Source organism: Streptococcus suis (assembly GCF_002964575.1).
In the GTDB taxonomy this organism is placed as follows: domain Bacteria; phylum Bacillota; class Bacilli; order Lactobacillales; family Streptococcaceae; genus Streptococcus; species Streptococcus suis_R.
Genome location: NZ_POQQ01000089.1, coordinates 1 through 57208, shown reverse-complemented (window position 1 = coordinate 57208; position 57208 = coordinate 1). Strand labels below are relative to the sequence as shown.

General features: G+C 40.4%; 61 protein-coding genes, 1 tRNA gene, 1 other RNA gene and 1 pseudogene (1 of these 64 cut by a window edge). 17 read left to right on the top strand and 47 right to left on the bottom strand.

The genetic code is table 11. The features are described from left to right. The 23 genes from C1E58_RS11225 to C1E58_RS11110 form a co-directional block, all read right to left on the bottom strand. Window positions 1-442, bottom strand: partial view of a transglutaminase domain-containing protein gene (locus tag C1E58_RS11225; protein WP_105210384.1) — the 5' portion only. 788 nt of this gene lie to the left of the window's left edge; only the first 442 of its 1230 coding nucleotides appear in the window; it begins with the start codon at window positions 440-442; the stop codon falls past the left edge of the window. Window positions 443-625: 183 nt separating this feature from the next. Continuing rightward, the gene (locus C1E58_RS11220; RefSeq protein WP_105210383.1) at window positions 626-2020 is read right to left on the bottom strand and encodes a sensor histidine kinase; all 1395 of its coding nucleotides are present in this window, start codon (window positions 2018-2020) and stop codon (window positions 626-628) included. Further along, window positions 2013-2684 carry a response regulator transcription factor gene (locus C1E58_RS11215; RefSeq protein WP_105210382.1) on the bottom strand — a complete coding sequence of 224 codons (672 nt, stop codon included), beginning with the start codon at window positions 2682-2684 and terminating at the stop codon, window positions 2013-2015. The genes C1E58_RS11220 and C1E58_RS11215 overlap by 8 nt, the downstream gene beginning before the upstream one ends. 145 nt (window positions 2685-2829) lie before the next feature. Further along, window positions 2830-3426, bottom strand: coding sequence for a hypothetical protein (locus C1E58_RS12235; protein WP_105210381.1), 597 nt, complete (start codon window positions 3424-3426; stop codon window positions 2830-2832). A gap of 148 nt (window positions 3427-3574) precedes the next feature. Then, window positions 3575-4231: a phosphate signaling complex protein PhoU gene (phoU, locus tag C1E58_RS11205; protein ID WP_105210380.1), complete on the bottom strand. Its 657-nt coding sequence runs from the start codon at window positions 4229-4231 to the stop codon at window positions 3575-3577. Between the two features lie 26 nt (window positions 4232-4257). Further along, window positions 4258-5016, bottom strand: a complete 759-nt coding sequence (gene pstB, locus C1E58_RS11200) for a phosphate ABC transporter ATP-binding protein PstB (RefSeq protein WP_105210379.1) — start codon at window positions 5014-5016, stop codon at window positions 4258-4260. A gap of 11 nt (window positions 5017-5027) precedes the next feature. After that, window positions 5028-5831, bottom strand: coding sequence for a phosphate ABC transporter ATP-binding protein PstB (gene pstB, locus C1E58_RS11195; protein WP_105114824.1), 804 nt, complete (start codon window positions 5829-5831; stop codon window positions 5028-5030). Window positions 5832-5855: 24 nt separating this feature from the next. Further along, complete coding sequence (gene pstA / locus C1E58_RS11190; RefSeq protein ID WP_044758719.1) at window positions 5856-6743, bottom strand: phosphate ABC transporter permease PstA; 888 nt, start codon at window positions 6741-6743, stop codon at window positions 5856-5858. Beyond that, window positions 6733-7650, bottom strand: coding sequence for a phosphate ABC transporter permease subunit PstC (gene pstC, locus C1E58_RS11185; protein WP_029176378.1), 918 nt, complete (start codon window positions 7648-7650; stop codon window positions 6733-6735). The genes pstA and pstC overlap by 11 nt, the downstream gene beginning before the upstream one ends. A 2-nt stretch (window positions 7651-7652) precedes the next feature. Further along, window positions 7653-8522 carry a phosphate ABC transporter substrate-binding protein PstS family protein gene (locus C1E58_RS11180; RefSeq protein ID WP_105210378.1) on the bottom strand — a complete coding sequence of 290 codons (870 nt, stop codon included), beginning with the start codon at window positions 8520-8522 and terminating at the stop codon, window positions 7653-7655. Between the two features lie 138 nt (window positions 8523-8660). Then, window positions 8661-9962 carry an RsmF rRNA methyltransferase first C-terminal domain-containing protein gene (locus C1E58_RS11175; RefSeq protein ID WP_105210377.1) on the bottom strand — a complete coding sequence of 434 codons (1302 nt, stop codon included), beginning with the start codon at window positions 9960-9962 and terminating at the stop codon, window positions 8661-8663. Further along, on the bottom strand, window positions 9962-10720 hold the full coding sequence (locus C1E58_RS11170) for an inositol monophosphatase family protein (protein WP_105210376.1): 759 nt from the start codon (window positions 10718-10720) through the stop codon (window positions 9962-9964). The genes C1E58_RS11175 and C1E58_RS11170 overlap by 1 nt, the downstream gene beginning before the upstream one ends. Beyond that, window positions 10710-10988, bottom strand: coding sequence for a UPF0223 family protein (locus C1E58_RS11165; protein WP_105210375.1), 279 nt, complete (start codon window positions 10986-10988; stop codon window positions 10710-10712). Before C1E58_RS11165 ends, C1E58_RS11170 begins: the two co-directional genes overlap by 11 nt. Before the next feature lie 14 nt (window positions 10989-11002). Next, window positions 11003-11404: a Spx/MgsR family RNA polymerase-binding regulatory protein gene (locus tag C1E58_RS11160; protein WP_105210374.1), complete on the bottom strand. Its 402-nt coding sequence runs from the start codon at window positions 11402-11404 to the stop codon at window positions 11003-11005. Window positions 11405-11478: 74 nt separating this feature from the next. Further along, a complete protein-coding gene (locus C1E58_RS11155) occupies window positions 11479-12216 on the bottom strand; it encodes a potassium channel family protein (protein WP_105114832.1) in 738 nt (245 codons plus the stop codon). Then, complete coding sequence (locus C1E58_RS11150; RefSeq protein WP_105114833.1) at window positions 12209-13132, bottom strand: bifunctional riboflavin kinase/FAD synthetase; 924 nt, start codon at window positions 13130-13132, stop codon at window positions 12209-12211. Before C1E58_RS11150 ends, C1E58_RS11155 begins: the two co-directional genes overlap by 8 nt. A gap of 19 nt (window positions 13133-13151) precedes the next feature. After that, entirely contained in the window at window positions 13152-14042 is an 891-nt protein-coding gene (truB, locus tag C1E58_RS11145) for a tRNA pseudouridine(55) synthase TruB (protein WP_161941158.1), read from the bottom strand. 51 nt (window positions 14043-14093) lie between these two features. Then, complete coding sequence (locus C1E58_RS11140) at window positions 14094-15419, bottom strand: DUF438 domain-containing protein (protein WP_105210373.1); 1326 nt, start codon at window positions 15417-15419, stop codon at window positions 14094-14096. After that, window positions 15416-15649 (bottom strand): DUF1858 domain-containing protein, encoded by a 234-nt coding sequence (locus tag C1E58_RS11135; protein WP_029172144.1) that lies wholly within the window; start codon window positions 15647-15649, stop codon window positions 15416-15418. Before C1E58_RS11135 ends, C1E58_RS11140 begins: the two co-directional genes overlap by 4 nt. Continuing rightward, window positions 15646-16260: a hypothetical protein gene (locus C1E58_RS11130; RefSeq protein ID WP_105210372.1), complete on the bottom strand. Its 615-nt coding sequence runs from the start codon at window positions 16258-16260 to the stop codon at window positions 15646-15648. Before C1E58_RS11130 ends, C1E58_RS11135 begins: the two co-directional genes overlap by 4 nt. Before the next feature lie 47 nt (window positions 16261-16307). Further along, complete coding sequence (locus C1E58_RS11125) at window positions 16308-17651, bottom strand: DUF2130 domain-containing protein (protein ID WP_105210472.1); 1344 nt, start codon at window positions 17649-17651, stop codon at window positions 16308-16310. Window positions 17652-17983: 332 nt separating this feature from the next. Then, the gene (locus tag C1E58_RS11115) at window positions 17984-18451 is read right to left on the bottom strand and encodes an ATPase (RefSeq protein ID WP_105210371.1); all 468 of its coding nucleotides are present in this window, start codon (window positions 18449-18451) and stop codon (window positions 17984-17986) included. 69 nt (window positions 18452-18520) lie between these two features. After that, window positions 18521-18976: a GNAT family N-acetyltransferase gene (locus C1E58_RS11110; protein WP_105210370.1), complete on the bottom strand. Its 456-nt coding sequence runs from the start codon at window positions 18974-18976 to the stop codon at window positions 18521-18523. A 195-nt stretch (window positions 18977-19171) separates the two neighbouring features. Here C1E58_RS11110 and C1E58_RS11105 point away from each other — a divergent pair, with 195 nt between their 5' ends. The 3 genes from C1E58_RS11105 (at window position 19172) to C1E58_RS11095 (ending at window position 21744) form a co-directional block, all read left to right on the top strand. After that, window positions 19172-19987 carry a Cof-type HAD-IIB family hydrolase gene (locus C1E58_RS11105; protein WP_105114839.1) on the top strand — a complete coding sequence of 272 codons (816 nt, stop codon included), beginning with the start codon at window positions 19172-19174 and terminating at the stop codon, window positions 19985-19987. 9 nt (window positions 19988-19996) lie between these two features. Next, window positions 19997-21217 (top strand): peptidase T, encoded by a 1221-nt coding sequence (gene pepT / locus C1E58_RS11100; protein ID WP_105210369.1) that lies wholly within the window; start codon window positions 19997-19999, stop codon window positions 21215-21217. Window positions 21218-21345: 128 nt separating this feature from the next. Beyond that, window positions 21346-21744, top strand: a complete 399-nt coding sequence (locus C1E58_RS11095; protein ID WP_105210368.1) for a DUF5684 domain-containing protein — start codon at window positions 21346-21348, stop codon at window positions 21742-21744. A gap of 127 nt (window positions 21745-21871) precedes the next feature. Here the strand turns inward: C1E58_RS11095 and C1E58_RS11090 are convergent, their stop codons facing one another. From C1E58_RS11090 to C1E58_RS11055, 8 genes are all read right to left on the bottom strand, one after another. After that, window positions 21872-23635, bottom strand: coding sequence for an ABC transporter ATP-binding protein (locus C1E58_RS11090; protein ID WP_105114842.1), 1764 nt, complete (start codon window positions 23633-23635; stop codon window positions 21872-21874). Further along, window positions 23628-24317, bottom strand: coding sequence for a hypothetical protein (locus tag C1E58_RS11085; RefSeq protein ID WP_044981420.1), 690 nt, complete (start codon window positions 24315-24317; stop codon window positions 23628-23630). The genes C1E58_RS11090 and C1E58_RS11085 overlap by 8 nt, the downstream gene beginning before the upstream one ends. Then, window positions 24310-25110, bottom strand: coding sequence for a hypothetical protein (locus C1E58_RS11080; RefSeq protein WP_105210367.1), 801 nt, complete (start codon window positions 25108-25110; stop codon window positions 24310-24312). Before C1E58_RS11080 ends, C1E58_RS11085 begins: the two co-directional genes overlap by 8 nt. Before the next feature lie 6 nt (window positions 25111-25116). Beyond that, window positions 25117-25824, bottom strand: a complete 708-nt coding sequence (locus C1E58_RS11075; protein ID WP_024380656.1) for an ABC transporter ATP-binding protein — start codon at window positions 25822-25824, stop codon at window positions 25117-25119. Next, window positions 25821-26243: a lasso peptide biosynthesis B2 protein gene (locus C1E58_RS11070; protein WP_105210366.1), complete on the bottom strand. Its 423-nt coding sequence runs from the start codon at window positions 26241-26243 to the stop codon at window positions 25821-25823. The genes C1E58_RS11075 and C1E58_RS11070 overlap by 4 nt, the downstream gene beginning before the upstream one ends. Beyond that, the gene (locus C1E58_RS11065) at window positions 26240-26506 is read right to left on the bottom strand and encodes a PqqD family peptide modification chaperone (protein ID WP_044981414.1); all 267 of its coding nucleotides are present in this window, start codon (window positions 26504-26506) and stop codon (window positions 26240-26242) included. The genes C1E58_RS11070 and C1E58_RS11065 overlap by 4 nt, the downstream gene beginning before the upstream one ends. Next, window positions 26496-28259 carry an asparagine synthase-related protein gene (locus C1E58_RS11060; RefSeq protein WP_105210365.1) on the bottom strand — a complete coding sequence of 588 codons (1764 nt, stop codon included), beginning with the start codon at window positions 28257-28259 and terminating at the stop codon, window positions 26496-26498. The genes C1E58_RS11065 and C1E58_RS11060 overlap by 11 nt, the downstream gene beginning before the upstream one ends. Window positions 28260-28344: 85 nt before the next feature. Continuing rightward, entirely contained in the window at window positions 28345-28473 is a 129-nt protein-coding gene (locus C1E58_RS11055; RefSeq protein ID WP_161951317.1) for a lasso RiPP family leader peptide-containing protein, read from the bottom strand. A gap of 435 nt (window positions 28474-28908) precedes the next feature. On the opposite strand from C1E58_RS11055, the gene C1E58_RS11050 reads away from it, so the two are divergent. The 6 genes from C1E58_RS11050 (at window position 28909) to C1E58_RS11025 (ending at window position 33822) form a co-directional block, all read left to right on the top strand. Further along, the gene (locus tag C1E58_RS11050) at window positions 28909-29580 is read left to right on the top strand and encodes a response regulator transcription factor (RefSeq protein ID WP_105210363.1); all 672 of its coding nucleotides are present in this window, start codon (window positions 28909-28911) and stop codon (window positions 29578-29580) included. Continuing rightward, the gene (locus tag C1E58_RS11045; RefSeq protein ID WP_105114846.1) at window positions 29565-30641 is read left to right on the top strand and encodes a sensor histidine kinase; all 1077 of its coding nucleotides are present in this window, start codon (window positions 29565-29567) and stop codon (window positions 30639-30641) included. Before C1E58_RS11050 ends, C1E58_RS11045 begins: the two co-directional genes overlap by 16 nt. Before the next feature lie 323 nt (window positions 30642-30964). Beyond that, the gene (locus C1E58_RS11040) at window positions 30965-31282 is read left to right on the top strand and encodes a PadR family transcriptional regulator (protein ID WP_105114847.1); all 318 of its coding nucleotides are present in this window, start codon (window positions 30965-30967) and stop codon (window positions 31280-31282) included. After that, complete coding sequence (locus C1E58_RS11035) at window positions 31279-32391, top strand: DUF1700 domain-containing protein (protein WP_105210362.1); 1113 nt, start codon at window positions 31279-31281, stop codon at window positions 32389-32391. The genes C1E58_RS11040 and C1E58_RS11035 overlap by 4 nt, the downstream gene beginning before the upstream one ends. A gap of 11 nt (window positions 32392-32402) precedes the next feature. Continuing rightward, window positions 32403-32981: a DUF1700 domain-containing protein gene (locus tag C1E58_RS11030; protein ID WP_105210361.1), complete on the top strand. Its 579-nt coding sequence runs from the start codon at window positions 32403-32405 to the stop codon at window positions 32979-32981. Then, complete coding sequence (locus C1E58_RS11025) at window positions 32968-33822, top strand: DUF4097 family beta strand repeat-containing protein (RefSeq protein WP_105114850.1); 855 nt, start codon at window positions 32968-32970, stop codon at window positions 33820-33822. Before C1E58_RS11030 ends, C1E58_RS11025 begins: the two co-directional genes overlap by 14 nt. Window positions 33823-33857: 35 nt before the next feature. On the opposite strand, the gene C1E58_RS11020 is transcribed toward C1E58_RS11025, so the two are convergent. Together C1E58_RS11020 and C1E58_RS11015 are read right to left on the bottom strand one after the other, a co-directional pair. Continuing rightward, entirely contained in the window at window positions 33858-34217 is a 360-nt protein-coding gene (locus tag C1E58_RS11020; RefSeq protein ID WP_105114851.1) for a DUF1304 domain-containing protein, read from the bottom strand. Between the two features lie 4 nt (window positions 34218-34221). Continuing rightward, window positions 34222-34674: a MarR family winged helix-turn-helix transcriptional regulator gene (locus tag C1E58_RS11015; RefSeq protein WP_105114852.1), complete on the bottom strand. Its 453-nt coding sequence runs from the start codon at window positions 34672-34674 to the stop codon at window positions 34222-34224. 154 nt (window positions 34675-34828) lie between these two features. On the opposite strand from C1E58_RS11015, the gene C1E58_RS11010 reads away from it, so the two are divergent. From C1E58_RS11010 to C1E58_RS11000, 3 genes are read left to right on the top strand one after another with little or no spacing between them, the layout of a single operon-like run. Beyond that, complete coding sequence (locus tag C1E58_RS11010) at window positions 34829-35587, top strand: threonine/serine exporter family protein (protein WP_105114853.1); 759 nt, start codon at window positions 34829-34831, stop codon at window positions 35585-35587. Between the two features lie 3 nt (window positions 35588-35590). Further along, window positions 35591-36052: a threonine/serine exporter family protein gene (locus C1E58_RS11005; RefSeq protein WP_105114854.1), complete on the top strand. Its 462-nt coding sequence runs from the start codon at window positions 35591-35593 to the stop codon at window positions 36050-36052. Between the two features lie 58 nt (window positions 36053-36110). Further along, a complete protein-coding gene (locus C1E58_RS11000) occupies window positions 36111-37304 on the top strand; it encodes a cation diffusion facilitator family transporter (protein WP_105210360.1) in 1194 nt (397 codons plus the stop codon). Window positions 37305-37476: 172 nt separating this feature from the next. On the opposite strand, the gene C1E58_RS10995 is transcribed toward C1E58_RS11000, so the two are convergent. The 6 genes from C1E58_RS10995 to C1E58_RS10970 form a co-directional block, all read right to left on the bottom strand. Continuing rightward, window positions 37477-38307 (bottom strand): amino acid ABC transporter substrate-binding protein, encoded by an 831-nt coding sequence (locus C1E58_RS10995; protein WP_193441746.1) that lies wholly within the window; start codon window positions 38305-38307, stop codon window positions 37477-37479. Window positions 38308-38333: 26 nt separating this feature from the next. Further along, entirely contained in the window at window positions 38334-38966 is a 633-nt protein-coding gene (locus C1E58_RS10990; protein WP_105210359.1) for an amino acid ABC transporter ATP-binding protein, read from the bottom strand. Between the two features lie 9 nt (window positions 38967-38975). Next, window positions 38976-39617, bottom strand: a complete 642-nt coding sequence (locus tag C1E58_RS10985; RefSeq protein ID WP_105114857.1) for an amino acid ABC transporter permease — start codon at window positions 39615-39617, stop codon at window positions 38976-38978. A gap of 139 nt (window positions 39618-39756) precedes the next feature. Next, window positions 39757-41568 (bottom strand): glutamine--fructose-6-phosphate transaminase (isomerizing), encoded by a 1812-nt coding sequence (gene glmS / locus C1E58_RS10980; protein ID WP_105210358.1) that lies wholly within the window; start codon window positions 41566-41568, stop codon window positions 39757-39759. 183 nt (window positions 41569-41751) lie between these two features. After that, window positions 41752-42294, bottom strand: a complete 543-nt coding sequence (gene lepB, locus C1E58_RS10975) for a signal peptidase I (protein ID WP_105210357.1) — start codon at window positions 42292-42294, stop codon at window positions 41752-41754. Window positions 42295-42332: 38 nt separating this feature from the next. Then, complete coding sequence (locus C1E58_RS10970; protein ID WP_105210356.1) at window positions 42333-42953, bottom strand: GDSL-type esterase/lipase family protein; 621 nt, start codon at window positions 42951-42953, stop codon at window positions 42333-42335. Window positions 42954-43038: 85 nt separating this feature from the next. On the opposite strand from C1E58_RS10970, the gene C1E58_RS10965 reads away from it, so the two are divergent. After that, entirely contained in the window at window positions 43039-44145 is a 1107-nt protein-coding gene (locus C1E58_RS10965) for an NAD(P)/FAD-dependent oxidoreductase (RefSeq protein ID WP_105210355.1), read from the top strand. 43 nt (window positions 44146-44188) lie between these two features. Here the strand turns inward: C1E58_RS10965 and C1E58_RS12560 are convergent, their stop codons facing one another. The 4 genes from C1E58_RS12560 to C1E58_RS10945 all read right to left on the bottom strand — a co-directional run bounded on the left by C1E58_RS12560 (window position 44189) and on the right by C1E58_RS10945 (window position 52507). Next, window positions 44189-46576, bottom strand: coding sequence for an IdeS/Mac family cysteine endopeptidase (locus C1E58_RS12560; protein WP_330848258.1), 2388 nt, complete (start codon window positions 46574-46576; stop codon window positions 44189-44191). Window positions 46577-46733: 157 nt separating this feature from the next. Further along, window positions 46734-48239, bottom strand: a complete 1506-nt coding sequence (pyk, locus tag C1E58_RS10955; protein WP_105210354.1) for a pyruvate kinase — start codon at window positions 48237-48239, stop codon at window positions 46734-46736. A gap of 64 nt (window positions 48240-48303) precedes the next feature. Further along, the gene (gene pfkA, locus C1E58_RS10950) at window positions 48304-49314 is read right to left on the bottom strand and encodes a 6-phosphofructokinase (protein WP_105210353.1); all 1011 of its coding nucleotides are present in this window, start codon (window positions 49312-49314) and stop codon (window positions 48304-48306) included. Window positions 49315-49396: 82 nt separating this feature from the next. After that, complete coding sequence (locus tag C1E58_RS10945) at window positions 49397-52507, bottom strand: DNA polymerase III subunit alpha (protein ID WP_105210352.1); 3111 nt, start codon at window positions 52505-52507, stop codon at window positions 49397-49399. Between the two features lie 154 nt (window positions 52508-52661). Between C1E58_RS10945 and C1E58_RS10940 the strand changes: the two genes are divergently transcribed. The 3 genes from C1E58_RS10940 to C1E58_RS10930 are packed head-to-tail and all read left to right on the top strand — an operon-like array spanning window position 52662 to window position 54535. Beyond that, window positions 52662-53036 (top strand): GntR family transcriptional regulator, encoded by a 375-nt coding sequence (locus C1E58_RS10940; RefSeq protein WP_044689247.1) that lies wholly within the window; start codon window positions 52662-52664, stop codon window positions 53034-53036. Beyond that, window positions 53029-53736, top strand: coding sequence for an ABC transporter ATP-binding protein (locus C1E58_RS10935; protein WP_105114872.1), 708 nt, complete (start codon window positions 53029-53031; stop codon window positions 53734-53736). The genes C1E58_RS10940 and C1E58_RS10935 overlap by 8 nt, the downstream gene beginning before the upstream one ends. Before the next feature lie 16 nt (window positions 53737-53752). Further along, window positions 53753-54535: an ABC transporter permease gene (locus tag C1E58_RS10930; protein WP_105114873.1), complete on the top strand. Its 783-nt coding sequence runs from the start codon at window positions 53753-53755 to the stop codon at window positions 54533-54535. Window positions 54536-54583: 48 nt separating this feature from the next. Here the strand turns inward: C1E58_RS10930 and add are convergent, their stop codons facing one another. From add to ssrA, 3 genes are all read right to left on the bottom strand, one after another. Continuing rightward, entirely contained in the window at window positions 54584-55591 is a 1008-nt protein-coding gene (gene add / locus C1E58_RS10925) for an adenosine deaminase (RefSeq protein WP_105114874.1), read from the bottom strand. 150 nt (window positions 55592-55741) lie between these two features. Next, window positions 55742-55829 (bottom strand) — tRNA-Ser (locus tag C1E58_RS10920). A gap of 2 nt (window positions 55830-55831) precedes the next feature. Next, window positions 55832-56179, bottom strand: a transfer-messenger RNA (tmRNA) gene (gene ssrA / locus C1E58_RS10915). Window positions 56180-56290: 111 nt separating this feature from the next. On the opposite strand from ssrA, the gene C1E58_RS10910 reads away from it, so the two are divergent. Continuing rightward, complete coding sequence (locus C1E58_RS10910) at window positions 56291-56884, top strand: TVP38/TMEM64 family protein (protein ID WP_105114881.1); 594 nt, start codon at window positions 56291-56293, stop codon at window positions 56882-56884. 116 nt (window positions 56885-57000) lie between these two features. On the opposite strand, the pseudogene C1E58_RS12650 reads toward C1E58_RS10910, so the two are convergent. After that, window positions 57001-57208: pseudogene (locus tag C1E58_RS12650) on the bottom strand (transposase); the annotation flags it as partial.

Below are 57208 nucleotides of genomic sequence, written 5' to 3'. Positions count from 1 at the left end.
GCTGTAGAATGACCTGCTCTACATCTGCTGGATAGATTGGCTGAGATAAATCGGAGAACTCAATACCGTCCACCATGGCATCTGTTAGCCAGTAATATTCTGGGAAGTCATTGGCAACCGAAAAATAGACACGAGTGTAGGTCTCCTGAATGACCGAGTCAATCTCAATCGTGTTCTCTCTTTTTCTCAGACCATTGACAAATTGAAGATAGACACGACGTTCCTTGTCTGTATCTAGTTGTTGAAAATAAAAGTTGCCGGCTACTTCTTTCTCTAGCTGCCTCAATTCAGCTTCCAGTTCCTTTTTCTCTTGGGAAAATGTAGCTTGAAGCTCTTGTAATTTTTCTGCCACCTGATTGGTGGAACAAGCAGTCAAACTCGACAGTGAAAAAGATAATAAGACAAGTACAGCTAGCTTTCGTGTAGATAGATAATCTTTCAAGGCTCACTCCTAATAACTTTAATTCCTGACCTGAACAATGAAACATCTCAGGCTATAAATTTCGAAACTCTTACAAATCAGTATACCATACTTGATAAAAATAGGAGGAGGAAAAACAATTTCCTCACTCCTTTTTGTATCTTGCCGGATTAACTAGCTCCCGGTCTTGCTAGACTGCTAGTATTATTTAGGGATATGGACTTCAAAAATACTGCCTTTTGGCTGATTGTCTTTTACCAAAATTTGACCATTAAGGGATTTGATAATCTGCTGAGCCAGAGAAAGCCCCAGACCAAATCCACCTTTTTGCCGTGTCCGAGCCTTGTCAACCCGATAAAAACGGTCAAATATTTTCTTCTTATCTGCGTCAGAAATCCCCAAACCATTATCAGCAATAGTAAAGGAAACATAGCGTTCCTTGATGGTTGCTGTGATATGAATAGCACCGTCCTCACCCGTATATTTCATTGCATTGTCAAACAAAATCGTCAATAGTTGCTTGATCAAGACCCTGTCCGTTCGGATTGACTGGACAATATTGTTTTGAACTTGAAACTTCTTGCCATTTTCCTCAGCAACCATGCTATAGTTTTCAAATATTTCATCAAAATAGGATGAGGGAACATCTACCATTTCAAGCTTGAAACCATCATCACGACGGGCAAGATTGAGCAGGTTGGTCGTCAACAATCGCATATTCCGCACTTCTTCCAAACTAGAACCGATGCTCTCACTACTTTCTAAAATCGTTGCCTCTGGATGACGGAATAGGCTTTCCAAACGATTTTGCAAGACGGCAAGTGGTGTCCGCAATTCATGGCTGGCATTTTCAACAAAATCCTTCTGCTTTTGATAGCTGACCAAAATTGGTTTCATACTAAGGTTTGCCAAATAAATACTCGCTACAATCGAAATCAACCATGCAGAAATCATAACAATAGCTACTGTGGATTCATAGGTCGCAATAGAAGATTTTATCTGGCTAACATTGACCAAAATTGTCGCACAAGTAATGTCATAGCTGGAATAGTAGCCCAAATCTTCTGGAGATATTTCAATCGTCACATACCGATAGTGTTCTTCGGTTCCAAATGGAGATTCAACCGTCAACTCCTTGATTTCGCCCAATTTTTCCTTATCAACCTTCAAATTAGACAAGCCTGTAAAGTTATCAGGATTCAAGAGCTCCCCACTCTTACTATAGAGCAGAACGTGAGTATTAGTTCCCAGCCGCATTTGATGCTTCCCCTTCATATCCTTTTGAGGCGGTTCTTGGGACGAAGAAGATGTTGAGGAAGAAGTTGGAGATGAACTAGTCGCTGACGGCTGGTCATTTTCGTCCTGAATAATAAATTCAGAATCAGGTTCATAAGTCCGTGCAATCGCAAAACCAACCAGCATGGCTGGTTCATCTTTAATCCGATCTAGTGTATCATCTGTTGTTTGATACATGGTCGAACGCATAAGCTGAAAGATGATAGCTGTCATCAAGCCAAATATCAGGGTAAATACAGCAAAATAGCGAATGAAGAAGGAAAAACTTTCCGTATTGACAATCTTTTTATATCTCTTAAACATTCTTTAGAATGTAGCCGACACTGCGAAGGGTTTGCAGATTTTCTCCGAAGGCCGTTCCTTTCAATTTTTTACGAACTTTTGACACATAAACTTCCACTACTGAAATGGTCGTATCGCTGTCAAATCCCCACAAGCGATCGAAAATCTGTGTCTTAGGTAGGATAACATTTTGATTTTGTAGGAAATAGACCAACAAGTCAAACTCCTTGCCCAGTAGTTCAACTTCTTTACCATCTACCAAGGTCGTATTAGTTGATAGGTCAACTGTCACATCACCATAGGTTAATAAATTGTCATTGAACTTACCAGAACGTTTGAGGAGGGCTTGAATACGCATTTTCAATTCCTCCAGATAGAAAGGCTTGGTCAAATAATCATCTGCACCTAGTTCAAATCCATGACCCTTATCTTCTAAACTTTCCTTGGCTGTGGTAATAAGAACTGGAGTGGTCACTCCCTTCTCACGCAATTCTTTCAGAACTTGGAAACCATCCTTTTCCGGTAACATCAAATCCAAAAGAATTAAATCGTATACACCCGACTCAGCTTCGTAAATTCCTTCCTCTCCATCGAAGATTTGCATAACATCTGCAAAATCATCCAGAAAATCGAAAACGGAATTGGATAGGCTTAAATCATCTTCCACCAACAAAATCTTAATCATGACTATCTCCTTAACCTAATCTTTAAAAGACAATTCAAAGACACAAGTAAAAACTTGGTCTTTGAACATATTTTTTCACTTTAATAAGTTGCCTCTGCATTTCTGTCAGAGGTTAATTTATTATACCACTTATCTCAAATTTTTCCTATTGGTTTGAAGTGCTAGAGCTACCTGAAATTTGTGCTTTGATTTCTTGATTTTTCTCTTTTAAAGCATTTACTTCATCTGAGGAAGTATTTGATTGCCTTGTACCACTTGTGGTATTTGGCGGTGTAGTACCTTGAGTGGTGCCATTTTGTCCTGGCGGCATACCTCGCATTCCTCCATTTTTACCAGGTGGCATGCCTTGCATTTCTCCGTTTTGCCTTGGTGACATGCCTTGCATTTCTCCGTTTTGTCCTGGTGGCATACTTTGCATTTCTCCGTTTTGTCCTGGTGGCATACCTCGCATTTCTCCATTTTGCTCTGGTGGCATACCTCGCATTTCTCCATTTTGCTCTGGTGGCATACCTCGCATTTCTCCATTAGGGGCAGTTGGCATTTGATTACCTGTGTTTGAATTAGCCTGGCTATTTGTTGTACCAGCTTGATTTTGAGCCAAAGCTACCTGGCTTTGTGTAGTGATTGTTCCAGCATTTTTTGCAACTGACATCCCACCAGCAAAGCCTACGGTTGCCGCTGTAATGGCAACCGCTGCCAGAACTGTTTTGGATTGTGATTTCAATTGATTAATCAATGACATAAAGTTCCTCTTTTCAAAAATTTTTATCATAGTGAATAAGCACTCACCTGATGATAAGAATAGTATAAAAGGAGAAACTTAAAGCAAGCTAAAGATATATGGCACTTTTCTTAAAGCAAACTAAAAGAAGTCCTTTCGGACTTCCATTTTACAATTCTGTAATATCACCTGTGCGAAGGTAAACAACCCACTCACAAATATTTTTAGCATAGTCACCAACGCGTTCCAAGTAGGTCAAGACTTGGAAATAGTCACGACCAGCAACCAAAGAATCTGGATTTTTCTTGATTTCTTCAGTTGTCAATTCTTGGATAGTTGAGTAAAATTCATTGACAACTTCGTCACGTGCCGCTACTTCATATGCACGTTCCATATCCGCATCACCAAGATAAAGTTCCAAGGTTTGCTCTACTAATTGACGAACTTCGCGACCCATTTTCTTGATTTCTTCTTCAACAACTGGAATACGAACTTCGCCCTTCATACGAATAGCAGCTTTTGCAACTGAAACAGCATGGTCACCCATACGCTCCAGGTCACTCGTTGCCTTCAACACAGTGATAACACGACGAAGGTCTGTGGAAACCGGTTGTTGCAATGCAATGATTTCAAGTGATTTTTTCTCTAATTTCACTTCGAAGGCATTGATTTTCTTATCCGCTTCAATGACTTCCTTAGCCAATTCACGATCATGGGTCGTAAAGGCACGAACAGCATTGTTGATTTGTGCCAATACTTCATTCCCCATAGCGTAAAATTGGTTATGGAGTTTACCTAATTCTTCTTCAAACTGAGCTCTTAACATATGAACCTCTTTCTTTTTCTTACGGTCTAACCGAACTTACCTGTGATATAGTCCTCTGTTTCTTTATGTTTCGGACTGAGGAACATTTCTTTGGTCAAGTCATACTCAATCAAATCTCCGTCCAAGAAGAAACCAGTTCTATCTGAAATACGAGACGCTTGTTGCATGGAACGTGTTACCAATACCATGGTGTACTTATCCTTCAAACCATAAAGCGTGTCTTCAATCTTACCTGCTGAGATGGGGTCGAGGGCTGATGTTGGCTCATCCAACAAGATAATCTTTGGACTGGTTGCCAATACACGCGCCACACAGACACGCTGTTGCTGACCACCAGACAAACCAACTGCTGAATCATGCAAGCGATCCTTGACCTCGTTCCAAATGGAAGCGCCAATCAGAGAGCTCTCTACTGCTTCATCCAGAATTTGCTTATCCTTGATACCGTTGATACGAAGGCCGTAAACAACATTCTCATAGATAGACATTGGGAATGGGTTTGGTTGTTGGAAAACCATCCCGATTTCCTTACGAAGGTCTACAGTATCCGTACGAGGACTGTAAATATTTTTACCATTGTAATCAATAGCACCTGTCAAGGTTACTTCTGGGTTCAAATCGCCCATGCGGTTAATGGCACGCAAGAGCGTTGACTTACCAGAACCTGACGGACCAATCAAGGCTGTAATTTCATTTGGATAGAAATCTATTGAAACATTATTCAAAGCCTTTTTCTTATTATAGTAAACAGACAAATCTTTTACTTGTAAAATAGGTGATGTCATTGTTTCCCTTTCTATCCAAAGTGTCCTGAAACGTAGTCGTTCGTAGACTTGAGTTTGGCATTTTGGAAGATATTTGCTGTTTTATCGTACTCAATCAAGTCACCAAGATAGAAGAAAGCTGTGTAATCACTTGCACGGGCTGCCTGTTGCATGTTGTGCGTAACGATGATAATGGTATAGTCTTTCTTCAACTCAAACATGGTTTCTTCCAACTGCATGGTTGCAATTGGGTCCAAGGCTGATGCTGGTTCATCCATAAGCAAGATTTGTGGTTTAACAGAAATCGCACGCGCGATACACAAACGTTGCTGTTGTCCACCAGACAAGGTAAAGGCTGACTTGTGCAAATCGTCTTTTACCTGATCCCAAAGAGCTGCTTGTCTCAGTGAGGTTTCAACAATCTCATCCAAGACTTCCTTATCTTTTACACCCGCACGCTCGTGAGCAAAGGTAATATTGCGATAAATCGATTTTGCAAATGGGTTAGGACGTTGGAAAACCATTCCGATATGCTTACGAATTTCGTAAACGTTCATATCTGGTCTGTTGATGTCAATTCCTTCGTAGAGGATTTGGCCTGTTACCTTAGCAATATCGATCGTATCATTCATACGATTGAGACTGCGAAGATAGGTTGATTTACCACAGCCTGATGGACCAATCAAGGCTGTAATTTTATTTTTCTCGAACTGCATATCAATGCCCTTGATGGCTTCATTTTTACCATAGTAAACATGAACATCTTTTGTTGAAAGGGCAATTTTTTCCTCTGGGAAAGTGATGATATGGCGTTCATTCCAGTTGTAATCTGCCATTTTTTCTCCTTAATAGTCAGACTTCTAGGCTGCTGAAGTCATTTTCGCATGAAGTTTCTTACCGATATAACGGGCAGAAAGGTTGAAAATCAAGATGAAGACCAAGAGGATTGCTGCTGAACCAGCAGAAACTTGGGTTGCATCTGGAATTGTACCTTCACTGTTTACCTTCCAAATGTGAACCGCAAGGGTCTCTGATTGACGGAAGATAGAGATCGGACTTGTAACACTCAATGGATTCCAGTTTGACCAGTCAAGTGCTGGTGCTGATTGACCTGCTGTATAGATGAGGGCAGCCGCTTCACCAAAGATACGACCAGATGCCAAGACGATACCTGTGACAATCCCTGGAAGTGCTTCTGGAATAACAACATGAAGAACAGTTTCCCAGCGTGATAGACCAAGGGCCAAACCAGCTTCACGTTGCGTATGGTGAACGTGACGAAGGCTGTCCTCAACGTTACGGGTCATCTGTGGCAGGTTAAAGACCGTAAGAGCCAAGGCTCCTGACAAGATGGAGAATCCGTACTCAAACTGTACAACGAAAATCAAGTAACCAAACAAACCAACGACAACGGATGGCAGTGATGACAAAATCTCAATACAGGTACGGATGAAGTTTGTCAAAGGACCTTTCTTTGCATATTCTGCCAAGTAAATACCTGCTCCTGTTGACAAGGGAACAGAAATCAAGAGCGTTACAACCAATAGGAAGAATGAGTTGTAGAGCTGAATTCCGATACCACCACCAGCTTTATATGAAGATGATTTGCTGGTCAAGAAATGCCAGTCAACATGTGGCAAACCACGGAGCAAGATATAGAGAATAAGTGATGTCAAAATAACGACAATCACCGTAGCGATGGAGTAAAGAATACCAGTCGCCAATTTATCGAATTTTTTAGCGTGCATAGTTTTTCTTACCCTCTCTCGTAATAAATTTCATAATCATGTTAAAGATAAGGCTCATCAAGAGCAAGACAAGGGCCAATGACCAGAGAACATTGTTTTGAACTGTTCCCATAACCGTATTACCAATACCCATGGTCAATACAGAAGTCAAGGTCGCTGCAGGCGTTGTGAGAGAAGTTGGGATAACCGCTGAGTTACCAACTACCATCTGAATCGCCAAGGCTTCACCGAAGGCACGCGCCATTCCGAAGATTACGGCCGTGAAAATACCTGGTTTAGCGGCATTCAAGATAACACGCCAGATAGTCTGCCAACGAGTTGCACCCATTGCCAAACTTGCTTCACGGTAGTGACGAGGCACCGCACGCAAACTATCGACCGTCATAAAGGTTACTGTCGGTAAAATCATGACAAAGAGGACAAATACCCCTGACAAGATACCAAAACCAGTACCACCGAAGATTGAGCGTACAAAAGGCACAACCACTTGCAAACCAATGAAACCATATACCACTGATGGAATACCAACCAAAAGCTCAATAACTGGTTGCAGGATTTTAGCACCACGTTTTGGCGAGATTTCTGTCATGAAAACTGCTGCACCAATGGCAATTGGTGTAGCCACGATGGCTGACAAAATCGTAACGATGAAAGAACCTGAAATCATAGGAAGAGCTCCAAAGATTTTAGAGCTTGGTTCCCACTTGCTTCCAAACAAGAAATCAGTGATACTCACACCATCCACAAAGAAAGTCGATAAACCACGTTGCGCCACGAAAATCAAAATCATGGCAACGATAAAGACAATGAGCGATAGGCATAGGAAGGTAATGACCTTACCAAACTTCTCCAAGCGAGAGTTCTTAGACGGAGAAGATAATTCTTTAGCTAGTTGTTCGTTTTTCATGCTTACTCCTTCTCTGTCACCGTGCCATCAGCACTCTTTTCAACCTTCATATCATTGATAGAGATATAGCCCATGCTTTCAACGATGCCATTTTGAACTTCATCAGACATCATGTAGTCCAAGAATTCGCCTGTCAATTCAGTTGGCTCTCCCTTGGTGTACATGTGCTCATATGACCAAATTGGCCAAGCATTGGTTGCTACGTTTTCAGTTGTTGGCGCAAAGCCGTTCAATTTGATGGTTTTTACAGAATCATCCACATAGGCAAATGACAAGTAAGAAATAGCACCAGGGGTTTGAGCTACAATGGACTTAACCATCCCGTTTGAATCCTGCTCTTGACTTTGAGCCGCTGCATGTCCATCCATAACGACTGTATCAAAGGTTGCACGAGAACCAGAACTTGCTGCACGGTTGATGATTGAAATCTCCAAATCCTTGCCACCAAGCTCCTTCCAGTTGGTAATTTCACCGGTGAAAATCTTACGAAGATCTTCTGTGGTAATGTCATCAACCGTCACTTTTTCATTGACAATAACGGCTAGACCAGCCACGGCAACCTGATGGTCTACCAACTTGCTAGCATCGATACCGTCCTTTTCTTCTGCGAACACATCCGAGTTACCAATCTGAACTGCTCCAGACTGAACCTGTGACAAACCAGTACCAGAACCACCGCCCTGTACGTTCACAGATTTTCCGATATTGACACTACCGAATTCGTCTGCCGCCGCTTCAACCAACGGCTGAAGGGCTGTAGAACCTACTGCAGTGATAGACTCTCCGCGATCAATCCATGAGGAACAACCTGCAAGAGCTACACTACTCAAAAGAAACAAAGCTGCAATTCCAAGCTTCTGCTTTTTTTTCATTTCGTTTTTTCCTTTACATTTTTCAGTGGAATCTCCTTATGTTTTCCTTGCTTTTTACAAGGAATTTACAAGATATTTCCACTAATCCACTATATCATATAAAAAGACAAGTTGCAAAAAAAATCTGCTTATTTTCAGTTAAAATCTGAGACCTTTTGGAAAGGCATTTTTAAGGGTTCCAGATACAATTTTTGCAAAGCCTAAACCATTTCCTTGAACTGCTACCTGATACCAACCATTTGGCAAGTCTTTGGATACTGCAACGGTTTGTCCAGCAGCATAGGCTGGAAAATCATCCAAGCTGATGTCAACTCGGTTCTTAACTTCTGTACTGTGAAGTGCCAAGCCTAAGGCAAAACTAGGTTCAAATCGTTTCTTTTTGAATGTTCCCAAATGAAGCCCATTGCGAGCAATCTTAACTTTTGACAAGTCTGGCAAACCATCTGGTAGGAGATAGAGATTATCGCCAAAAACCTGAAACAAACCTGTTAAGGAAACCTTCAAGTGTTTTTGCTCAAATTCTTTCCAGAGGGTCTGTTGCTCCCTGTTCAAATTTGATTTTCCTGGCTTCAGTTTTTTCGACTTGGCTCCCCCTAAAAATCTGAATTTTGCAACAAACTGCCCTTCACCTGAAAAATGATGAGGATACATACGAGCCGTTTGAGGATAGCCAATCCCTTCTACCATACCATTGATTTTTGGAATATCAACCAACTCTAGCTCATAATTCTCCAGCAACCAGGTGACGATTTCTTCATTTTCTTCAGGAGACCAGGTACAAGTGGAATAAATCAACTGCCCATCTGGAGCCAACATAGTCAAGGCGGATTCTAAAATCTCTCGCTGCAAACTGGCACACTGGTCAGGATAGTCCTTGGACCAGTATTGGATAGCATCAGGGTCCTTTCTGAACATCCCCTCGCCTGAGCAGGGAGCATCCAGCACAATCATGTCAAAATAGGCAGGAAATACCTTGGCTAGACGGTCCGCAGACTCATTGGTCACGACCACGTTTCTTGCCCCAAATCGTTCGATATTTTCTGCTAGAATTTTTGCCCGTTTACTTGAAATTTCATTACTCACTAGCAGTCCAGTGTTGTCCAAATAGGAAAGCAAGTGGGTTGACTTTCCACCTGGCGCTGCCGCTAGGTCCAGTACCTTCATACTTTTTTCTGGGCTTGCAACCTGTCCTACCACTTGCGCAGCTGGTTCTTGCGAATAGACCAGACCTGTCACGTGTTCAGGAGATTTTCCAGAAACCTTGCCATAATAGGACCAGGGCATGTCTGGAATTGGGTTGTCAAAAGCAATTTGCCCTTCCTTCAAGGGATTGGTCCGAAAACCCGAAATAGCTGGCTCATCAAAACTCTCAAAAAATGCTTGGGCTTCTTGACCAAGCAAATGACTATATTTATCAATAAAATCCTGTGGTAATTGCATTAGAATAGATACCTCTTTACTTCTTCCAAGTGCTGATTGGCAACTAGGATGACGTGTTCTCTTTTATCAAACGATGGACTTTCAGCCTCCAAGCTCAACAAACTAAGCCCTAAACCCTGTCCAAGAATACTGACAGCAGCATAGTCCCAAGGATAGAGATAGGAAGCATAGGCAAACAATCGTCCTTCAAGGACATGAGTAAATCCAATGCCAGCACTGCCAACTGACCGTGTTCCTAATGTCTTATTCGCCAAGTCTGCTAAGCCGTGTTTGTTAGCAGCATAAAGCTGAGCATTCAACCCCATCAAACTCTGCTTTAGTGGGGAAGATGCTGGCTTAGACAGCACTTGTTGATTACAAGCAACAGGAAATCTTCCACCGCCATGAAATAGTTTGTCTTGCATGACATCGTAAATCAATCCAAATTGACCAATGCCATTTTCAAAATAGGCCAGCATAATGGCAAAATCATTTTTCTGGGCAATAAAGTTACTGGTGCCATCAATGGGATCCAAGACCCAAACATTTCCCTTTGAAAGAGAGCTAACATCCCCACCTTCTTCACCAAAAATCAAGTCAGTAGGGTATTCTTTCTTAATACTGGCTGTCAAAAAGTCTTGCACTTCCTTGTCCAGATGGGTCACCAAATCCCTAGCACAAGCCTTTTCTTCAATCTCTAACTGGTCATCAATATGCTGGCGTAAGAAATCCCCTGCTGCCAAAACAAGCGACTGGGCTAAGCGATACTTAGTTTCCAAGGCGGACAACCCCTTTCCCTTTTTCCTTGGCTGTCTTGACAACTTGATAGGTAGAGTAGCCCGAAACCTCTTGGAACTCTCTGTCTATCTGGCGCTCCTGTCCCTTGCTTTTGACAACCTCTTTAAACTCTTGGTAGCTAGTCAAAATGGTCGTTGCATCTGCACCCTTTTCATAGGCTGCCTCCACCTGATTTAAAAAAGAAAGCACGGAGGAAATCTCCTCTGTGCTCCACGAAAAATCAAGTGGATATGAATAATTTTTGTTCATATCTCTTATCTTTCTTATCCTATTTCTGCTCTCAATGTAGCATTTTTTAGTTCTTGTTTACGATATTTGCGTGGCAGGAATGCACGTATCTCATCTTCATTAAAACCAATCTGCATCCGCTTTTCGTCCAAGATAATCGGACGACGGAGCAAACTTGGATAGGTTTCAATCAAGCCAATTAACTGCTGAATGGATAATTCATCCACATCAACATTAAGCTTCTGAAAGACCTTAGAGCGAGTGGAAATCAAATCATCTGTTCCATTCTCTGTCAAGGCCAATATCTTCTTCAGCTCATCTGCTGTCAGAGGACTGGTCATAATATTATGTTCAACGAAAGGGACTTCGTGGCTGGTCAACCAAGCACGCGCCTTACGGCAACTGGTACAACTTGGCGATAAAAACAAAGTAATCATACACTAATCCCCCTCTCTACATTATCTTTCCATTCTATTATAATGTATTTTGAAATAGTTTTCAATAGGGAATTTTAGTCTAAATCTCTTAATTTTTCTAAACTTTCTATTTTAGCTTCTAGTCGCTTGATTAGCTCCGTTTGTTCATCCATTTTGGCAATCAATAAATCCAACTTGGTTTCTTTTTCAGTTTCAGAGAAAAAGCGGGTAATGGTCGAAGTCACCATACCAAAAGTACAGATTCCGACTAGCATCAAAAGAATGGCAATGACTTTCGAAATAGTGTCTTGGGGAACAATATCTCCATAGCCTACTGTTGTCATGGTCACAATCGACCACCAGACTGCATCAAAAAAGGATTTTCCCTCAATTGCTGACAGCAGGACACTGGCTGTCAAAACGGCTGATATATTTAACATCAAGACCTTGGACAGACTATTTGTATGCAAGAGCCTATTAACCGTATCCCAGAAACGATTGGATAGAGCAAAAATGCGGGCCACCTTAACCAGTCTAAATAGTCGAGCCAAACGCCCCAAACGAAAAAAACTGAAAACAGAGTCAAATGGAATGATGGCTATCAATTCCAAGACATGACTTTGGATGTACTCCATGCTATCATCTGCATGGTAAAGGTTTACAAAGTAATCACAGACAAAGATAAACCATAATAACCAGTCGATTATGTTGTAACCTGCTGAGTTGGCAATACTCGCATCCATCAACTCAAGCACTATGAGAAAGACATAGACAATGGCTAGATAGGTCATGCCTTTTTCATATCGGGGATCCTGAATTATTTTCTTAATCATCTTTCCCCCACTCTAGCGCACATTCTTCATCTCGTTTCATCTGCTCCATTAGGCTATCAATTCCATCAAATTTGACCATATCTCGAATTTTTTCAAGCCAAAAAACCCTGATTTTTTCACCGTAGATAAAGCGATCGAAACCAAAAATATGCGCTTCTATCCGCATTTCCGTTCCATCAAAAGTAACATTTTTCCCTACGCTGGTCATGGCACGGTAGCGTCTGCCATCCACTTCAACATCTGCTACATAGACACCCTCTGATGGCAAATGAACTCGGTCAAAGGGGGCTAAATTGGCAGTTGGATAACCGATTGTGCGGCCTCTGGCATCTCCATGAACCACAATCCCTTCAGTCATAAAGGTATAGCCCAGTAGGCGATTGGCTAAATCAACCTGTCCAGATTGGATAGCCTGACGAATACGCGTAGATGAAATCTTTTCTCCATCAAGGCAAATTTCTTCTACTATTTCAACCTGCCCATCAAATAAGCGGGTCAAATCTTGTACATCCGCTCTGCAATTCCCGAAATGGTAATCAAAACCAGCCACCAAAACCTGCGCATTGAGGCCTTTAATATAGCGGTCCATAAACTGCTGAGGAGTATTGCTGGCAAATTCACTGGTAAAGTTGGTCAAAACCAGCTGGTCTACACCGTATGTTTCTAGGAGGCGGTAGCGTTCCTCTTGACTGGTCAAATGGAGCAAGAGCTCAGGAGAAAAGCGGGCAAAGGCCAGGCGTGGGGTTTCTGGAAAAGTAAGGACGGTTACAGACAATCCTTTTTCATCAGCCACTCGTCTTGCACGTTCTAAAAGGGCCTTATGACCCAAATGAATGCCATCAAAATAGCCTAGAACTAAGACAGTTGGCTCTTCCTGATGAAACTCTTGATAATCTTTAATTGTTCTAATATTCATAGTGTTTATTTTATCACAACTAGGCTAAAATCTCTTCCAGAAGAACCTTCCGAGGTTTATAGACTTGGTCACGCTTTTCTAGGATAGCCACCAGTTTTTTCTTATGAAAGCCTGCAACCAATGCTGCATCCGCTTCAAGTGAGATAAATCTACCAAATTTTGCATCAATGACCTGTTCAATCGTCAAGTCAACAATAGGCAAATCCCCAATTCCTTGCTCAATGGGACGGAGGAAGGAATAATCAGCCTGGACAACCTTGTCCGCAATTTCCTCGATTGTCAGGGCATCTGCCAAATGCATACCTGCCGAGCCTGTTCGCTCCAACTTGGACATATGGCTGGCGTAGCCTAGCTTAGAGCCCAAGTCAACAGACAGGGTACGGACATAGGTGCCTTTACCACAGCGAACTCGGAAAGTGAATCGTGCACAGTCATCCGTCAACTCAATAGGGCTGGTCCGTTCAAAACTGTAAATGTCAATTTGGCGTTGAGGACGTTCGACTTCTTCGCCCGCCCGTGCGTATTCGTAGAGTTTGCGGCCATTTACTTTGACAGCAGAATACATAGGCGGAATCTGGGTAATAGTACCGACAAAGCTAGCCATGGCCTCATCAACTGCCTGCTCTGCTATGTCCAAAACCGGTGTCCGCTCAACAAGGTCCCCCGACGCATCTTCGGTCGTGGTCGAGTAGCCCAGGGTAATCTCTCCCTCGTAAATCTTGCCCTCTTCCTGCATATACTCAATCATGCGAGTAGCCTTGCCGACTGCAATGGGCAGAACGCCTGTCACATCTGGGTCCAAGGTGCCCCCATGCCCAATCTTCTTCTCTTGCAAAATCTTGCGGAGCTTAAAAACCACATCGTGCGAGGTCATGCCCGCTTCTTTTTTGACGTTAATAATTCCTGAAATCATGTTTTCATTATAACACAAAGGACCGCACTTGTGGGCGGTCTGGTTGGATTAAATATCCCGATGAAAATCGCTGTCAATTTCAAAAAATGGTTGGATATCTTGGACATATTCCAAGACGCCTTGAAACTCTCCCTGGTCATCACGCACGGCCTTATAGACCACATAGACAAACTTGCCCATGCTCTCGGACTTGAACCACATGGTCACCTGGTCTTTTTGTCCCGTGCGAAGCAGTTCAAAAATCTTCTTGACCTTGTCTAAGATTTTGGGTGGATGGCAGAGCTCCACATGACGTCCTATCTGGCTTGGAGTCCGTTTGAAAATCATGTCTTCAACAGGGTGGCTGTCATTGTAGTATTGGAAAATGTCGTCCTTGTTAACAAAGGTGAGTTCCAACGGTAAATGGTTGAGAATAAGATTGGCCTGCTCGACAGACAAGTAGCCATTGCCAAAGGTCTGCGGACTGGTCCTGTCCTGAACAGATTCTGATTTCTTTTTCGGTGTGAAGGTAATGGTGAACTGGCCTTCTGGCGTATCGATAATCTGCTGGTTTGACCCAGCAGGCTGCGGAGCAAGACTGTCGGCTGCCTGCTCTGCTATTTCTCCAAAAGTCTCCCGATGAGGTACCCACTTGGCTGTTGGCTTGACAATGGCGTAGCCGTAGGCGTCGCTGTCCGCTGCCACTTGGAGCCAGTCGTCCTGGGTGAAAATCTCCAGCAAAATCATGAGGAGAATAGCTTCCTCCTTGAAAATCATCTCCTCGAACTCCTTGGCGAAGCTTTCAAAGTGAGTCCGTGTCGCAGCTAGGTCACCTCCTTCAAGTGCCTTGCGAGCCGTCTTGAAGAGGTCTCGAATCTCGTCGTCCACGCCCCACATGACCTTAGGCGGTGCATCGTGACCGTAGCGTTCCATAATGGGAAAGAAGACCTTTTCCTTACGGGTATAGTGGTTTTCAAACTGACCGAGGAGCCCAAACTGGCGTATCAATCCTTGCTGGAGCTGGTCTTGCAGTTCCGCATCTTCTGTCTGCTCGTATTGGTCTAGAATCCGGCGGATGCGTAAGAGAGCCGCCCGCAGTGCAAGGTTTTCCTGCTTAAAGACATAGACAGGATGACCCTCCTGGTCAATATCCGCCACTTCCACATCTGTAATTGCTCCTTTGAAAAGGTTAGCGTGGATATTGCAAAGGCTCATGACGTCTTCAAAAGTAATGCCTGTGTCGCTGGACATGAGCTCATGCTCCATTAGGGAGATTTCGAGGGCAGAAACTCCCGTGAAATGCTGATTAAACTGGTCCTGAACAGACTCTGGACTAGCACCATTGTGCAAATCGAGTAGAATGTTCTTCAAAATGTCAATCCGTTGATCTGTCATGCTTCTCCTCCTATTACCTCATAGCCGTTGCATTCCAAGACTTGCTGAATACGGTCTAGCGGAATCTTGGTCATCTTGGATCCAGTCTTAAGGCTGGTCACTTTGCCAACCGTGTTCAACATGGCTGGATTGGCCAAGGGCTTGAAACCAAGCTCCACCAGAATCTCCTTGACTTCTGGGTGCTGGTTGATAATCTCTGCAACAGGCAGATTTAGGTCGATGGTGTTCATTTTACCTTCTCCGTTGAAATACTATTAAATTGTTTATTGTATCGTTCTGAAATCACCCTAATCTTCTCTTTCTGAACGTCCTCTAAGTCATTCATGACATCATCAATGTCAACTGAAAGCGGCTGCCTATTTTTAAAATTGATAAAATCTCCATCTTTGAAAGAGCCACCGTTTCTCCAATAGATAGCCTTTGTTTTGTGTGCAAATACTTTTTCGATTTTCTTTCTAACATCTGCATTATCTTCTTGGCAAATTAAAAGAAATACAAAATCATCTTTTGAAAAGCACTGGCTTATCTCAGAATAAAGATACTCTCTAGCAGAAGGATACACCGGATACTCAAACAATTTCTCCTTAAATTGATTAACATAGTTTTTCATGATGGGCTCTGTACAAATTTGTGTTTCAAGTAACTTCTTATCCTTCAGTATCTCAATTTTTATATTCTCAGTGGTGGCAACCTGCAAACAATAATATCGATCATCTATAGATATGGAATCATTTTCTGAAGATGTGAGCTTTCTTTTACCAAACAATGCCCATACTCCAGGAATTGCAAACTTCTCTATATTACTATCTGTAATGAGTTCTAAACCTTCGAACAAATTCATACAAAGTTCCTTTCTATTTGTTGTTGACCTAAACTAGAATAGAGATTCTATTCCTCCCCTTTCAACGCCTCAAACTTGGCTTTCATGGTTGGGTTATTACGGGTTAGTTTTTTGACAGAAACATCTTCCAGCTTGTTATTGGCCAATCTGAGCTGGTTTTCGCTGGTGGTCAGGGCTGCCTTGACAGCTTCCATCCGCTTAATGGCCTTGTCAATTTCATCAATAGCCTTCTGGAAATTGTTGCTAGCTGACTGGTAGTTCTTGGCAAAGGCTGTCTTAAAGGTTGCCAGGTCTTCTTCAAAATGGGTAATGTCGATATGCTGTTCTCTGACCAAGGCTAGCTCCTGCTTGTATTTTAAGCTGTTCAGCGCAGCATTTCGCAAGAGCCCAATCAACTGAATAAAGAACTGGGGACGGACCACGTACATCTTCTCGTACTTGTGGCTGACGTCCACGATGCCCGTATTGTAGTAGTCGTTGTCCGCCTCCAACATGGTCACCAAGACCGCATATTCACAGTCCTTCTCCCGACGGTCCTTGTCCAGCTCCTTGAAAAAGTCCTCGTTCTTGTGCTTCTTGACCGTGTCGTCCGCCTCATTTTTCATTTCAAACATAATGGAAAGGATTTCCACGCCATTCTCGTCCAGCTCCCGATAGATGTAATCACCCTTGGAGCCCCGTGCCGACACCTGATTGTCCTTCTCAAAGTAGGCATTTGGAAAAGCCAGCTGCCGCACCTTGTTGAACTCCGCCTCAGCATACAGCTCCAAACTCTCACCGATTGCCTTGGTGGACTGCTGGGCCTTGAAGTTCTTGTAAAACTCCACCTGCTCATCCGCCGCCTTGAGCCGCACCTCGTACTCCTGACGAGTGGTCGCCAACGCCAACTCCTGCTTCTGCTCCTGCATGGCCAAAGCATTCTGAGCCGCATCCCGCTCCTTCTCTACCTGGGCCACCGCCTGCTGCAACTCCAAGTCCTTAGCCAAGCCGATTTGCCCTAACTGAGCCTTGAGCTCTTGGATTTCTTGGTCTTTTTTGGAAATGGCAGAGTTGATTTCCAGCTCCGTCTGACTAGCCAGCTTATCCAACTTTGCTGTCAGTTCAAGAATTTCTTGGTCCTTTTGGGAAATGGCAGAGCTGATTTCCAGCTCCGTTTGACTAGCCATCTTGTCCAAGCGTGCAGTCAATTCTAGGATTTCCTTGTCCTTATCGCCCAGTTTAGCTTGCAAGTCATTTTCAGCCCTCTGCTGCAATAATTCCCGTTCCCGCTCCAAACGGTCATGGATTTCTTTTTCAAACTCCGCACCACGTACCTGGGCTAATAGCTGACTGTATTCTGTTTCATTAACCGTAAAAACGGTAGAGCAATGGGGACATGTAATTTGTTGCATGGTCATTCCTTTCATTCATCCTTCTTCAATCAAATTTACAAAAGTTGGTGACAGTTCCTACTTCTTCCTGACAATATAGCGAATCAGTTTATAAAAAATATATAAAAAACCTAAAATACATAGAAAATAGAAAAAACGAAAAAAATTTCGTGGTTCAAGCCAAAACAGTCGATACAGAACACAAAAAGTCACGACAAGTATCCACCGCCAACCCCAAGTCATTTTTCTTTTTATGAACCACTCTAGCCAATCCTCGCTTGAATTGAAACGTGTCTCATAATATTCTTCTCGCATTTGAGCCCACCATCTCTTCATTTTGTCCACCTCATTTTCTAAAGCAATAATTCCTTTTCTAAAATAGCAGACCATTTTTCCTGCAATGGTTGACGTGCAGGCAGGTCCTGACCTTCTAAGAGTTTTTTGATGCATTCATTCTGCACCAGCCAACCTGTCATATCTTTTTTAGCATCCGCAAATTCATTGCCAAAATCAACTGGGATTTCTTCCTCAAAGACAATCAGCGTCTCTTGCTCCTGCTGGCTCAAGCTGAAGGAAAGCCTAGCTGTATCCCAGGTGTAAGCAATCTTTTCACCTGGTTGATAGGTCAACAAGTCCATGGTTTCATGGAAGTCTTCCATTTTAAATACCAACTTGTCACCTTCAACCCTCAACTGAGGAAACCAGCGGGCAAATCCACTATCCGTTGCCAACAAATCCCATGCCTCCACCAAACTAACTGGCACGGTATAGCAAATGCTTAACAGGTATTTCTCAACTTCTTTTTTGACAGCAGTCTTCATATGACACTCCTATTCTATCCTTTTATTATACCAAAAAACACCGGTCCATAACCGATGTTCTCTATGTGTTTATAACTTTTTAACCATGACCAAGCAGGGATTCCATTCATCCCAGAGGCTTGGAAATACCTCTAACTTGACAAAACCGCAGGATTTATAAAAAGCAATGGTCTGGTCATATTCCTTATAATGCCCTTCATCCACTGTCTTGACTTGCAAATAGGCATAGTCCTTCCGAGCCTCTTCCTCCAAAGCCTGCATGAGCAAACGACCAATTCCCTGGCGATGATAGGCTTTCTTGATGCCCATACAATGAACATCTCCGCAAGCCTCTGAAGAATTAGTCAGGGTCACAAAACCAACAGCTTCATCAGCAACATAGGCAGCCCACAGTGGCAAGGCAGAGCCGTCTTTGATGTACTCTTTGGTACTCTCAGGTAAGCCAAACCATTCTGGCAAGTCCGCCAGCACTTCTTCGATAATCCTTGCCTTGTCAACAGCAGTCGATACAGTTACAATCTTCATTTCTACTCCTTTTGGGAGATTAGTTTCTGATAACCTCCCCTTGATTTATTTTTTCTACAGCCATTCTATTATTTGATACTTTCATCTTAATCGCCTCCTTTCCTTTTAATTTTATTATATAGGATTGAGCTTAGTATTTCAAGCACTCCTCTCCCATTTTATGCTATACTAGTCTTATGAAAAAAGGAGGTAACTATGATTAAACTAATCGCTCTTGACATGGACGGAACCCTCTTAAACGAGAATAAAGAGTTGATGCAGCCACAAATTGATGCTATTCATCAGGCTGTTGAAGCTGGGGTGACAGTCGTTCTCTGCACAGGACGGCCCTTGGTTGGCGTTAAGCCTTTCGTAGAGCAACTTGGCTTTGACACCGAAGAGGAATATATCATTGTCAATAACGGTTGCTCAACCCATTCCACAAAGGATTGGAGCCTGATTGACTGGGAAGAACTATCTATCTCTGATATTGATTATCTTTCCACTTTTATTGAAAATGATGATGTGCAAATCTCTCTCTTTGACGAGGAAGATTACTTCGTTCTGGCAGAAAAAGCCAATGCACGTGTCAACCTAGATGCTGGTTTGGTAGGAATGATACCCCAGCCCATCGATTTGTCAGAAGCTAGATCTGGCAAACACCGTTTCTTTGAAGCCATGTTCGTCGGTGAAAAAGAGCATATTGATGCCTTTGAAAAGCAACACAATCCTATACTCAGCCAAGGCTATTCCACTGTTCGTTCACAGGACTATCTGTTAGAAATTTTACCAAACGGTGCAAGCAAGGCCACTGGTTTGAAAAAATTGGCAGACCGCCTCGGTATTCTTCCTGAAGAAATCATGGCTATGGGAGATGCCAACAACGACCTGGAAATGATTGCATTTGCTGGACTTGGTATTGCCATGGGCAACGCCAACGAACAAGTCAAAGCTATCGCCCAGGACATCACGGATACCAATGAAAACAACGGCGTTGCCAAGGCCATTGAAAAACATATTTTGAACAAGTAAGGAGATACTATGAAATACCCAACACTCTTAGACCGCTTTTTGGTCTACGTCAAAGAAAACACCCGCTCTGATGAAAACTCTACGACTACTCCATCTACCCAGAACCAAGTTGAGTTCGCACAAAATATCCTTCTTCCTGAAATGAAACGTATCGGCTTGCAGAATGTCCACTACCTGCCAAATGGCTTTGCGGTGGGAACACTACCTGCTAACGACCCAAGTTTGACCCGCAAAATTGGCTTCATCGCCCACATGGATACGGCTGATTTCAACGCAGAAGGTGTCAACCCACAAATCATCGAAAACTACGACGGTAGTCCCATTGCACTGGGAACTTCTGGCTATGAATTGCATCCGAAAGACTTCCCACAACTCGCCAACTACCAGGGGCAAACCCTGATTACCACAGACGGTACGACCTTGCTAGGCTCTGATGATAAGTCAGGAATTGCAGAAATCATGACGGCCATTGAATTCCTAGTCCAAAATCCTGACATCAAGCACTGCGAAATCCGTGTCGGCTTTGGTCCTGATGAAGAAATCGGTGTCGGTGCAGACAAGTTTGATGTGGAAGACTTTGATGTGGACTTTGCCTACACCATGGACGGCGGACCGCTGGGCGAACTCCAATACGAAACCTTCTCAGCAGCTGGTGCCAAGATTGATTTCCTTGGACGCAATGTCCACCCAGGTTCAGCAAAAGACCAGATGATTAATGCCTTCCAGATGGCTATTGATTTTCACAATGCCCTTCCTGAAGCAGACCGTCCTGAAAAAACTGAAGGTTATGAAGGCTTCTTCCACTTGATGAACATGGAAGGCAGTGTCGATACTGCTTCTACCACCTACATCATCCGTGACTTTGAGGAAGAGGATTTCCTTGCTCGCAAACAGCTCATGTTAGACATTGCTGAAAAGATGAATGCCAACTTTGACACCCCTCGCGTCATTGTCAACCTGCATGACCAGTACTACAACATGAAGAAAATCATCGAAAAAGACATGACTCCAATCAACATTGCTAAGGAGGTCATGGAAAATCTAGGCATCAAGCCACTGATTGAACCTGTTCGCGGAGGAACAGACGGCTCTAAGATTTCCTTCATGGGCATCCCAACGCCAAATATCTTCGCAGGTGGTGAAAACATGCACGGCCGCTTCGAGTTCGTCAGCCTCGAAACCATGGAACAAGCTGTTGACGTCATCCTTGGAATTGTCGCGTACAAGTAATCAATTTTTCAGACTTTCTTAAGAAGGTCTGATTTTTTCTGGAAATCTTCCAAAATTTTTGAAAAACACTTGTATCATTGAACTAATACTGTTATAATAGATTCATCAAAAAGAAATGGAGTTTTATTATGACAGAAGAAACATTTGCGCAAGGTATTTTAGTTGGTCTTTGGGGGACCTCTATGATTTTCTCAATGATTTGGTATATCTTAGTTGCTATTTCCAATTATATCCTCTTTAAAAAAGCGGGTTATGCTGGTTGGAAATCCCTCATCCCCTTCTACAACCTCTATGTTCAACAATGCATCACATTTGGGGAGGATAAGGGCTGGTTTATCTTCTTCTTGCTCATTCCACTTGCAGGACCACTCTATGGTATCTATCTAACCTATTGCTACGGTAAAGCATTCGGCTTATCAGATGTTCAAGCCATCTTCTACGTATTGTTTACACCACTGTTCAACCTCTACATCGCTTTCAATGACGGAATCCGTTACCAAGGTCCACAAACTTTCTTTATCGACTAATAAAAAGCACACAACTCAACTTGATAGTAAGAGTTGTGTGCTTTTTATCATGTCATTGATTAATGATAAATATTTTTATAGCTTTCAGCCCTAATTAGTTTACTGAAAAAATCATCTAAGGTTTAACTCAATCAATTTTATCACTTCCACATATTTCGGTATTGATGAACTGAGTTTCAACCAATTCTTTATAGAGTTTATTCCTTGATAGTAATTCTTGGTGAGTACCGAAGTCATGTACTTCGCCTTCTCTTATTAAATAAATTGAATCAGCATTTTGAATAGTAGATAATCTATGAGCAATTATTAAGACAGTCTTCTTGCTAGATAAATCTTTAATTAATTGTTGAATTTTCGACTCGTTTATACTATCTAAATTTGATGTAGTCTCATCCAATAATATTATGTCATTTGGAGAAATTAAGGCCCTAGCTAATGATAGCCTTTGTTTTTCACCACCACTCAAAGTGATTCCAGACTCCCCTATTACTCTATCTAGTATTTCTTCAGTAGGAATATCCTGAAAAAGATTAACCAAATTAAGTGCGTTCAAGCAGTCAAATCTTGAAGCATTTTGATTAGCAATTTGTAGATTCTCTAGTACTGTGCCAGAAAAGATTGAAGCATTTTGTTCCACAAAGGTTATCTTTGAACGAAGAACTTTAATTGGCAAATCATAAATATTATTTCCATACAATTCTATTAACCCATTATCTGAATCATAAAATCTTTCAATAAGTTCAAATATAGTTGTTTTTCCTGAGCCAGACGGTCCAACCAATGCTGTCACTCCCGGACCATTAACTGAAATATCAATCTTGTTTAGAATGTTTTTATCAGAATTGTCGTTATATTTAAAGGTTAAATTTTTAATTTGCAAAGCCTGATTCCCTTTTTTATCAAGAACATCTAAAGAATTTACATCTTCTTCTACCGGAAGTTCCAATGCAAGTTTAATTCTCGAATAAGCTCCCAACCCCTCATTTATTGATGATAATACTCCTCCTAGCATTGCAGCTGGAGTCAGTACTAGCATCACATACATTATAAAGGCGCTTAGATTTCCAATAGATATAATCCCTGTAGCAACTCTAATTGAACCAATTCCAATAATCGTTATAAGCATTATTTGTAGTGCTATATTGGAAAAACCACTTATAATTGATTTAAAAATAGCTACTTTTTTACCAATTTTTGTCGCATTAGTTACAACACAACTCATTCTTTCAATAAAAATATCTTCTGATAAAAATGCTCGAATAGTCCTAATCCCCCGCAAAGTTCGTTCCAACTCAGAGGATAACTCCCCAACTACTTCTTGTAAATCCTTCGCAATCGGTCTAGTTTTTTTCCCAAGCAACAAGCCACACATTAAAAGAGAGAGAACGGCTAACAAAGATACACCAAATAATTGAACATCAAGATAAAACATCATAATTAATGCAAATATCATTGTAAATGTTTGCGATACCAATTCTACTATTCCTTGACTCAAAATCCCCCTTAGCTGGGCTGTATCTGCACTCAAGATTGATGCTAAATCCCCAATCTTTTTAGTATCAAATACCTCAATCTTATATTTTATTGCTCGATTCACAATTTGAATTCGTAAACTACTCACTAAATTTTCACTAATACTCTCCAATATATACTGCTTAATTGAGTTAAGGATTGCAGATAACAATACTATTAGGGAGAAAAATACTACAGTTTGCCCCAAAATATTATCGTTAATATTGTCAATAATTTTTGAAAGAAGTATTGGTTGAAAAATTGATAATGTCGACGAAATAAATGCAATAATCAAAGCAATACTTATAGCTATTTTATACGGTTTTAGTAATGTTAACAATTCCCTGAAAGTGACTTCTGAATGTTTTTGACTATTCATTTTTCAACCTCTTTTTGACTTTCAAATAAATTAATAGGAGTAAAATCAAATTCCACAATAATAGTATGATATGACTAGCAGATATTGCTGATATTTTGAAGCTTTCAGAAATAGTTTCATAATAAATGTATGGTAATGCTCCAGGAAATACACGTTCAATATAGGGGATAACTAATATTGGAAATAGCAACAAAGTAGCTAACGCTGTCATCGAACTCTTAAAAAATAAAGTTAAATAATATGCAATGAAGAAACACAAAACGCTACTAAATAGATAAGAGATAAACTGTATTACGCTAACTTCTTTAATAGTTCCTTTAAATGTGAAGAAACTTACGATAACTAAAAATGATAGAATGGCTTGTAATGCACAGTCTATCAACTCAACAATAATGATTTTTTGTGTACTACTATTTTTGTTTCCAGTTAATAAATAGACTATTTTAGATTCTGGATTCTCGACTTCCATAGAGCCATTTATCAGGCCACCTATCATAAATAAATAAGATGCAATTACCAAAATTTGATTAATTGATAAAACAATATAATTATCATTGATTTCAAATGTTATCAAACTAAGAATACAGGTAAATAGAATAAGCAGTAACTGACTTAAAATTTGTATTTTTACCGCATTCAAACTGTATTTTTTATAAATAAGAGCATATACTGTTTCATCCATATTTCTTGTCCTTCTGATTTTTATACCAAGCTTTAATATACATCAAAATAGTTACTATTGATGCTTGAGATAATAATAATAACAAACCATACATTTCTGAAGGATTGTTATTTTCTACTCTTCCAAATGCAAATGACTTTGCACCTATTAGGGGTAATAAATTTTCAAGTGTCGGAGAAACTACTCTCAATACGCCTGATAAAGTTATAACAAGAAGACTTACAATAACAATAACTGATGGAATAGGCTTTCTTGTTATTTTTACTAAAAACATTGAAAGCAATGTCAATGTTATGGCAAAGATAATGATTCTTAACGTTACTTCTAAAATAAGACTTAGATTGAGATAATCTTGTAATGTTTCATCTAACATCACATAGAGCATCGCACTATTTATTAGAGATAGAACAACCGTCAACGTACTGGCTACAATCATTCCAGAACAAATCTGACCTGTTAAAACCGTCTGCCATTTTGGTGTCAATAATTTAGTTAATGATTCCTGGCCAAATTTGTACTCCGTAGATAGAATCAGTGCAAATAAGATTGGAAAAAATAGAATACTAGATTGATAGGGGGAAGATAATATCGCATCTCTTACTGTTTGAAACTCTGTTAATTGACTGGTTGTATCTTCAAGCATAAGAATCTCTGTATCACCATTCGCTATCGCATTGATTACTTGAATATTTTGAAAGGTAAAGAATACACTGATTCCAATCACAATTGCTACCCCCATCCAAAAGATCGGCAATGATAATATTTTGTATAGTTCACTACGAGTATTTTTCATAAAGCATTACCCCATCTCATTTGTAACAGATTTAAAATAGGCTTCCTCAAAAGAGCCATATTCTTCAAGAACATCTTTGCTACTACCATCAATGACTACCTTACCATTAGATAGTCCTACAATTTTATCAACCGTAAGTTCTAACTCATTCATATAATGGCTTGTGATTAAAACAATTTTATCGTCTCTTACAAATTCTCTTAGAAACTCTCTAACCCATCTAATTCCATCTGGATCGAGTCCATTAATCGGTTCATCCAAAATAAGTATTTTAGGATTCGCTAAAATAGCCGTAGCCAGCCCCAGTCTTTGTTTCATCCCAAGAGAGTAGTCTTTTATCTTTTTATTGCCAACATCCTGAAGGCCAACTATTTTTAAACATTCTAAACATCTCTGCTTATCTATACCACTAGTTAAAGCAATCCACCTCAAGTGACTATAGGCCGTCCTTGTTGGATTGGGTTGAAAACTATCCAAAAAGGATCCAACATATGTAAAGGGAGTGTCACTCAATTCTTCATATACTTTCCCATCAAAAGTCGCTCTACCTTCATCTGGAGAAATTAAACCAAGCAGAATTTTTATTAAGGTTGATTTACCAGATCCATTTGGACCAATAAGTGCTGTCACTTCTCCTTCTTTAGCTGTAAACGAAACTTCTGAAAGAACTGTTTTCCCACCAAAACCTTTGCTAATTTTTTCAATTTGTATCATTTATCTTTTCCACCTTTTACAATTATAATTTTTTGAAATTTAGATAAATCCATCTCTTCACCAATTGGTACCCCATCAATTTCTACCCATGCATGAGCTATAAATGGTGATATCTGAAATCCCGAAATCCAATCCGGAGTTCGCCTAGCTATTATTCCCCATAGCATAACTGCAACGGATCTTTGTAGACAACCATTCCCTGCACATCTGACATTAATTGAATTTATAGATGTACGCCATTTTTCTACTTCTGCTGGAGTAGCATTTTGAGTGTTTTCACTTAATTTCTCAATAATTTTAGATAGTTTCTTAGGAGGTAATTTAATTAAAAAAAATGATACATTAGCACAAAAAAATGCTGTAATTTTGTTTTTAACTGATAATTTCGTTCTCTTCTCCATTCTAACTGGCGAGCTCATTTATCCACCTCCAAAATTTGTAATTTCTGAAGTTTCTCTAATATCTCTTTATAATCTGCCATAACCTGCGATAATTTAACGGAATAACTGATAGAAATATTTTTACAAAATTCTTCAAATGAAACACCTTCAATTAACAGATCTAAAAAATTCGTAGTTAATTGATCAAGATGGTAATACTGTCCATCATTAGAATTTAAAACTATGCTACCACCATCATCTGTCTTACTAATATTAAGATTTGACGATAACTTATATTTCATATGTACCTCCACTTTCACAATAACCTCTCAGCCAGTATTCAATGATTTGAATCCTCATGATGTTTTCTAACTGTTCTCCATCAGCACTAAATTTATTTAGTGATTCTAATAACTTACCCTTGTCTACCAACCCTAACTTATAAATCAAACATTCTTCAGAAAAGATTTTTTGCAACATATTCTTACGATTATTGTATTCAGTAAAGGTTGATTTGGTGTATTCCCCTTTATCTCTTCGCTTAAAATATTCAATCGACATAGATTCTGAACGTATCTCAGCTAACATAGGTTTAATTACTTTTGCATTAAATCTTTCGTCAATATTATATTGTAATGCTGATTCCACGATATCATAAGCTGTATACAGGCTAAGAAATCTAAATGACTTATCATTCGGCACCATTGCATTTAAATCTCTTTGTAAAAGACTATGAGCTTCAACTTCTTCAAGAATTTTATGAATAGATTTATCATCCGAATATGGTTCAATATTTTGTTCAGCATATGAATTCGCGCAACTGGTAATTAACTCTCTTGCTGTTTGGGTTACAAAATTTGCAACTGATGGTTTTGGAACCCATTGAGAACTATACTTTATATCAAAATCAACCTGTTCGATTTCTCTACATTCTAAACATCTCAAATTGTCAGATAAACTCTCATTATCAACTAGTGACTTAAAGAATTTAAAAAGATTGAATTTATTTAATCTTGCAAATCCATATAAATTTTTTAGGCGATTCGGGTAATTAGAATGATACAAAGACCAAGCCATAGTAGATAGGGGACCAAATAGCTCATCACCACCATGACCATTTATATGCATACTAATATTGTTTTTTAGTCCAATTTCTATAATTTTCCTAGCTAAATTTATATAGCGAAACGATTCTGACGGACCAAATGGGAGTGCTTTATATATATCTAACGGATTTAAAGAGTTTAAAGTGACTGTGCTACCATACGGTAAAACCGTATGCTCTGCCGAAACTTCCTTACTTGCTCGTTCTGACCATATAGCATCACTATCAGCACCATCCTCTGGAGATAGAAAAATTGTATTCAACTCTATTCCTAAATCCTTACAAAAATAACAAAGAGAAGTTGAATCTAAACCACCTGATAAATCTGCACTTATTTTGGTTTGATTTCCCAAATTTTTCTGTAATACATCCTTTACATTTTGACGTAATTCAACTGCTACTTCAGATATCCTTTTATTACCACCGTTACTTCTACAAGGAAATATCTGACTAATCTGACCTTCTAAGCTTACAAGCATTTTTCGACTATTTATAAGCTTTAGATTCTCCCAGGGAGTTAACTCACTAAATGGATATATAGTCTCAAAGTTTACGATACGTAAGGCAAAATAAGTTTTATTTAATTTTTGCTTTGTAAGATTAGAAATTAATTCAGGATGAAATGAAACAAATAATTCTTCATTTCTTTCTAGATAATATATTGGATTACAGTTATTAAAGTCACCACTGGCTATAAGGTGATTCTCTTTTGTAACTGCTATAAAAGATGTATGTTTTTTTAATTTACTGAGATTATCCTCAAGCATTTCAAAGTTCAAATCTTCTCTCGCTAAAAAATTACTAATTTCTTCAGAATCACTTTGATGTTTCACTACCATTAATAAATTATCAGCAGTATAGACATTAACTTTATCTAAATTAATCAGTTCGTCTAGCAACATATCAGCTGTAATAACTTGATTTTTGGCTACAATAATATTAACTTTCATAACGATTTATGTTTTATGCTTTATACCAATGATATAAACAATAAGCGGAGTTGCTCACTCTCCGCTCATTATCTATATTTTTATATTACAACCATGGCCAGTGAATAACAATCAACGCACGGAAGCCAAGTAAATCACGTTCACGTGCACCACCTGCACCATTTGTCAAATTTCGATAGCTACCGATTTTTGTAATAGTTGGTTTTTGGTACATAACATTCTCCTTCCTATTATTCATACTACCCTATAGCAATTTCAATCTAGTAACAACTATGTTTACCTGCTAAATCCTGAGCAAATTGATTTAACTTACTATATATATTGATTTGGAGTTTTGGACTACTCTCAGAAAACATGCTATAGAATAATTCCTAATCCCTAATGGTAACTATTAGGGTAGATGACAACTCGTCATCTACATTTCATATTCTACAAAACAACTATCAGAAAAATATCAGAATTTCTGATTTCTATGTAATTTTTTTGATTCTAGATTATCGCATTGTAATATAATAGCGGTATACGTAACAGACTATATACTAATTTTCATAAGAAGTCTGTATTATTTAGATTATTATCACCCCTATATCATTACCGGGGTAAATATGGTACAATATGATTAGAATATATTTTCAAAGGAGAGGCAATCATGAAATATAAAGTCCTAGTCATAGATGATGATACCGCTATTCTAAGACTCATTCAAAATGTTCTAGAGAATAAAAACTTTGTCGTCGATACGCGAACTGCTATTCCAGAAATTGATATATGTCATTTTATCGGCTATGATTTAATTATTTTAGACATCATGATGCCCCACAGTGGAATTGAAATCTGTAAGTATATCCGAGAATTTATCCCTGTTCCAATCATATTTCTAACAGCTAAAAATTTAGAAGAGGATATTGTATATGGCATACAGTCCGGTGCAGATGACTATATCACAAAGCCATTCAGCATACCTGAACTAGTAGCAAGAGTACAGATGCATATCCGTAGAGAAGTACGCAATAACAATTCTAGTGATATTCTACAGTTTGGACCTCTCGCAATTGATAAAATTAAAGAAGAACTTAGAATTGCGGATATACATATTCCCACTACAAAAAGAGAGTTTCAATTAATTTTGTTACTCTCCAGCAATCCAAATAAAATATTTTCAAATAACGAACTCTTTGATTATCTTTACCCTCATGATTCTGAAACTCAGGGGCGATCAATTACAGAGTATGTATACCAAATCAGGCAAAAATTAAAACCTTATGAAATTAATCCAATTAAAACGATCTGGGGAGGTGGTTATCAGTGGATAACGCTCTGACTTTTAACCAACTGATTAAACAGACATATTTTAAGATATTAAAGCAATTCCTTATTAGTCTTTTTCTATTTTACTTGCTACCAATGTTGTTTACTGCATTTACTAATATTACTGAAAAAAATGCAGGTGCGTTTACTATCTATTTCAGTACGATTTCTTGGATTTATATTAGTCTAATTTTGTTTTCTATTATTGCTAAAAATATGAGTAATCTTTTAGAAAAGATAAGGCAAGAGACAAACATTGTTTATAATCAAAGTCTACTGGTTGATACAAATGAACATGACCTAGCTAAGTTAACCTTAATTGAACTGATTGAAACAAGACAAAAAATTCAGGAAATGCAGTCAACGATAAAAAAAATGATTCAATCTGAAAAACAGCAAAAAAAGGAGCTGATGTTTCAAGTCTCAGCTGCAGCGCATGATCTGAAAACACCTTTAACAGTTATTCAAGGAAATGCTCAATTTTTACAGTCTATGGATATTACTGGAAATATTGGGCAATGTTTAGGAGATATCGAACTTGCCAGCCAACAACTTAATAGATACTTTAACCAGCTCATCAATTACTCTAAAACATTCTATAATGATACTTCCAATTGGGAGAGTTTGTCTTCGGATTACTTACTTGAATTATTTGAACAAGAAATTAGGCTAATTACTGACAAAAAAGCTAATATTCAATTTTCAAACAACCTACCAATCCCTATCTATTTAACGCTTAATCTAAACCTATTCCTACGAGCTATCCTAAATATTATCAATAATGCGATTGACCATTCCAAAAGTAATTATCCAGTAATAAGAGTAGACTACAAGTTAATAGATAATAAATTTTATATTTCCATATGGAATAGCGATTCTTCATTCTCGGAGAATTTACTAGAGAAATATGGGTTACTATTCTATCAAGACAAACAGGCAACAAATTCAGAGCAAGGAAGTCATTTCGGAATTGGATTAGCATTTGTTAAGCGGGTAGCAAAAATTCATGGAGGACAAGTAAATTTGAGTAATTCCGAGAATGGTGCTCTTGTCACTATTTACATTCCAGTCTAGATATCTGTAAGACTTATGGTTGATGAATCATTGATTTCCCTGTTAACCTTCTAACAGGGATTCCCGCTCTCAATTGGATATGTTTAATTTTCGGTTAATTTTCAATAATTTTATCGAAAAGGATGTTCACAAAGATAGTTTTTTTATGCTATTATGATGGCTTACTAATCAATTCAAATCAGGCAACTCCTCTGCTCACAGAAGGGGTGTTTTTTACTTGTTTTAAAAATATATAAAAATTTTATATAATTACTTGATTTTAGCAAATAATAGGTATATAATTTATATATAAATAATTTACATAAAGATAAAGAGGTGAGTTTATGTACTACCCCGTATCCTCTATCTTGATAGAATTTCTAGTCTTAGCCATTGTGGAAAAACAGGATTCCTATGGCTACGAAATCAGTCAGACCATCAAGATAGTTGCTGACATAAAGGAGTCCACGCTCTACCCTATCTTGAAAAAACTGGAAAAGGCTGGCTACGTTACCACCTATACCCAAGAATTTCAAGGGAGAAAGCGGAAATACTATACCATCACACCTGCTGGACGTGAACACATCCCCTTCCTGCAGGCTGAATGGAATACCTACAAAGACCATATTGACGGAATTATAGAAGGGAGCCTACGAAAATGACACGCGCAGATTATCTGAACCAACTAGAACAAGCACTATCTCAACTCCATCCAAGTGCCAGACAGGAAGCTCTGGACTACTTCAATGAATATTTCGATGAAAAAGCGGATGACCTGGCAGCTATTAGCGAACTCGGAACAGCTGAAGAAGCTGCAAAGGAAATCATAGCCAACCTGCCCGAAGATGCCCTCATCACCGAGAAAGACCAAGGCACTTCACAATCAACTAAAGCATTTGATTTCGATTTTGACTTCGACTTTCAATTTGACTGGGATGGTTTTTTCAACAATTTCAAACATTCAGCCTTTCAAGCTAGGGAAAGGATTGAATTGACGGCGAAGATTGAAGAATTACCTGATTTTGCAAGTTTACAGATTATTCTCGAAGACCAAGCTCTTAGTGTGCAAAGCTATGAGGGTGACAAGGTAGTATTGCATAATCCATTTTCTGAAGAGAGGTCCTATCAGGCTTTTGACTATCAACTAGTCCAAGATAGTTTGTACCTATCTAGCAAGCCACTCCCAGACCACCTCTACTTTTCCAACCAGCAAACCAGCTCTGCTATTCTCAAAATCCCTGAAAAACTCCTGCCCCTTACCAATCTCAATCTGAAAACGACAGATAGTAGTCTGACGATGGCGGCTGTGCAGGCGAGCGAACAGATCGTCATCAATGCAGAAGATAGCAGCATCAGCATGACGAAAGTGAGCTGTCCAAGCTCTGCCCTAAGGTTAGAGGACGCTACACTAACTATCTCCGATGGACGAATGGACGAGTTGACATTGGAAGCCAGTGATGCTGTTATCACTCTCTCAAGCATGAGCCTTTCAGATGCAAGGATAAGATTAGAAGATTGTGTCTGGAAGTTAAAGGATTTTGTCCTTGAAAAGAGCCTAAACTGTCAGGCTGAAGATTCTGTTCTAACCTTTAAACCAAATACAGACATCAGTTTGGACATCTGGGAGGAAGATTCTAGCCTTAAACTTCCAAAGGATAAGGCGTTTACAATGATGAAAGAGGGTGATATCACTCATCTCAGCTACAAGCAAGAAAATAGCCCTGCTCAGTTGACCATCCATTGTCAAGACTGCCAACTTACTGTAGGATAAAGGAGGTTCCTATGAATCGCAAGGAATATTTGCAGAAACTTGAAAAACATCTCAAACATTTGCCAAAAGAAGATTTTCAAGATACCGTGGACTATTTTAATGAATTTTTCGATGAGAAAGAAAACGACGAAGAAGCTATTCAAGAATTGGGCAGTCCTAAAGAAGCCGCAAGTGAAATTCTAGCGACCCTCTACGAAAAAGAGCGGACGGAAGATAAGCCAAATACCCGTAATATGGTCTGGTTGACCATCCTCGCCATCCTTGCCGCACCAATAGGCATTCCCCTAGCAATCACCCTAGTTGCCCTCTTCATTACCCTACTCCTGTTCATCCTCAGTGCCTTTCTACTCCTAATATCACTTTGGATTGTCCTCCTCAGTCTAGCAATCGCCCAACTTCTCCTCGCCTTCGACCTCTTCACGCTCTCGTGGTCCTCCTCCCTCCTCTTCACAGGGCTAGCCCTCATCTGTTTGGCACTCACCCTCTTGGGTAGTAAATTCACTCTAGACCTTGGAAGCAAAACCTTCTTGTTTGTTTTACACTGGATACAAAGAACCATTCGCAAAGGAGATTATCATGAAAGAGCTTAAACCATTTACGAAAATCATTCTGAACCTGCTCAGTCTTGGAGCCATTCTCAGCCTCATCGGTTTCCTAGCTGGCGGATGGACAAATATGAGAACTGTCTCAGAAAACTACTTCCAGCCACAAACAGCCAGTTTTAGTGACATTAGGGAAATAGAAGTTAATGAACGACTGTCCATCATGCCTTCGCCTGACAACCAATTCCACCTCCACTACTATCGAAATCAGCATAAAGACATCGACCTCCTCAGCCACCAAGTTCAAGATGGAAAGTTAACCATTTCTAGTGCATTTCAAGGTATCGTTTCTTATGATGGTTTACTCGAACCAATCTTAAATCTTGTCAATGACCAAAATGTCGCCTACCACCAACCTGTCTTAGAAGTCCCAAAAAATAGCACAATCGAATCACTCGCAGGTAGCCTTCAGGGAGATTTGTATCTGGATAAAGTGACCATTCAAAATCTGGAACTCACAGTAGAAGATGGTGACATGTTGATTGAAAACAGTCACATCAGCTATACTCATTTATCACACCTAAATGGAGATGTAACAATCAATCATTCCACATTAACAAGTCCGAAAGACATTTTCAATACTGTTGGCAGTAGCCTAACGATTGAGGATGGGGATTTTAAAGCAGAAAATCTAAAACTAGAAGGAAGACATGACATCAGCAATTACAATGGCTCAATCGACATCTCTCTTCATTCACAAACAAAAATGGACCTCTACATAGATGCCAGTCAAAATAATAACAGAATAGAACTGCCAGCATATTCCAATACCCAAGCCAATAATTACCTCTTCATCTCTACACTGGATGGAGAATTGACTATTCGGTAATTGCAAAAAGCCCTCCTCACGGAAGGCTTTTTAACTTATTTAAACAACAAAATAGAAATCAGGGCCAAGATGGCTGGTCCACCTTGTTTTAATAGGATTTTAGGATTGGAAGATATTGCCCCGTACACAGCTGCAGCAATAACAAACAAGACAAAAATAGTCGTAATCTCAAGGTTGCCTGTGAAAATTCCGTAAAAAAGAAATATTGCTACTAGACCATTATAGACACCCTGATTTTTAAACAAAGCCGAAACAGATTGACGTGATAATTCTTCTTGATCCATACCAAATGTCTGGCTTGTCTTTTCAGACTGGGTTGCAAAGGTTTCAAGATACATGATGTAAAGATGCTCAAGAGCTACGATACTTGCTAAAATAGTTGTAAAAATGGACATAGATTTATTCTCCTTTTTCTTCAATAACTGTTTCAACTGGGAGGGTTTGAAGACCTGAAACTAATTTCTCCAGAAGATAGCTCAACTGTTCTTCTTCACTCTCAGATAAAATGTCTGCCATGGCTGCTTTCACAGCTAGGTGCTGGGCTGGTGGATGGACCTGTAAATCATTCCAAGCGAGCTGGGTGGGTTGAACCAGCATTTCCCGCTGATTTTCAGGATTACGTTCTCTACTGATATAGCCATTTTCCTCCAACACCTTTAGATGACGGGTAATGGCCGCGCGGTCAATTTGAAGTTTTTCCTGTAAAACCTGCTGGGAACAAGGAAAATCTTCCAGTAAATGCTGTAAAAGCTGATAGCGGGTCAAACTAATACCCAACTGCTTTTCAAATAAACTGGTCACAGCCTCATCCGCAAGTTTTATTTGGTAGAGTAACTGAGAAAGTTGTTCCATACTTCTCTCCTTTTGTTGATTTATCAACAGTTGATAAATCAATTATAATGGAAAACGAATATTTTTCAAGAATTTTGCTCAACTTTGTGTAACTTTTTCATATGAAAATCAAGTTTTGGTATAATAGTTCTAAAACAATGGGAGGAAGTAAGCTATGGAAGAATCAAAAGAACTCAACTTAGCCATTGATGTGCTCATGCTAGCTGGGGCCATTCTCTTACAAAGCGGTGCTGAAATCCACCGTGTTGAAGATACCATGATTCGTATTGCTAAATCACAAGGGATTGAAGCAGTCAACGTTTTGGCTATTCCTGCTGCCATCTTCTTTTCCATTGACCATACGAACATCTCTCGGATGAAACGGATTGTCAACCCAGTGCACGATATGCAAAAAGTCTGTCAGGTCAACCAGGTTTCACGCTCCTTAACCGCTGGACAGGTCAGCTTAAAACGAGCACTAGAAGAATTAACTTCTATTCGCAACCAACCCCTCCCCTATACTCAACTTCAAACCATTCTAGCTGCTGTCCTAGCTGCACCATTTTTTACTATCATGGTAGGTGGTAATCCTTTGGAGGCTGTCGCAACCGCTTTTGTAACCCTTGTCGCCTTCCCCTGCTCCCTCCTGATTGACCGTCTAATCGGAATCGAATTTGTATCTAAATTTGTAGGTGCCTTGGTCTTCTCTCTCCTAGCTTTGCTACTGGCAAATTATACAGATCTAGCCCTTAATCCTAATATGATCAATGCTGGTGCGGTCATGCCCTTTGTTCCTGGTATAGCATTTACAAATGCCGTTAGAGATTTGATGACCAATCACCTCAATACCGGCTTGACAAAGATTTTTCAAACACTGCTTGTCATCCTCTCTTTAGGAGCAGGAACAACTGTTGCACTATTGATTGTGGGGTGAATTATGAATCTACTTCATTTTTTCTTACAGGCTGTGGCTTCATATATTGCGATCGTTGCCTTTCTTATCGTTCTTAATGTCCAAAAACAATTGCTGATTCCCGGAGGCATATTAGGTATGGTTGTCTGGCTACTCTACCTACTCCTCCTCGGTCCGACAAATGTTGTCATTGCAACCTTTATTGCTGCTATAATCGGTTCTTGCATCAGCCAAATCATGAGCATCGTCCTCAAAACACCATCAGTTATTTTTTCACTGGCCATCCTAGCACCTCTTGTCCCAGGCTACAGAGCCTATCTGACAACGACACAGTTTGTATCTGGAAGTTACAAAGAAGCCTTGGTCAATACCACCACTGTTCTCACATTAGCCTTAGTCATCCCAATCGGCATGGCCAGCGGAACAGTCTTGCTGCAACTCTACCGCTATCTGCAAACGAAATCATCACCAGAAAAGTCTATCTAAGTTTCTTGAAACTGGGTAGACTTTTTGTTAGAATAAATGAATATGTTTAGGAGGAGCTATGAACCAACAAATTCAGAATTTAAAACTTGCCGAGCGTGGTGCCATCATTTCCATTTCAGCCTACATTATCCTCTCTGGAATTAAGTTGGCTGCGGGCCACATCTTCCATTCGGACGCTTTGACCGCCGATGCCTTTAACAATATTTCGGATATTATCGGCAATGTAGCTGTCCTTATCGGACTGCGAATGGCTCAAAAACCAGCTGATACAGACCACAAGTTTGGACATTGGAAAATGGAAGACTTGGCAAGCCTCATTACATCCTTTATCATGTTTGTGGTTGGGTTTCAAGTTCTCTACTCTACTTTCATCAAAATCATGAGCAACCAGCCTGTCGAAATTGATATGACGGGTGCTATAGTTGGGATTTTCTCAGCCCTTGTTATGATTGGCGTTTATCTTTATAACAAATCACTGGCTAAGAGAGTTCATTCAAAAGCCTTAGAAGCTGCTGCAAAGGATAACCTATCTGATGCCGTAACCTCTATCGGAACATCCATCGCCATCATTGCAGCTGCCTTCAATTTCCCCATCGTCGATAAATTCGCTGCGGTTGTCATTACCTTCTTCATCTTAAAAACAGCCTACGATATATTCATGGAAAGTTTCTTTACACTATCAGACGGCTTTGATGAAGAGCTCCTCCACAAATACGAAGAAGATATTCTCAAACTTCCTAAAGTTGTTGCCGTCAAGTCACAACGTGGTAGAACCTACGGTGCCAATATCTATCTGGACATTGTCTTAGAAATGAATCCCGATTTGTCCGTCTACGAAAGCCATGAAATTACAGAACAAGTGGAGCAACTCCTCACACTAAAACATGGTGTTTTTGATGTAGATATCCATGTCGAACCTTCTGACATCCCCCATGATGAAATCTTTGAACATGTCTTTGACAAACTCTACCGCTTCGAATCAGAAATCCAAGCGCACGAAGTTGGCTATGAAAACCTCATAGATGAGAATTATTTACTAATAGACGCCAAGGGGCGCTACCTTAATAAAATTGAAATGCTTCAATCCCATCCTGTACAATCCACCTACCTATCCAATTACCAGATGACCTCTATCAGCCAGAAATCCAAACTGGTCACCTTTGAAATCGGTGACTATGTCCACACATCCCTCTGGCGACGTCACGAAAACTGGACAGTCATCTTCCATCAAATTTCAAAAAAACAAGCCTAGTCATTCAGACCAGGCTTTTCATTTGGACAGATAGTCATTTGAATTTGCTTTGATACATCGTCACTTTCGGCTTGCCGTACTCCAGTACTGCCTGCACCTCAGTTCCTTGTCTGAAAGCTCTTCATTCGACTATACAAAAAGAGCACATGGCTCTTTTTCTTATATTATATTATTAGTTTTTTACTGCGTCTGTAGCAACATCTTCACCAAACCATTTCTGAGAAATTTCTTGGAAAGTTCCATCGCTATATAATTCTGTAAAGGCTTTATTGATGTTTTCAACCAGTGTCGTATCTGACTTACGAGCACCTACCGCAAAAGCTTCGTTTTCATAGCCAGCATCAATGATGTTGTAGTCTGCGATGATTCCCTCTTGTTGCAAGTAGTAATTGGCATATACTCGGTCAATCAAGAGACCATCGATACGGTCATTTTTCAAGTCAATCAAAGCTTCATTAAACGTTGCATATTGACTGGCGTCATTGTTTTGCACAATATCTTTCAAAATGGCTGGTTGTGATTCAAAGACTGAATAACCTGAAGAACCAGCTTGTGCCCCCAAAATCTTATCTTTCATATCAGACACTTGACTGATATTAGAAGATTTTTTTGTCACCAAGACTTGTTGATTATCCATGTAAGGATCTGTGAAGAGAACCTTTTCCTTACGCTCATCCGTAACAGAATATCCATTCCAGATTAAATCAATGTTACCATTGTTCAATTCAGTTTCTTTCAAATCCCAGTCAATTGGCTGCCATTCAACAGTAATACCATATTTTTCAAATACCGCTGTTGCCAAATCAATATCAAATCCAGTATAGCTACCGTCTGTTTCTTCAAATCCCATAGGGACAAAAGTCTTGTCAAAACCAATTGTGATGGACTTTTCAGATTCGTAAGTTGACCAATTATCAGACTTGGTCGTTGACTGGCTTGAGCCACAAGCAGCAAGGGCAAAAGTCGTTACAAGAGCCGCAGCTCCAAGCATCATTTTTTTCATATTCATCATCATATTTGTTCCTTTTCTTAGTGTTTTGGTTCAATTTTGATGATTTCATCTGCGATATTTTCAGCAAACTGCATATCGTGGGTGACCACAATTTGCGTGATTCCAGTAGCCCTATTTTCAAGAATGAGTTTTTCTACTTCTTTTCTCAATTCAGGATCTAGGGCAGAGGTTGGTTCGTCATAGCCGATAATCTCAGGATCAATCATCATAGCACGCGCCAAAGCCACACGTTGCTTTTGTCCACCCGACAGTGAAAACGGATAGGCAGTAGCGTGGTTAGCTAGGCCAAGAGTATCCAAGAGTTTAAGGGCCTTGTCTTCCGCCTCTGAACGCGTCATTTTCTGCGTTTTCATAGGAGAGAGAACCAAGTTTTCCAATACGGATAGGTGTGGGAAAAGCTGGAAGTCTTGGAAGACAAAGCCCAGCAGATGTCGTTTACCCAACTCCTCAAGTGGCAGTTCCTGACCATTGTAAATCAGAGTACCTGAATCAATGGTTTCCAAACCAGCCAACATCCGTAAAAGAGTTGTCTTTCCACCACCTGATTGACCAACGATGGCAACGATTTTCCCCTCTGGAATGACCAAATCATAGTCGGAGAAAATCTGTTTATTATCAAATCGTTTGGATAGATTGCGTAGTTCTAACATGACTTCCTCCTATCTATAATAGTCAAATTTCTTTTCTACCTGCTTAGAAACAAGGGTTACAGCACCAATCATCAAGAGATAAATAGCTCCAGCGATAAACATAGGTGCCAAGCTAGCATCACGGTTGGCTGCTGTACGACTGGCAAGCAAGAGGTCACTGACACCCAAGGCATAGACCAAGGATGTATCCTTGACCAAGGTCATGACTTCATTGAAAACACTTGGCAGGACAATTTTCACAACTTGTGGCAAGACTATATAACGAATGGTCTGAACGGGGGTAAATTTCAAGACCTTAGCGGCTTCATACTGACCTTTTGGAATGGCTTCAATACCTCCTCGGAAAATCTCTGAGAAATAAGCCGCATAGTTGAGGGTAAAGGCCAGAATAACAGCTGGCATACGGTCAAATGTTATACCGACACTTGGTAAAACATAATAAACAAAAATCAATTGCAAGAGCAATGGAGTCCCACGCATGATTAAAACATAAAAATGCAAGAGCCATTGCAAAGGTTTGAACTTCATCTGCATTAAGAAGGCGAGAATTGCACCCAAAGGCAAGGATAATAGCAATACTAGAAAAAATACTTGCAGGGAAACCATCGCGCCATTTAATAAACTGGGCAGAACTTCCAAAACATAATCCATAGTCTTCTCCTAAAAGAATGATTAGGTTCTAGTATAGCAGAAAATTTCATGTATTTCAAAGAATTTTTTATATTTTTAAATATTTTTTCATTTTTTCTGCATAATCTTGCAAAAAAAGGCCGATAAACGACCTTTTACATTATTCAACTGTTACGGATTTTGCCAAGTTACGAGGCTTATCGACATCCAAACCACGTTGCAATGTTGCATAGTAAGCAATCAATTGTGTTGGAACAACCATTGCAATGGCTGACAAGAATGGGTGAACAGTTGTCACAGTAATGTCATCATCTTCCTTAGCTACTGCCTCATCGACAATCGTCAAGACATTTGCACCACGCGCCACAACTTCTTGGATGTTTCCGCGAGTATGGCTTGCAAGGTGTGGATGATTTGAAATCAAGGCCAAGACAGGCACACCGTCTTCAATCAAGGAAATAGTACCGTGTTTCAATTCACCAGCTGCAAAGCCTTCACATTGGATGTAGGAAATTTCTTTCAATTTCAAACTTGCTTCCATAGATACATAGTAATCACTACCACGACCGATATAGAAAGCATTGCGAGTGGTTGATAAGAGTTTTTCAACTTTTTCAGCAATCACATCTTTTTCAGACAAGCTTGCTTCGATAGATTGGGCAACGATGGACAATTCATGCACCAAATCAAATTCTTTGGCATAGGCATTGCCATTTGCATCACCGACAGCCTTAGCCAAGATTGCCAAAGTTGCAATCTGTGCAGTGTAGGCTTTTGTAGAAGCTACCGCAATTTCTGGTCCTGCATGGAGCAACATAGTATAGGTCGCTTCACGTGACAATGTTGAGCCAGGTACGTTTGTCACTGTCAGACTTGGGATACCCATTTCATTCGCTTTAACCAATACCTGACGGCTATCAGCAGTTTCACCTGACTGGCTAATCATGACAAAGAGTGGCTTTTTGCTCAAAAGCGGCATATTGTAACCCCACTCAGATGAAATTCCCAACTCTACTGGTGTATCTGTCAATTTTTCCAAGAAGTCTTTTGCGGCAAATCCTGCGTGATAGGAAGTTCCAGCAGCTAGGATATAGATACGGTCAGCATCTTGTACTGCCTTGATAATATCCGCATCAACTGTTACCTGACCAGCTTCATTTGTATAGGCGCTAATCAACTTACGCATAACAGTTGGTTGCTCATCAATCTCCTTGAGCATGTAGTATGGATACGTTCCCTTACCAATATCTGACAAGTCCAATTCAGCCGTATAACTACCACGTTCAATGGCATTGCCATCATAGTCCATGACTTCAACACTATGTTTTTTCACGATAACCAATTCTTTATCGTGAATTTCCATGTATTCACTTGTTTCACGAATCATAGCCATGGCATCTGAGCAGACCATGTTATAGCCATCGCCCAAACCAATCAAAAGCGGAGATTTATTTTTGGCAACGTAAATAGTATCTGCATCATTAGCATCAATCAAGGCAAAAGCATAGGAACCTTGGATGATATGAAGAGCCTTTTTGAAAGCTTCCAAAGTAGACAGACCTTCCTCAGCGAATTGACCAATCAAGTGCACAGCAATCTCTGTGTCCGTCTGACCTTTCAAGTCATGACCTGCAAGATATTCCTCTTTGATTTCCGCATAGTTTTCAATCACACCGTTATGAACAAGGATATGTCCAGCAGTTTGAGAAGTATGTGGATGAGCGTTGTTCTCAGTTGGTTTACCATGAGTCGCCCAGCGAGTATGCCCAATTCCTGTTGTTCCCTCAGTCTTATCGCCAACTTTTGCTGATAATTCAGCAATGCGACCTACTGCTTTTACCAAGTGAGCCTGCTCCCCACCTGTTACGAAAATACCTGCTGAATCATAACCACGGTATTCTAATTTTTCAAGTCCTTGAATTAAAATATCAGTTGCGTTTGTATTTCCAACAACACCAACGATTCCACACATATCATTTCACCTACGATGTTTCTTAACATCGGCTTTCATTTTTCATAAATTGGTCTAGTCAACTTTTTCCAAAAAAAGACCAGTGAAATCAGTATATAACAAGTCATATGTGTTGTCAAGAAAAAAATTGGTCTAGTCAGATTTTGAAAATAAACCAGAAAATTGATTGAAAAAAGACCAGCCCTACTGGACCAGTCCTGTCTTAATAAAACCAAATTCTGAGAGGGGACTTAAACGGAAGGTCAGTCGCCCAATAATCTGTTTTTCAGCAATTAAACCAAAGCTACGGCTGTCCTGTCTATTTGTCCGAACGTCGTTCAGAACCAGATAATGCTTTTTGGGAATACTGATATGTTGGCCACCAGTCAGGGTTGTGAGATTGAAATCTTCTGTATAACTCTCTTGAGAAGACGGAGTATGCAAATAATTCTCTGCAACAATCACATCGTTTTTATATAAGACATCATCCATATATGTAACTGTTTCGTCTTCTATGGCTATAATGCGACTGACATATTCTTTACCTTCATGCCTATAGAGAACGAAATCCCCATGTGTTAAGTCAGCCTTGCGAACAGTTACAATAAAGTCGCCTTCTTTGATATAGTCATTTGCCATCTGGGATGTGATGGTTACTGGTTCAAAAAACCATACTCTCAAACCAATCAACCCTAAAATCAACAGAATGACCAAACTTAGCTGCTTTACTAAATCTCTCTTTACCATAATCTCTCCAATCAATACTATTATACCATAAACTCAGGCTATCCATTGATAAGATGATGGTATATTTCCTCTGCAATGACTTGATTTCCAAGAGGTGTCAAGTGCAAGCCATCGCTATAATATTCCAAATGGCCCTTGGTTAAGGGATAGAGATTGATGACTGGCACATCCAATTCCTGACCAATTGCTGCAATAATGGTTTGCAATTCGTCTTCAATAATCTGATTATTGAGCCCGAAGCGACTGGTTGGCACGAAAGGTGGAATGACCAAGTAAAGATCTGGTTGGCTAGGCAAACTCAAGTACCGCTCTGCCATTTCCCTATATTCGCTAATAAATCGCTCCTTATTCCAGTATAGACCACGGCTGTCATTGCTACCAATCATGATAATGACAATGTCCGCCTCGCTCTCAAGGGACAACTGGGCATTTTTCTCTTTAAAATAGGGATAATCAGACGTTGACTGAAGCGAACGACCACTCAAGCCGAAATTGGACACCTGATAAAGATGCCCCAGCTTCTCTGCTAAAATACAGGGATAGGCATCTTTTTCACGGTTCTCCAGTCCGTAACCGTAGGTCAGGCTATCGCCAACTGTTGCAACTTTTATGGCCCCACTTCCGACTGTCAGGACCTCTGGATACATAATATCTGACACGTGAACTCCTCTGTTTTTCTTATTTATCTATTGTACCATCTTGAAAAAAATAAATAAACTTCTGAATTTGTGATATAATGAACATATGAAAAAAAACGTGATGATTATAGGCGGAGGGATTGTCGGCTCAACAGCCGCCTTCTACCTCTCCCAAGATGAAACTATCAACCTAACCCTCATTGACCATGGTGTCGGCACTGCTACTCGTGCTGCTGCTGGGATTATCTGCCCTTGGATGGCCCAAAAGAAAAATAAAGATTGGTATAAACTAACTTCCGAAGGCGCAGTCTTCTATCGCAAATTAGTCGCAGATTTAGAGGCTACTGGAGCCAAGGACATCCCTTTCAAGCAAACTGGAACAATCGGCTTGAAGAGCAAGCCAGAATTGCTAGAAAAAATCCAAAAGATTGCGGAAGACCGCCGTGTAGATACTCCCACCATTGGGCAAATTACAAGCTTGCAAGGCGAAGAAATCAGCGATTATCTCCCACCGCTCAAATCTGACTTTTACGGCATTCATTTAGAAGGAGGCGGCCGTATCGATGGTGGGCGTTTGATTGACATTTTGCAGGAAGAGGTTTTGAAAAATGGCGGAGCGCTTCTACAAGGACAGGCAAAATTGCTAGACGCTCACACTATAGAACTAGATGGACAAGAGCTGACAGCTGACCACATCATCCTAGCTACAGGTGCCTGGCTACCACATATCCTAGAACCTCTTGGTTATCAGGTGGACGTCCGACCACAAAAAGGACAATTGTTGGAATTAGACACCAAACACGATACCAACAACTGGCCAGTCTGCATGCCCTATGGGCAAATTGATATACTGCCATTTGAAAATGGTAAAATCATCGTGGGTGCAACGCACGAAGACAATATGGGCTACGACCTGACTCTTGACCCCGAAAAAATTCAAGCCATGCAAGAAAAGGCTGCTGACTTTATGCCAGATTTGGCCAATTATCCAGTCGCTAGAACACGGATTGGAACCCGTGCCTATACGTCAAACTATGCACCATTTTATGGCACTATTGAGGATATGAAGAACGTCTGGGTTGCCAGTGGTTTAGGTTCGTCTGGTTTGACAAACGGTCCATTCATAGGCTGGCAAATTGCCCAAGAAATCTTAGAAAAAGATACCAACTTCGACCGCACAGCCTATTCACCTAATAACTACATTCAAAAATGATAAGACAGCTAAAAGGCCACTCGAATTGAGTAGCCTTTTCTGTTTACTGTTTTGCTTTTAAAAATGATGAAGCCAGTGCCCAATAACTGATGAGACCTGTCACTAGTAGAGCTGCTACTGCCAGATAAGGAAGTGGAACACTTCTATCCTCTAGCTCCGTTTTTGAGGTAGCAAACTCTTTTGCAACATTCTCGCGGGCTGATTTATCTTGTTTTTGACTTGATGATGGTTCGGTTTTCGCAATAGTTACTTCTTGTTTTTCTTGCACTCTTTCATTGCTGAAAGTCATCTCTACAAGATTTTCAGAATAACCTCCTTGATTGACAACTGCATCTGTAGGAGACACTTGTCTAAGGTTTTCCAATCTGTTTAAACGGTTTCGTTCGATAGCAATAGACTCTCTACTGTCCACACTTAATCTAGCAGACACTGTTTCCAAAATCGTATTAGCAGATGGGCTCACTCTTCCTGTCCCAGAAACCTCCTTCTCTGTAACAGAGAACCCCCGAAGTGAGAGATAACCATCGGGCAACTCATGCATAACTGACGAACCGTGAAGCGAAAGGTGACCTTCCGGCAACTCATGTGTAACGGAAGAACCATGAAGAGAAAGATAACCCTCGGGCAACTCATGCGTAACGGAAGAACCATGAAGCGAAAGGTGACCTTCCGGCAACTCATGCGTAATAGAAGAACCGTGAAGACTTAGGTGACCTTCGGGCAACTCATGCGTAACGGAAGAACCATGAAGCGAAAGGTGACCTTCCGGCAACTCATGCGTAACAGAGGTGCCGTGGAGTTCAAGATGCCCTGTTGGTCTACTAAAAGTAAGAGAGGGCCCAAGAAATTGCATTGGAATTCGTATACTTTGAAGAGCCGATTTCAAGGTTTCAGCCAAAACTTGACTATCCGTAACTTGATTGATTTGGTCCAAAGATTCTGCATACTTGGCATTTACAAGGAGAGAGTAGGTTCTTTTATCCTGTTCTGAAAACTCTTCCTGTTCTCGAATCGCTTGCAAGAAACTGAATTTTTCTTCCTCAAGTGTTTGTTCAGCTTTCTGCTTTGCCTCCTCTATAGGATTAAAATAAGTTTCCCAATGCTTCCGACCCAGATTGATTGTGTGAACATAGTCCAATTGTGAACCAAAAGAATGTCTCACAACATTATTAGTCAGGCGAGGATTTCCCGAAGAATCCCGAGTAATCCCCATCCGCTTCAAACCGATTGGTTCATGTTGGTCATCTGAATCTGTAATATAAACCGCTCGAATCTGCCCCTGTTCATCATACTCTGCTCCCCAAACCGTCACAATATGAGTGGTCGTCCCAAAGGTTCTATAAGACAAGCCAAGCAGACCTTGATTTTCTAAATTGTTCCGAACCAAGTTCCCAAAATAACGATAGTCACCACTAAATATCCGGTCAGTCAGCTTTTTCTCTTTAAATACCTCATAGAAAAAGCCGCCACGCTTATCTGGTACCAAATCAGGATTTTCTAAGTTAACCCCACCTTGACTTTTAGGTGAATAGCCATTGATAAACAAATCTACCAGAGCATCCGACACAAAACCATTCAAACGATGACCATAGTAGGTCTTGAAAAGATTAAAAATACGGCTATTTTGCTGGTCTTCAAAAGAATTTGGATACCGTCGTAGATCCGTCAAAGAATAATGCTGCTGATTTTGGTCTGAGCCGTATTTTTCTTCAATGAAACGGTCTACATAATCGCTATTCTGTTCCAACCACCAATGTAACATATTGGAAGAAACCGCAGCAAAACACAAATTCAAGTCCTCTAGAGAAGCATTTAAACTCTTGTTGGCATCATAATAACCATTACCAGCTTCATAGGGCATGGAATACTCTATGAATTCTCCTGTTACTTCCTTCTTAAAAGTACCTCCCTGTCCCATATTAGGAGGAGTTACTCCTTGTGCCCAAATAATTTCTCGAAGATCTCCATCCTCGGTAGTGTAATGACTGACAGGTGGTTCCGTGGCTTCTGTAAGACTTTCTTCTGGTAATACCGAAGGCTTAATACTTCTATCTTCACTACTATTTACTGAACCATCAAGATTAGCCTGCGCAAGGGCGAACGTATCCTCAGTAGGATGTTCTTCAGCTTGTAGATGAACCCCAGAACCCTCTACCAAGTCAGCTTCAACACTATCAGACAAGCTGACACTTTCCTGACTTCGATCCAAATCTGTAGTATTAGAAATTGACTCTTGAGTTTCTTCTCTTGAAACTAGTTCAATCGTCTCATTCAAAATGACATCCTCTACTATTTGTTCGCTTTCTACAATGCCTGGCATAGTTTCTGCCAAAACAGAAATGGGAGATTGATAGGAAAGAAATACGCAGCCAACTGAAACCAAACCAACAGATAATTTTCTCAACGAAAAACGGATATTATAAGTAATCATACTTCATCTCTTTCAATTTCATCATCTTTTATTATATCAATACATGGTTGTTTTTCAAAATAATATCACATATATACCCCAAAAATGCCCAAAACAAAAAAGAAAAACCTATCGTACAACGTAGAAACGTTGCTACAATAGGCTTTTTTCTAATAAATTATTTTACAGTGCGAACACGCATTGTGTTTGTTGAACCAGCAACACCTACTGGAACACCGGCAACGATAACAATGTCATCACCTGCTTCAACCAAGCCTTGTTCTTTTGCAACTTTCTCAGCCAATTCAAACATGTCGTCTGTAGAAGCTGGTTTTTCAGTCACAACTGGAATAACACCCCAGTTCAACATCATTGATTTTTGAACTTTCTCAGTGAAAGTAATTGCCAAGATATCTGAATCAGGACGGTATTTAGAGATAGCACGAGCTGAGTAACCAGTTTCTGTAACTGTAACAACCAACTTGATGTTCATTGAGTGGCAAGCATCTTTAACTGCTGAAGCAACAACTTCTGTCTTAGATGTACGGTTGAACTTGTCTGAGTTCAAACGACCATATTCGTTAAGAAGAGTTTGTGCATTTTTAGCGATAGTTGCCATTGTGCGAACTGACTCAACTGGGTATTTACCGTTTGCAGACTCACCTGAAAGCATTGTAGCATCTGTACCATCGATAACTGCGTTGAAGACGTCAGATACTTCTGAACGAGTTGCACGTGGTTTTTCAGTCATTGTTTCCAACATGTTTGTTGCTGTGATCACTGCTTTACCAGCTGCGTTTACTTTAGTGATGATCATTTTTTGGTAAACTGGAACCATTTCAAATGGTACTTCGATACCCATGTCACCACGAGCGATCATGATACCATCTGAAGCTTCGATGATTTCATCAATATTGTCGATACCTTGTTGGTTTTCGATTTTTGAGAAGAGTTGAACGTGCTCGTTACCAGTTTCTTTAAGAATGTTACGAACTTCTTCAACGTCTTTAGCAGAACGAACGAATGAAATCGCGATGAAGTTCAAACCTTGTTCCAAACCGAAACGGATGTCAGCGTTGTCACGTTCAGCAAGTGCTGGGAAAGGAATTTTAGTGTTAGGGATGTTCACACCTTTTTGCTTAGCGATAACACCGTCGTTTTCAACAACTACTACAAATTCACGTTTGTCAGCATCTTTTTCAACAACCGTCAAACCAAGTTTACCGTCGTCAACAAGAACTTGCTTACCAACTTCAACATCGTCAAAGACATCCAAACCACCCGCAACGTTCAAAGCGATAACTTCACGAGTTGACTTGATCCCTTGCTTAGTTGCAACACGGATTTGCTCACCAGTTGTGTAAGCAAACTCTTTAGCTTCACCTTCAAACAATTCTGTACGGATTTCTGGACCTTTTGTATCCAACAAGAAACCAACTTTTTTACCAGCGATTTCTTCTGCACGACGTACAGTCGCCATACGATCACCTTGCTCTTGGTGGTCACCATGTGAGAAGTTGAAACGGAATACGTTAGCACCTTCAGTAATCAATTGGGCAATATTTTTTGCTGAAGCTTCAACATCTAATTTTTCGCCCCAGTAACCATCTTCACCGAATTTTTTACCGCCACGGATTTCTACCGCAGGACCAAGGGTTGCAACGATTTTTACACGTTTATTCATCTAACAAAAACTCCTTTAAAATATACTGGTCTTATGACCCTAGTTAACGAATGATATTCAGAAATTAGAACGAGATTTCTCTGTTCAATACAGCAAGACCCAAGTCCGCCTTATGTGGATTATTGACAATGATCTTACCATCTTCTGTCAAGCTGAACAAAGCTCCTTCTTCAGCTGTACCAAGGATTGGATTTTCAACCATTTGCTCATTGCGGATACCAACGGCAAGACCACCGCGACCTTCTTTAAGCAATTTAACAGCGTGAGCACCCATACGAGAAGCAAGGACACGGTCACGAGCTGTTGGTGAGCCACCACGTTGGATGTGACCAAGTTCTGTCACACGCAAATCGCTCACATCACCAGCCGCCTTCAATTCTTCTGCGAATTGAGCTACTGGCATGACACCCTCAGCCAAGACAACGATACTGTGTTTCTTACCAGTGTCATAGCCTTGTTTGATTTTAGCAACGACGTCTTTGATGTCAAATTCTTCCTCTGGAACAACGATAACATCTGCACCAGCAGCGATACCTGACCAAAGAGCGATGTCACCTGCATGGCGACCCATTACTTCGATAACAAATGTACGACGGTGACTAGATGATGTGTCACGGATTTTATCGATAGCATCCATAGCAGTCGTCACAGCAGTATCAAAACCGATTGTGAAATCTGTACCAACGATATCGTTGTCAATTGTACCAGGCACACCAATAGCTGGGAAGCCGTGCTCTGTCAAACGCATGGCACCATGGTAAGAACCATCACCACCGATAACAACAACACCTTCAATACCGTGTTTTTTCAACTGCTCAATCCCTTTCAGTTGACCTTCCAACTTGGCAAATTCTGGGTAACGAGCAGAACCAAGGAAAGTACCACCACGAGAGATGATGTCACCTACTGAACGGATAGTCAATGGATGAATATCACCAGCTACCATACCGGCATAGCCCTCATTGATACCATAAACTTCCATTCCTTCTGAAATTGCTTGGCGAACAACTGCACGGATGGCAGCATTCATACCAGGGGCGTCACCACCGCTGGTCAAAACACCAATACGCTTCATTTCATTTGCTCCTTTTACATTTCAATTTAACTGCCTTATTATAACACACTTAGACAGAACTTGCTTGACTTTTTGCCATTTTTTACCGAAAAACCGTTTTCATAGCAAATTCTCTTAAGTCTTCCTCTAATTGAGGCGTTTTCATAACCTTAAAATGCTCTGCTCGGATGGTCTGATTGGAATCTTGGTAATGGAGAATAACCGGAATGTTTCCCTTATATTTTTCCAAAATCCGGGCAACCGCATGGTCATGCTCCTTATTTTCCAACAAAATCCAAAATTTTTCCAGACTAACTGGTTCCATCTGTTCCAAGACCAACTGCAAGTGGCCATCCCGTTCCTGAACCCGGCCCGTTATATAGCTAATGGTCCCTTCTCGCAAGTCTTGAGAAAATTGACGATAGCTTTCTGGAAAGAGGGTTACATCCAATTTTCTCTTGGTATCACTCACTTGGAGAAAGGCCATCTGTTCTCCTGTTTTCTTGGTTCGGATTAAACGAATGGATTGAATTTGTACCAGAATGGTCACCCGACGATCCGCCACCAAATCAGCAAGGTCTGTGCGAGCTCGCTTGGACTCACGGCAGATTTTGACCAGGGGGTGAGGGCTAATGCCGACACCCAATAACCCCTGTTCCAATTCAAACTTCTCGGTTTCACTAAAGTCCTCTGCCTCCGTCCAGCTATAGGTTTCCTCCGCAAAAAAGGTACCGAATGCCTCAGCAAAGACAAAGAGATTGTCTAGATTTTCTATGATTTTTTTCCGATTAGGTTCAAACTCATCAAACAAACCAATATGAATGAGAGGAAACAACAAGTCTTTCTTCTTATAATTGTCAGGAAGCTTCAAAACAAAATCTTCTACTGACTTGTAGGGACGTTGATCCAATATCCATAGGGCAAAATCCTTGGGTAGACCCTTCAAGGTTTTCAAGCCCAGAAAAATCTCATCCTTGTCAAATTTGTCATAATATGGAACTGTGTTGATAGATAATTTAGCCACCTTAAAGTCAAATTGCAAGGCATCTTCAATATATGCACTGCTTGAATGATTGAGCATGACGTCAAAAAAGACATCTGGATAATGACTCTTAAAGTAGGCCATCTGAAAGGCTAGGGCCGAATAGGCATAGGCATGACTGCGGTTGAAACCATAGCCTGCAAACTTGGCCATCATGGCAAAAATTTCTCTAGCTTTTCCTTCCTCATGCCCCCGCTCACGCGCACCTGCCAGAAACTCGTTTTCCATGGCCTGCATTTCTTGTGCATTTTTCTTGGACATGGCCCTACGAAGCAAGTCGGCTTTCCCCAATGTAAAACCTGCATAGACCTGAGCAATCTGCATAACCTGCTCCTGATAGAGCATGATGCCGTAGGTCCCTTCCAAAATCGGTGCAATGGATGGATCCAGCAGGTCAATTCTTTCCTGCCCATGTTTGCGTTTGACGAAATTATCTGAGTAATCACTGGCACCAGGTCGGTTCAAACTGGTGGTGGCTACCACATCCTCAAAACGCTCTGGTCGAACCCGTTGTAGAAGGCTAATGGCACCCGGTTGTTCAAACTGGAAGATCCCCTTGGTCTTGCCGGCAGCAAAGAGTTCCAAGGTTTTACTATCTTCTAAATCAATCTGGGCAATATCAATTTCTTTTTGGTAACGTTCTCGAACCCCTTCTGCCATTTTTTGCACAAAGGTCAGATTTCGCAGACCAAGAAAGTCCATCTTGAGCAGGCCATTAGCCTCTACTGCATGGGCATCATACTGGGTCACCAGCATATCATCTCCCATTTTCAGTGGAATGGTATCGGTCAAGTCCTCGTCACTCATGACCACACCGGCTGCATGAATGGAAGTCTGGCGTGGTTGACCCTCAATTTGCTGGGCAATGGCAAAGGCTTTTTGGTACTCGATTTTACTATTGATAATCTGTCGGAAGGCTGCATTACGTTGATATGCTGAAGAAAGATTATCCTTAAAAGAGATTTTCTTGGTAATATTGGTCAACTCATACTCAGGCGTTCCAAAGCGTTTGAACACATCGCGGATGGCCTGCTTGGCACCAAAGGTTGAATAGGTCACAATCTGGGCAGCGTGAGTCCTACCATATCGGTCCCGTACATAACGAATAAAGTCAGGGCGATGGATATCTGGAATATCGATATCAATATCCGGCATGGTGTAGCGCTCACTATTTAAAAATCGTTCAAATAGCAAGTGATGTTTGACAGGGTCAATCCCTGTTATATTCAAGGCGTAGGACACCAAGCTGCCGACTGCAGAACCACGTCCCATGCCCATATAGTAGCCCTGGCTACGTCCAAATCGGAGCAGGTCCCAGACAATCAAGAAATAATCATCAAAGCCCATCTCGTGAATAATGGACAACTCTCTTTCCAGGCGTTCCTGATAGACAGCCCCCGTCAATCCTTTTTCTTCCAAGCCCTGATAGGCTTTCTCCTGCAATTCTTCCACCGCAGGTCTCTCACGGTTGAAACGAGGTAACTTCAAGTCAGTATTTAATTGGTAGGAAATACCTGCTACCAGGTCACGCAGATTGTCTACCGCCTGAGGAAAGCGACTAGAAAATAGACTGGTTAGGCTATCCGCTGATAAGAGGATTTGCCGCTTATCTATATCCGCCACTTGATTGAGGGGTACATTGTCCCGAATAGCATGAAGAACCTGCAAGCTCTCTAATTGTTCCTCCTCAAAAAAACGAACCGTGTGGATAGGTAAAATAGGGCGGTGAAAGGTCTGTACTTCTACATCCGCAGAAACTCCGATGTAATAATCCATTCCAAGGTCTAACTGCTCAATCCCTGAATAATAGGGAACAATAATAGCAACATCCACCAGATATTGACGAATGACCTCGAAATCATCCTGCCCTGTCATTTTAGCTGTAGAAATTTTCAAGAGATTCTGGTAACCCTTGGTTGTCAAAGCGATGATCTGGGTAGTCAATTCCCCCTCCAGACCTGCAAAATGCCAGTCCAATTCACAACCTATGACTGGCTGTATTCCCGCTTTCTGACAAGTTTCCATAAAACTGTAGGCTGCATACAGACTATTCCTATCCATAATCCCCAAGGTTTGATAACCTAAAGACTTGGCTCTCTTCACATAATCTTCTATCGTCACCATGCTATCCATAAAGGTATAGACGGTTTTAGTATCAAGTTGTGCTAGCATGGTCTTCTCCTTATTTATTTCTTCTATTATAACAAATAATCTCGAAAAATATTTTGAAAGAAATTCAATCAAAAGACTTGCAAAATTAAATGTTTTATTGTATTATTAAGTTAAGACATAGGTATTGGCAGAAATGCCTAGAAAGGAAAAAGTTATGGCTTGGAAATTTGATAACAATATGCCCATATATATCCAAATCAGTAATACCATCAAATTACAGATTGTGACCAATCAACTAAAATCAGGAGATAAATTGCCAACCGTTCGTGACTTAGCTGAAACAGCTGGTGTCAATCCGAACACGGTGCAGCGAGCTCTATCTGATTTGGAGACAGAAGGATTTGTTTACTCAGTCCGCACCACGGGACGTTTTGTAACAGACAATCAGGAATTGATTTCACAGACCCGTCTGCATTTGGCACAGAAAGAATTAGAAAACTTTGTGACAAACATGTTGGATCTAGGTTTCAATCAAGATGAATTGACCCACCAGTTAGATGATTATTTGAAAGGAGTATCTTATGAGTAACGCATATACCCTTGTAGAATTGCAACAGGTTTCAAAATCCTACGGTGGAGCTGTTGCTCTAAATAATGTGAACTTGAAATTGACAGCTGGAAAGATTATCGGACTCTTGGGACCAAATGGTTCAGGTAAGACAACTCTTATCAAGCTCATCAACGGTCTATTGCAACCTGAATATGGTCAAATCCTTATCAACGGCCGTACACCATCACCTGAAACCAAGGCCATTGTATCTTATTTGCCAGATACAACCTATCTGGATGACAGCATGAAGGTATCTGATGCCATTCGATTCTTTACAGATTTCTATGCGGACTTTGATAAGGAACGCGCTCTTCATCTCTTGCAAGACTTAGGAATTGATTTGAACAGCCGCATGAAACACTTGTCAAAAGGGAACAAGGAAAAAGTTCAGCTAATCCTAGTTATGAGCCGACAGGCACAATTATATGTCCTCGATGAGCCAATCGGCGGTGTTGACCCTGCTGCTCGTGATTACATTCTAAAAACCATCGTCAACAATTATTCGCCGACCGCTTCTGTTATCATTTCCACTCACTTGATTTCAGATGTTGAACAGATTTTGGACGAAGTTGTTTTCCTACATTATGGCAGTGTTATTCGCCATAGCAATGTCGATGATCTCCGTATTGAAAGTGGGGAGTCTATTGACGAACTCTTCCGCCAAGACTTTAAGGCTTAGTTAGAAGGAGATAGATATGTTTAAGAAATTACTCAAATATGAATTTCAATCCGTTGGAAAATGGTATTTAGGAATTTATGCAGGTGCCTTAGCATTATCGGCTATACTCGGATTTTGGTTACAAGCACTGTCTATACGGACACAAGCAGGAAGTACAGAGCCTGGTGGTGCTGAAATGGTTCTTTTTGGAACTTCCTTCCTTACTTTTGGAATCCTTATTGCTGCCCTTGGCTTGTCAACCTTTTTCATGGTCATCAATCGTTTTAGAAAAAATGTTTATGGTCGTCAAGGCTACCTAACTATGACCTTACCAGTTTCAAGCCATCAAATTATCCTCAGCAAACTTGTAGCCTCATTAGTATGGTATTTGTTAGCTGCAATGACTACTATTCTTTCAATCGGTATCGTTTTGGCTGTTCTCATGCTTGGAACTGAAGAATTTATGATTCCTGAATTGCAAACTGTTATACAAGAATTAGACTGGTCTGTTCTTGTTGCACATCTATTTTACGCCTTGATTGAGTCAACAATGGGGATTTTGCTTATCTACTTCTCTATCTCTGTTGGGCAACTCTTCAAAGACCACCGACTACTGTTTGCTATTTTGACCTATATCGGAATTTCAATTGTAGTGGGTGTATTTGGTACTCTCATATATACCAACAACCTAGAGAATCTTTATAATTCAGCTCTACCATTATACCCAAGTCCTATCTTAGCCTTGCTAAATATCATTCTGGCCTTTGCCTACTATTTTGGTACACACTTTATCATGACCAAGAAATTGAATTTGCAATAAGAAAAAGCTCTTTGCCTGTCATTTCAGACATGGCCTAGAGCTTTCTTTTTACAGTTGATAGTTATTAGCTAGAATGTCAAGTAAATAAGCCTTTTCTTCTTCACTAGCAAAGCAAGCTAGTATTGCATTTCGGTTGAACTGATAAAATTCTTCTTTGCTTGTTCCAAAATGCTTTACAAACAGGTCATATTCTTTGTTCAAATTGGTATTTGAAACGGTTCGATTATCTGTATTTATCGTAATCTTTGCACCTGCTTTGACCAGTTGGTCATAGGGAAAATCTGCTAAGGAAGAGGCTGCTCCGGTTTGGAGATTGGAAGTCAGGCACATTTCAAGCGTTGCTCCGCTATTGACAAAAGCCTGAATAGCGTCAGCTTGACCGCTGAGAGCCGTTCCGTGTCCAATCCGTTTGATACCTAAAGCCAGAGCTTGGGCAACATTTGTCACACATCCGCACTCGCCGGCATGAAAAGTCATAGGATAGCCTAGAGATTGCGTAAATGCAATCAAGTCAGCCAGGTCTGCTGTTGGATAGTCTACCTCGTTTCCTGCAAAATCAAAACCAACTAGGCCTTGAGGGGCCAAATCTGCAATGGCTGAAAAGATTTCTCTCGTCTGACTTTGAGGAGTCTGTTTTAGACCACAGACTAAAAGTTTAGCTACAAGACCAAAGTCATTTTGCCCCTTTTTCATTCCTCGCAAGACCGCTTTCACCGCATCTAGGACACTTAAATCCTGATCAGTCGATAATTCGGGAGCAAAGCGGATTTCGATATAAAGAACACCATCCTTAGCAGCTTGTTCTATCAGGTCATAAGCCGCCAGTTCCAAGGCTGGAGCGGTCTGTAAAAGAGGACGAACAAAATCAAAGGTTTTCAAATAAGTTATCAGGCTATCCACCTTGCCCTCAATACTGACCAACTGACGTAAATCTTCATCCTTTTCTGGAATTGAAATTCCAGCCATTTGAGCAAGTTGGCGAATCATTGGCAAGGACAGGGAGCCATCCAGATGACAATGCAATTCTGTCTTGGCTAATTCTTGTACATTCAACATTAACAATCCCTCTTTCGTAAGTATATTGTTAACTATCATATCACATTTTAGATAAATCACAAGATATTTTTGATAGAAAATGAACTTTATCAACTTTCCATTATTCGTTTATGCAAGAAAAAAAGAACGATTTTCATCGTTCTTGCCATACGGAAGACATGGGATTCGAACCCACGCACGCTGTTACACGCCTACCGCGTTTCCAACACGGCCTCTTGAGCCTCTTGAGTAATCTTCCATATATGGAGCTGGTGGGAGTCGAACCCACGTCCAAACACCTGCTAACTTATTCGTCTACAACCATAGGTTATGTCTTGCTTTAACTTGGGCTCGATACATAACTCAAACCTAGACCAAGCGAGTTAGAAAATCTCTTTTGGAACTGCCTAACTCAATCCCAACGTAGCTTGTTATTTTAAGACCAATCAGCAAACACAAGCAATTCGCGACTGGTCACGCAGGCAGGTTATTAAGCTGCTAATGCGTAAGTGTTTGTATTTTTTGCAGTTATATTTAACTGGCATTTTTACATCTGCCGATGGGTTGCAGAACAAGCCTCATAATGCCTGTCGAATCCGTAACAACCCCTTAGGTTTGATACGAGAATTATTATAGCAGATTTTTTCATAAATAGCAAAGCTATTTTTTACAATTTCCTTACAATTTTAAAAAATTTTTGAAATATGGTACAATATGGATATGTATAAATTTTGGCAAAAAACAATTCAAGTATTAAGTATTGTTACACTTATTGGAACATTTATTTTTCTTTTTTGGTTATATCGTATCGGTATTTTAAATGACCAAAATGTGCTTACTGAATTCATCAAGGGACATGGAGCTTTTGGTAGTTTATCATTTTTAGCGATTCAGATTGTCCAGGTTGTCTTTCCAATTATTCCAGGTGGCGTTACTACTGTTGTCGGCTTTCTTGTTTTTAATTTTTGGTGGGGCTTTTTCCTGAATTATGTTGGCATTTCAGTCGGCAGTATCATTCTCTTCTGGATGGCTCGTCGCTATGGCAAAAAGTTCTGCTTGCTATTTATGAGCGAAGAAACCTTCTACAAGTATGAAAGCAAGATTGACAATAAGCGTGGTTATGATATTTTCTTCATTCTTTGTATGCTCTCGCCGATTTCACCTGCGGATGTTGTTGTCATGATTACGGGTTTAACCAGCATGAGTTACCGAAAATTTATCACCATCACCCTGCTATGTCGTCCATTTTCTATCGTTGCCTACAGTTTCTTTTGGATTTATGGCAGCCAATTTTTACAACAATTCTTACAATAAAAATGAGGCTGGGCAAAAACTAGCCAATAAATAAAAAACACAGATAGATTCGAGCTGCTTCTGATGAAATCCAGCCGTACTGTCTGTGTTTTTCTTTTTATCTCTATTATCTTGGACTAATTTCTTAGCCAATTTCGTTAGATTCATGCTCATTAGGAGGAAGCCTATCTCGGTTTCAACCACTTTTTGACCTCTGACATGGACTCTGCGTACGCCAAAAACACCCTTCATCCTACCAAATACAGGTTCGACATCCACCTTGCGTTTGGCATAAATGCGGGCTCCCTCTTTACTTGTCAATTCCTCTTTGACTAAGTTCTTGAA

Coding starts and splice junctions, on each gene's coding strand:
- C1E58_RS11220 (WP_105210383.1), bottom strand. CDS start 2,020: ATGTTTAAGAGATATAAAAAGATTGTCAATACGGAAAGTTTTTCCTTC.
- C1E58_RS11215 (WP_105210382.1), bottom strand. CDS start 2,684: ATGATTAAGATTTTGTTGGTGGAAGATGATTTAAGCCTATCCAATTCC.
- C1E58_RS12235 (WP_105210381.1), bottom strand. CDS start 3,426: ATGTCATTGATTAATCAATTGAAATCACAATCCAAAACAGTTCTGGCA.
- phoU (WP_105210380.1), bottom strand. CDS start 4,231: ATGTTAAGAGCTCAGTTTGAAGAAGAATTAGGTAAACTCCATAACCAA.
- pstB (WP_105210379.1), bottom strand. CDS start 5,016: ATGACATCACCTATTTTACAAGTAAAAGATTTGTCTGTTTACTATAAT.
- pstB (WP_105114824.1), bottom strand. CDS start 5,831: ATGGCAGATTACAACTGGAATGAACGCCATATCATCACTTTCCCAGAG.
- pstA (WP_044758719.1), bottom strand. CDS start 6,743: ATGCACGCTAAAAAATTCGATAAATTGGCGACTGGTATTCTTTACTCC.
- pstC (WP_029176378.1), bottom strand. CDS start 7,650: ATGAAAAACGAACAACTAGCTAAAGAATTATCTTCTCCGTCTAAGAAC.
- C1E58_RS11180 (WP_105210378.1), bottom strand. CDS start 8,522: ATGAAAAAAAAGCAGAAGCTTGGAATTGCAGCTTTGTTTCTTTTGAGT.
- C1E58_RS11175 (WP_105210377.1), bottom strand. CDS start 9,962: ATGCAATTACCACAGGATTTTATTGATAAATATAGTCATTTGCTTGGT.
- C1E58_RS11165 (WP_105210375.1), bottom strand. CDS start 10,988: ATGAACAAAAATTATTCATATCCACTTGATTTTTCGTGGAGCACAGAG.
- C1E58_RS11160 (WP_105210374.1), bottom strand. CDS start 11,404: ATGATTACTTTGTTTTTATCGCCAAGTTGTACCAGTTGCCGTAAGGCG.
- C1E58_RS11155 (WP_105114832.1), bottom strand. CDS start 12,216: ATGATTAAGAAAATAATTCAGGATCCCCGATATGAAAAAGGCATGACC.
- C1E58_RS11150 (WP_105114833.1), bottom strand. CDS start 13,132: ATGAATATTAGAACAATTAAAGATTATCAAGAGTTTCATCAGGAAGAG.
- C1E58_RS11140 (WP_105210373.1), bottom strand. CDS start 15,419: ATGACAGATCAACGGATTGACATTTTGAAGAACATTCTACTCGATTTG.
- C1E58_RS11135 (WP_029172144.1), bottom strand. CDS start 15,649: ATGAACACCATCGACCTAAATCTGCCTGTTGCAGAGATTATCAACCAG.
- C1E58_RS11130 (WP_105210372.1), bottom strand. CDS start 16,260: ATGAATTTGTTCGAAGGTTTAGAACTCATTACAGATAGTAATATAGAG.
- C1E58_RS11125 (WP_105210472.1), bottom strand. CDS start 17,651: ATGCAACAAATTACATGTCCCCATTGCTCTACCGTTTTTACGGTTAAT.
- C1E58_RS11115 (WP_105210371.1), bottom strand. CDS start 18,451: ATGAAGACTGCTGTCAAAAAAGAAGTTGAGAAATACCTGTTAAGCATT.
- C1E58_RS11110 (WP_105210370.1), bottom strand. CDS start 18,976: ATGAAGATTGTAACTGTATCGACTGCTGTTGACAAGGCAAGGATTATC.
- C1E58_RS11105 (WP_105114839.1), top strand. CDS start 19,172: ATGATTAAACTAATCGCTCTTGACATGGACGGAACCCTCTTAAACGAG.
- pepT (WP_105210369.1), top strand. CDS start 19,997: ATGAAATACCCAACACTCTTAGACCGCTTTTTGGTCTACGTCAAAGAA.
- C1E58_RS11095 (WP_105210368.1), top strand. CDS start 21,346: ATGACAGAAGAAACATTTGCGCAAGGTATTTTAGTTGGTCTTTGGGGG.
- C1E58_RS11090 (WP_105114842.1), bottom strand. CDS start 23,635: ATGAATAGTCAAAAACATTCAGAAGTCACTTTCAGGGAATTGTTAACA.
- C1E58_RS11085 (WP_044981420.1), bottom strand. CDS start 24,317: ATGGATGAAACAGTATATGCTCTTATTTATAAAAAATACAGTTTGAAT.
- C1E58_RS11080 (WP_105210367.1), bottom strand. CDS start 25,110: ATGAAAAATACTCGTAGTGAACTATACAAAATATTATCATTGCCGATC.
- C1E58_RS11075 (WP_024380656.1), bottom strand. CDS start 25,824: ATGATACAAATTGAAAAAATTAGCAAAGGTTTTGGTGGGAAAACAGTT.
- C1E58_RS11070 (WP_105210366.1), bottom strand. CDS start 26,243: ATGAGCTCGCCAGTTAGAATGGAGAAGAGAACGAAATTATCAGTTAAA.
- C1E58_RS11065 (WP_044981414.1), bottom strand. CDS start 26,506: ATGAAATATAAGTTATCGTCAAATCTTAATATTAGTAAGACAGATGAT.
- C1E58_RS11060 (WP_105210365.1), bottom strand. CDS start 28,259: ATGAAAGTTAATATTATTGTAGCCAAAAATCAAGTTATTACAGCTGAT.
- C1E58_RS11055 (WP_161951317.1), bottom strand. CDS start 28,473: ATGTACCAAAAACCAACTATTACAAAAATCGGTAGCTATCGAAATTTG.
- C1E58_RS11050 (WP_105210363.1), top strand. CDS start 28,909: ATGAAATATAAAGTCCTAGTCATAGATGATGATACCGCTATTCTAAGA.
- C1E58_RS11040 (WP_105114847.1), top strand. CDS start 30,965: ATGTACTACCCCGTATCCTCTATCTTGATAGAATTTCTAGTCTTAGCC.
- C1E58_RS11035 (WP_105210362.1), top strand. CDS start 31,279: ATGACACGCGCAGATTATCTGAACCAACTAGAACAAGCACTATCTCAA.
- C1E58_RS11030 (WP_105210361.1), top strand. CDS start 32,403: ATGAATCGCAAGGAATATTTGCAGAAACTTGAAAAACATCTCAAACAT.
- C1E58_RS11025 (WP_105114850.1), top strand. CDS start 32,968: ATGAAAGAGCTTAAACCATTTACGAAAATCATTCTGAACCTGCTCAGT.
- C1E58_RS11020 (WP_105114851.1), bottom strand. CDS start 34,217: ATGTCCATTTTTACAACTATTTTAGCAAGTATCGTAGCTCTTGAGCAT.
- C1E58_RS11015 (WP_105114852.1), bottom strand. CDS start 34,674: ATGGAACAACTTTCTCAGTTACTCTACCAAATAAAACTTGCGGATGAG.
- C1E58_RS11010 (WP_105114853.1), top strand. CDS start 34,829: ATGGAAGAATCAAAAGAACTCAACTTAGCCATTGATGTGCTCATGCTA.
- C1E58_RS11005 (WP_105114854.1), top strand. CDS start 35,591: ATGAATCTACTTCATTTTTTCTTACAGGCTGTGGCTTCATATATTGCG.
- C1E58_RS11000 (WP_105210360.1), top strand. CDS start 36,111: ATGAACCAACAAATTCAGAATTTAAAACTTGCCGAGCGTGGTGCCATC.
- C1E58_RS10995 (WP_193441746.1), bottom strand. CDS start 38,307: ATGAAAAAAATGATGCTTGGAGCTGCGGCTCTTGTAACGACTTTTGCC.
- C1E58_RS10990 (WP_105210359.1), bottom strand. CDS start 38,966: ATGTTAGAACTACGCAATCTATCCAAACGATTTGATAATAAACAGATT.
- C1E58_RS10985 (WP_105114857.1), bottom strand. CDS start 39,617: ATGGATTATGTTTTGGAAGTTCTGCCCAGTTTATTAAATGGCGCGATG.
- glmS (WP_105210358.1), bottom strand. CDS start 41,568: ATGTGTGGAATCGTTGGTGTTGTTGGAAATACAAACGCAACTGATATT.
- lepB (WP_105210357.1), bottom strand. CDS start 42,294: ATGGTAAAGAGAGATTTAGTAAAGCAGCTAAGTTTGGTCATTCTGTTG.
- C1E58_RS10965 (WP_105210355.1), top strand. CDS start 43,039: ATGAAAAAAAACGTGATGATTATAGGCGGAGGGATTGTCGGCTCAACA.
- C1E58_RS12560 (WP_330848258.1), bottom strand. CDS start 46,576: ATGATTACTTATAATATCCGTTTTTCGTTGAGAAAATTATCTGTTGGT.
- pyk (WP_105210354.1), bottom strand. CDS start 48,239: ATGAATAAACGTGTAAAAATCGTTGCAACCCTTGGTCCTGCGGTAGAA.
- pfkA (WP_105210353.1), bottom strand. CDS start 49,314: ATGAAGCGTATTGGTGTTTTGACCAGCGGTGGTGACGCCCCTGGTATG.
- C1E58_RS10945 (WP_105210352.1), bottom strand. CDS start 52,507: ATGCTAGCACAACTTGATACTAAAACCGTCTATACCTTTATGGATAGC.
- C1E58_RS10940 (WP_044689247.1), top strand. CDS start 52,662: ATGGCTTGGAAATTTGATAACAATATGCCCATATATATCCAAATCAGT.
- C1E58_RS10935 (WP_105114872.1), top strand. CDS start 53,029: ATGAGTAACGCATATACCCTTGTAGAATTGCAACAGGTTTCAAAATCC.
- C1E58_RS10930 (WP_105114873.1), top strand. CDS start 53,753: ATGTTTAAGAAATTACTCAAATATGAATTTCAATCCGTTGGAAAATGG.
- add (WP_105114874.1), bottom strand. CDS start 55,591: ATGTTGAATGTACAAGAATTAGCCAAGACAGAATTGCATTGTCATCTG.
- C1E58_RS10910 (WP_105114881.1), top strand. CDS start 56,291: ATGTATAAATTTTGGCAAAAAACAATTCAAGTATTAAGTATTGTTACA.